This is a genomic window from Curtobacterium sp. MCJR17_020 (assembly GCF_003234365.2).
Classification (GTDB): Bacteria; Actinomycetota; Actinomycetes; order Actinomycetales; family Microbacteriaceae; genus Curtobacterium.
This window is the reverse complement of sequence record NZ_CP126260.1, coordinates 3,581,270-3,636,779: the sequence shown is the minus strand read 5'-3', so window position 1 is coordinate 3,636,779 and position 55,510 is coordinate 3,581,270. Positions and strand designations below refer to the sequence as shown.

Annotated in this window: 58 protein-coding genes (2 of these 58 cut by a window edge); 46 read left to right on the top strand and 12 right to left on the bottom strand. The window is 70.3% G+C overall.

The window, feature by feature from the left end:
- The 3 genes in view from secY to map are tightly spaced (at most 60 nt apart) and all read left to right on the top strand, a layout consistent with a single transcriptional unit that may run on beyond the window.
- Positions 1-1,305, top strand: the 3' portion of a protein-coding gene (gene secY, locus DEJ14_RS17320; RefSeq protein ID WP_111083457.1) for a preprotein translocase subunit SecY. The gene continues 18 nt to the left of window position 1, outside the view; the window shows 1,305 of its 1,323 coding nt (coding positions 19-1,323); its start codon lies off the left edge, out of view; the stop codon is at positions 1,303-1,305.
- Entirely contained in the window at positions 1,302-1,892 is a 591-nt protein-coding gene (locus DEJ14_RS17315) for an adenylate kinase (RefSeq protein ID WP_111083456.1), read from the top strand. Before secY ends, DEJ14_RS17315 begins: the two co-directional genes overlap by 4 nt.
- 60 nt (positions 1,893-1,952) lie before the next feature.
- Positions 1,953-2,732, top strand: coding sequence for a type I methionyl aminopeptidase (map, locus tag DEJ14_RS17310; RefSeq protein WP_502868837.1), 780 nt, complete (start codon positions 1,953-1,955; stop codon positions 2,730-2,732).
- Between the two features lie 129 nt (positions 2,733-2,861).
- Here the strand turns inward: map and DEJ14_RS17305 are convergent, their stop codons facing one another.
- Positions 2,862-4,148: an LCP family protein gene (locus DEJ14_RS17305; protein WP_181437355.1), complete on the bottom strand. Its 1,287-nt coding sequence runs from the start codon at positions 4,146-4,148 to the stop codon at positions 2,862-2,864.
- A 294-nt stretch (positions 4,149-4,442) separates the two neighbouring features.
- Between DEJ14_RS17305 and infA the strand changes: the two genes are divergently transcribed.
- The 8 genes from infA to DEJ14_RS17265 all read left to right on the top strand — a co-directional run bounded on the left by infA (position 4,443) and on the right by DEJ14_RS17265 (position 12,181).
- Positions 4,443-4,664, top strand: a complete 222-nt coding sequence (infA, locus tag DEJ14_RS17300; RefSeq protein WP_017885509.1) for a translation initiation factor IF-1 — start codon at positions 4,443-4,445, stop codon at positions 4,662-4,664.
- A 70-nt stretch (positions 4,665-4,734) separates the two neighbouring features.
- Positions 4,735-4,851, top strand: coding sequence for a 50S ribosomal protein L36 (gene rpmJ, locus DEJ14_RS17295; protein WP_071276701.1), 117 nt, complete (start codon positions 4,735-4,737; stop codon positions 4,849-4,851).
- A 186-nt stretch (positions 4,852-5,037) separates the two neighbouring features.
- A complete protein-coding gene (gene rpsM / locus DEJ14_RS17290; RefSeq protein WP_058728274.1) occupies positions 5,038-5,412 on the top strand; it encodes a 30S ribosomal protein S13 in 375 nt (124 codons plus the stop codon).
- 9 nt (positions 5,413-5,421) lie between these two features.
- Positions 5,422-5,820 carry a 30S ribosomal protein S11 gene (gene rpsK / locus DEJ14_RS17285; RefSeq protein WP_017885507.1) on the top strand — a complete coding sequence of 133 codons (399 nt, stop codon included), beginning with the start codon at positions 5,422-5,424 and terminating at the stop codon, positions 5,818-5,820.
- Positions 5,821-6,010: 190 nt separating this feature from the next.
- Positions 6,011-7,006 carry a DNA-directed RNA polymerase subunit alpha gene (locus DEJ14_RS17280; RefSeq protein WP_071259847.1) on the top strand — a complete coding sequence of 332 codons (996 nt, stop codon included), beginning with the start codon at positions 6,011-6,013 and terminating at the stop codon, positions 7,004-7,006.
- A 63-nt stretch (positions 7,007-7,069) separates the two neighbouring features.
- Positions 7,070-7,654: a 50S ribosomal protein L17 gene (gene rplQ, locus DEJ14_RS17275; RefSeq protein WP_111083453.1), complete on the top strand. Its 585-nt coding sequence runs from the start codon at positions 7,070-7,072 to the stop codon at positions 7,652-7,654.
- 160 nt (positions 7,655-7,814) lie between these two features.
- Entirely contained in the window at positions 7,815-8,933 is a 1,119-nt protein-coding gene (locus DEJ14_RS17270; protein WP_111083452.1) for an FUSC family protein, read from the top strand.
- A 41-nt stretch (positions 8,934-8,974) separates the two neighbouring features.
- On the top strand, positions 8,975-12,181 hold the full coding sequence (locus DEJ14_RS17265) for an AfsR/SARP family transcriptional regulator (protein WP_111083451.1): 3,207 nt from the start codon (positions 8,975-8,977) through the stop codon (positions 12,179-12,181).
- 10 nt (positions 12,182-12,191) lie between these two features.
- On the opposite strand, the gene DEJ14_RS17260 is transcribed toward DEJ14_RS17265, so the two are convergent.
- Both DEJ14_RS17260 and DEJ14_RS17255 read right to left on the bottom strand, forming a co-directional pair.
- The gene (locus DEJ14_RS17260; RefSeq protein WP_111083450.1) at positions 12,192-13,022 is read right to left on the bottom strand and encodes an ABC transporter permease; all 831 of its coding nucleotides are present in this window, start codon (positions 13,020-13,022) and stop codon (positions 12,192-12,194) included.
- Positions 13,019-14,017, bottom strand: coding sequence for an ATP-binding cassette domain-containing protein (locus tag DEJ14_RS17255; protein ID WP_111083449.1), 999 nt, complete (start codon positions 14,015-14,017; stop codon positions 13,019-13,021). Before DEJ14_RS17255 ends, DEJ14_RS17260 begins: the two co-directional genes overlap by 4 nt.
- Positions 14,018-14,107: 90 nt before the next feature.
- Between DEJ14_RS17255 and truA the strand changes: the two genes are divergently transcribed.
- The 9 genes from truA (at position 14,108) to glmM (ending at position 23,206) form a co-directional block, all read left to right on the top strand.
- Positions 14,108-14,962: a tRNA pseudouridine(38-40) synthase TruA gene (gene truA / locus DEJ14_RS17250; RefSeq protein ID WP_258373125.1), complete on the top strand. Its 855-nt coding sequence runs from the start codon at positions 14,108-14,110 to the stop codon at positions 14,960-14,962.
- 261 nt (positions 14,963-15,223) lie between these two features.
- Positions 15,224-15,502, top strand: a complete 279-nt coding sequence (locus DEJ14_RS17245; protein ID WP_146249642.1) for a hypothetical protein — start codon at positions 15,224-15,226, stop codon at positions 15,500-15,502.
- Positions 15,503-15,563: 61 nt separating this feature from the next.
- The gene (locus tag DEJ14_RS17240) at positions 15,564-16,421 is read left to right on the top strand and encodes an ABC transporter ATP-binding protein (RefSeq protein WP_111083446.1); all 858 of its coding nucleotides are present in this window, start codon (positions 15,564-15,566) and stop codon (positions 16,419-16,421) included.
- On the top strand, positions 16,418-17,128 hold the full coding sequence (locus DEJ14_RS17235) for a hypothetical protein (protein WP_111083445.1): 711 nt from the start codon (positions 16,418-16,420) through the stop codon (positions 17,126-17,128). The genes DEJ14_RS17240 and DEJ14_RS17235 overlap by 4 nt, the downstream gene beginning before the upstream one ends.
- A 1-nt stretch (position 17,129) precedes the next feature.
- On the top strand, positions 17,130-17,378 hold the full coding sequence (locus DEJ14_RS17230) for a hypothetical protein (protein ID WP_111083444.1): 249 nt from the start codon (positions 17,130-17,132) through the stop codon (positions 17,376-17,378).
- A gap of 91 nt (positions 17,379-17,469) precedes the next feature.
- Positions 17,470-20,583 carry an ExeM/NucH family extracellular endonuclease gene (locus DEJ14_RS17225; protein WP_111083443.1) on the top strand — a complete coding sequence of 1,038 codons (3,114 nt, stop codon included), beginning with the start codon at positions 17,470-17,472 and terminating at the stop codon, positions 20,581-20,583.
- A 257-nt stretch (positions 20,584-20,840) separates the two neighbouring features.
- Entirely contained in the window at positions 20,841-21,287 is a 447-nt protein-coding gene (gene rplM / locus DEJ14_RS17220; protein WP_071259898.1) for a 50S ribosomal protein L13, read from the top strand.
- Positions 21,288-21,324: 37 nt separating this feature from the next.
- Positions 21,325-21,810 (top strand): 30S ribosomal protein S9, encoded by a 486-nt coding sequence (rpsI, locus tag DEJ14_RS17215; RefSeq protein ID WP_111083442.1) that lies wholly within the window; start codon positions 21,325-21,327, stop codon positions 21,808-21,810.
- A gap of 22 nt (positions 21,811-21,832) precedes the next feature.
- Positions 21,833-23,206 carry a phosphoglucosamine mutase gene (gene glmM, locus DEJ14_RS17210; protein WP_111083441.1) on the top strand — a complete coding sequence of 458 codons (1,374 nt, stop codon included), beginning with the start codon at positions 21,833-21,835 and terminating at the stop codon, positions 23,204-23,206.
- Positions 23,207-23,343: 137 nt separating this feature from the next.
- Here glmM and coaA read toward each other — a convergent pair whose 3' ends face one another.
- The gene (gene coaA / locus DEJ14_RS17205; protein WP_111083440.1) at positions 23,344-24,288 is read right to left on the bottom strand and encodes a type I pantothenate kinase; all 945 of its coding nucleotides are present in this window, start codon (positions 24,286-24,288) and stop codon (positions 23,344-23,346) included.
- 105 nt (positions 24,289-24,393) lie between these two features.
- Positions 24,394-24,879, bottom strand: a complete 486-nt coding sequence (locus tag DEJ14_RS17200) for a glutathione peroxidase (protein WP_111083439.1) — start codon at positions 24,877-24,879, stop codon at positions 24,394-24,396.
- A 70-nt stretch (positions 24,880-24,949) separates the two neighbouring features.
- On the opposite strand from DEJ14_RS17200, the gene glmS reads away from it, so the two are divergent.
- The 8 genes from glmS to DEJ14_RS17160 all read left to right on the top strand — a co-directional run bounded on the left by glmS (position 24,950) and on the right by DEJ14_RS17160 (position 31,632).
- Complete coding sequence (gene glmS / locus DEJ14_RS17195; protein ID WP_111083438.1) at positions 24,950-26,797, top strand: glutamine--fructose-6-phosphate transaminase (isomerizing); 1,848 nt, start codon at positions 24,950-24,952, stop codon at positions 26,795-26,797.
- 7 nt (positions 26,798-26,804) lie between these two features.
- The gene (locus DEJ14_RS17190; RefSeq protein WP_111083437.1) at positions 26,805-27,179 is read left to right on the top strand and encodes a holo-ACP synthase; all 375 of its coding nucleotides are present in this window, start codon (positions 26,805-26,807) and stop codon (positions 27,177-27,179) included.
- Complete coding sequence (gene alr / locus DEJ14_RS17185; RefSeq protein WP_258373124.1) at positions 27,176-28,279, top strand: alanine racemase; 1,104 nt, start codon at positions 27,176-27,178, stop codon at positions 28,277-28,279. Before DEJ14_RS17190 ends, alr (DEJ14_RS17185) begins: the two co-directional genes overlap by 4 nt.
- On the top strand, positions 28,276-29,442 hold the full coding sequence (gene alr / locus DEJ14_RS17180; RefSeq protein WP_181437354.1) for an alanine racemase: 1,167 nt from the start codon (positions 28,276-28,278) through the stop codon (positions 29,440-29,442). Before alr (DEJ14_RS17185) ends, alr (DEJ14_RS17180) begins: the two co-directional genes overlap by 4 nt.
- Complete coding sequence (gene tsaE, locus DEJ14_RS17175) at positions 29,439-29,957, top strand: tRNA (adenosine(37)-N6)-threonylcarbamoyltransferase complex ATPase subunit type 1 TsaE (protein WP_258373123.1); 519 nt, start codon at positions 29,439-29,441, stop codon at positions 29,955-29,957. The genes alr (DEJ14_RS17180) and tsaE overlap by 4 nt, the downstream gene beginning before the upstream one ends.
- A gap of 11 nt (positions 29,958-29,968) precedes the next feature.
- Complete coding sequence (locus tag DEJ14_RS17170; protein WP_111083436.1) at positions 29,969-30,439, top strand: GNAT family N-acetyltransferase; 471 nt, start codon at positions 29,969-29,971, stop codon at positions 30,437-30,439.
- A 64-nt stretch (positions 30,440-30,503) separates the two neighbouring features.
- A complete protein-coding gene (locus DEJ14_RS17165; protein WP_111083435.1) occupies positions 30,504-31,112 on the top strand; it encodes an NAD(P)H-dependent oxidoreductase in 609 nt (202 codons plus the stop codon).
- Positions 31,113-31,149: 37 nt separating this feature from the next.
- The gene (locus DEJ14_RS17160; protein ID WP_146249641.1) at positions 31,150-31,632 is read left to right on the top strand and encodes a hypothetical protein; all 483 of its coding nucleotides are present in this window, start codon (positions 31,150-31,152) and stop codon (positions 31,630-31,632) included.
- A 41-nt stretch (positions 31,633-31,673) separates the two neighbouring features.
- Here the strand turns inward: DEJ14_RS17160 and DEJ14_RS17155 are convergent, their stop codons facing one another.
- Both DEJ14_RS17155 and DEJ14_RS17150 read right to left on the bottom strand, forming a co-directional pair.
- Positions 31,674-32,711: an AI-2E family transporter gene (locus DEJ14_RS17155; RefSeq protein ID WP_284179771.1), complete on the bottom strand. Its 1,038-nt coding sequence runs from the start codon at positions 32,709-32,711 to the stop codon at positions 31,674-31,676.
- 202 nt (positions 32,712-32,913) lie between these two features.
- Positions 32,914-33,435 carry a hypothetical protein gene (locus DEJ14_RS17150; RefSeq protein WP_181437353.1) on the bottom strand — a complete coding sequence of 174 codons (522 nt, stop codon included), beginning with the start codon at positions 33,433-33,435 and terminating at the stop codon, positions 32,914-32,916.
- 98 nt (positions 33,436-33,533) lie between these two features.
- On the opposite strand from DEJ14_RS17150, the gene tsaB reads away from it, so the two are divergent.
- From tsaB to DEJ14_RS19535, 4 genes are all read left to right on the top strand, one after another.
- Entirely contained in the window at positions 33,534-34,169 is a 636-nt protein-coding gene (tsaB, locus tag DEJ14_RS17145; RefSeq protein ID WP_111083432.1) for a tRNA (adenosine(37)-N6)-threonylcarbamoyltransferase complex dimerization subunit type 1 TsaB, read from the top strand.
- Positions 34,170-34,171: 2 nt separating this feature from the next.
- Positions 34,172-34,735 (top strand): ribosomal protein S18-alanine N-acetyltransferase, encoded by a 564-nt coding sequence (gene rimI / locus DEJ14_RS17140; protein ID WP_349775261.1) that lies wholly within the window; start codon positions 34,172-34,174, stop codon positions 34,733-34,735.
- On the top strand, positions 34,722-35,777 hold the full coding sequence (gene tsaD / locus DEJ14_RS17135) for a tRNA (adenosine(37)-N6)-threonylcarbamoyltransferase complex transferase subunit TsaD (protein ID WP_111083431.1): 1,056 nt from the start codon (positions 34,722-34,724) through the stop codon (positions 35,775-35,777). Before rimI ends, tsaD begins: the two co-directional genes overlap by 14 nt.
- Before the next feature lie 89 nt (positions 35,778-35,866).
- Entirely contained in the window at positions 35,867-36,661 is a 795-nt protein-coding gene (locus tag DEJ14_RS19535; RefSeq protein WP_111083430.1) for a DUF4190 domain-containing protein, read from the top strand.
- Here the strand turns inward: DEJ14_RS19535 and DEJ14_RS17120 are convergent.
- Complete coding sequence (locus DEJ14_RS17120; RefSeq protein ID WP_111083429.1) at positions 36,654-37,844, bottom strand: class I SAM-dependent methyltransferase; 1,191 nt, start codon at positions 37,842-37,844, stop codon at positions 36,654-36,656. The two genes, DEJ14_RS19535 and DEJ14_RS17120, sit on opposite strands and share 8 nt — an antisense overlap.
- A 160-nt stretch (positions 37,845-38,004) precedes the next feature.
- Here DEJ14_RS17120 and groES point away from each other — a divergent pair, with 160 nt between their 5' ends.
- Together groES and rarD are read left to right on the top strand one after the other, a co-directional pair.
- Positions 38,005-38,301, top strand: a complete 297-nt coding sequence (groES, locus tag DEJ14_RS17115; protein WP_110893972.1) for a co-chaperone GroES — start codon at positions 38,005-38,007, stop codon at positions 38,299-38,301.
- 154 nt (positions 38,302-38,455) lie between these two features.
- Positions 38,456-39,418 (top strand): EamA family transporter RarD, encoded by a 963-nt coding sequence (rarD, locus tag DEJ14_RS17110; RefSeq protein ID WP_181437351.1) that lies wholly within the window; start codon positions 38,456-38,458, stop codon positions 39,416-39,418.
- 164 nt (positions 39,419-39,582) lie between these two features.
- Here rarD and DEJ14_RS17105 read toward each other — a convergent pair whose 3' ends face one another.
- The 3 genes from DEJ14_RS17105 to guaB form a co-directional block, all read right to left on the bottom strand.
- The gene (locus DEJ14_RS17105; protein WP_111083428.1) at positions 39,583-40,914 is read right to left on the bottom strand and encodes an ABC transporter substrate-binding protein; all 1,332 of its coding nucleotides are present in this window, start codon (positions 40,912-40,914) and stop codon (positions 39,583-39,585) included.
- Positions 40,915-41,105: 191 nt separating this feature from the next.
- Positions 41,106-41,489 (bottom strand): VOC family protein, encoded by a 384-nt coding sequence (locus DEJ14_RS17100; protein WP_111083427.1) that lies wholly within the window; start codon positions 41,487-41,489, stop codon positions 41,106-41,108.
- Between the two features lie 74 nt (positions 41,490-41,563).
- Positions 41,564-43,066 carry an IMP dehydrogenase gene (gene guaB, locus DEJ14_RS17095; protein WP_111083426.1) on the bottom strand — a complete coding sequence of 501 codons (1,503 nt, stop codon included), beginning with the start codon at positions 43,064-43,066 and terminating at the stop codon, positions 41,564-41,566.
- Between the two features lie 336 nt (positions 43,067-43,402).
- Here guaB and DEJ14_RS17090 point away from each other — a divergent pair, with 336 nt between their 5' ends.
- The 7 genes from DEJ14_RS17090 to DEJ14_RS17060 all read left to right on the top strand — a co-directional run bounded on the left by DEJ14_RS17090 (position 43,403) and on the right by DEJ14_RS17060 (position 51,040).
- Positions 43,403-44,713 carry a branched-chain amino acid ABC transporter permease gene (locus tag DEJ14_RS17090; RefSeq protein WP_111083425.1) on the top strand — a complete coding sequence of 437 codons (1,311 nt, stop codon included), beginning with the start codon at positions 43,403-43,405 and terminating at the stop codon, positions 44,711-44,713.
- Between the two features lie 12 nt (positions 44,714-44,725).
- Entirely contained in the window at positions 44,726-45,712 is a 987-nt protein-coding gene (locus DEJ14_RS17085) for a branched-chain amino acid ABC transporter permease (protein WP_111083424.1), read from the top strand.
- Positions 45,705-46,607, top strand: coding sequence for an ABC transporter ATP-binding protein (locus DEJ14_RS17080; protein WP_111083423.1), 903 nt, complete (start codon positions 45,705-45,707; stop codon positions 46,605-46,607). The genes DEJ14_RS17085 and DEJ14_RS17080 overlap by 8 nt, the downstream gene beginning before the upstream one ends.
- A complete protein-coding gene (locus DEJ14_RS17075; RefSeq protein ID WP_258373121.1) occupies positions 46,604-47,410 on the top strand; it encodes an ABC transporter ATP-binding protein in 807 nt (268 codons plus the stop codon). The genes DEJ14_RS17080 and DEJ14_RS17075 overlap by 4 nt, the downstream gene beginning before the upstream one ends.
- Positions 47,411-47,599: 189 nt before the next feature.
- A complete protein-coding gene (locus DEJ14_RS17070; RefSeq protein ID WP_146249640.1) occupies positions 47,600-47,791 on the top strand; it encodes a hypothetical protein in 192 nt (63 codons plus the stop codon).
- Positions 47,792-47,969: 178 nt separating this feature from the next.
- Positions 47,970-49,088, top strand: coding sequence for a GuaB3 family IMP dehydrogenase-related protein (locus tag DEJ14_RS17065; RefSeq protein WP_111083422.1), 1,119 nt, complete (start codon positions 47,970-47,972; stop codon positions 49,086-49,088).
- A 65-nt stretch (positions 49,089-49,153) separates the two neighbouring features.
- Positions 49,154-51,040: a glycerol-3-phosphate dehydrogenase/oxidase gene (locus DEJ14_RS17060; RefSeq protein ID WP_111083421.1), complete on the top strand. Its 1,887-nt coding sequence runs from the start codon at positions 49,154-49,156 to the stop codon at positions 51,038-51,040.
- Between the two features lie 133 nt (positions 51,041-51,173).
- Here DEJ14_RS17060 and DEJ14_RS17055 read toward each other — a convergent pair whose 3' ends face one another.
- Positions 51,174-51,674 carry a hypothetical protein gene (locus DEJ14_RS17055; RefSeq protein ID WP_111083420.1) on the bottom strand — a complete coding sequence of 167 codons (501 nt, stop codon included), beginning with the start codon at positions 51,672-51,674 and terminating at the stop codon, positions 51,174-51,176.
- Between the two features lie 84 nt (positions 51,675-51,758).
- On the opposite strand from DEJ14_RS17055, the gene DEJ14_RS17050 reads away from it, so the two are divergent.
- The 5 genes in view from DEJ14_RS17050 to guaA are tightly spaced (at most 10 nt apart) and all read left to right on the top strand, a layout consistent with a single transcriptional unit that may run on beyond the window.
- Positions 51,759-52,289, top strand: a complete 531-nt coding sequence (locus DEJ14_RS17050) for a cation:proton antiporter regulatory subunit (protein WP_111083419.1) — start codon at positions 51,759-51,761, stop codon at positions 52,287-52,289.
- 3 nt (positions 52,290-52,292) lie between these two features.
- Positions 52,293-53,744 (top strand): cation:proton antiporter, encoded by a 1,452-nt coding sequence (locus tag DEJ14_RS17045; protein WP_111083418.1) that lies wholly within the window; start codon positions 52,293-52,295, stop codon positions 53,742-53,744.
- Positions 53,745-53,749: 5 nt separating this feature from the next.
- On the top strand, positions 53,750-54,529 hold the full coding sequence (locus DEJ14_RS17040) for an SURF1 family cytochrome oxidase biogenesis protein (RefSeq protein ID WP_111083417.1): 780 nt from the start codon (positions 53,750-53,752) through the stop codon (positions 54,527-54,529).
- A gap of 10 nt (positions 54,530-54,539) precedes the next feature.
- Entirely contained in the window at positions 54,540-54,986 is a 447-nt protein-coding gene (locus tag DEJ14_RS17035) for a DUF3817 domain-containing protein (RefSeq protein WP_111083416.1), read from the top strand.
- On the top strand, positions 54,983-55,510 hold the beginning of the coding sequence (gene guaA / locus DEJ14_RS17030) for a glutamine-hydrolyzing GMP synthase (RefSeq protein ID WP_111083415.1). The gene runs 1,053 nt beyond the window's last position; 528 of the gene's 1,581 nt are visible here — the first part of the coding sequence; it begins with the start codon at positions 54,983-54,985; its stop codon lies beyond the right edge, outside the window. The genes DEJ14_RS17035 and guaA overlap by 4 nt, the downstream gene beginning before the upstream one ends.

The following is a 55,510-nucleotide window of genomic DNA, read 5'->3' as shown; positions in this document are numbered from 1 at the left end:
CGCATCATGCGCACCCCTGATCTTCGCAAGAAGATCGGCTTCACCCTCGCGATCATCGCGCTGTTCCGGCTCGGGTCGTACATCCCGGCACCGTTCGTCGACTACGCGGCCGTGCAGAGCTGTCTCGCCAGCGCCTCGTCGTCCGGCGGTCTCTACGACCTGATCAACCTGTTCTCCGGCGGCGCGCTGCTGAAGCTCTCGGTCTTCGCGCTCGGCATCATGCCGTACATCACGTCGTCGATCATCGTGCAGCTCCTGCGCGTGGTCATCCCGCACTTCGACTCCCTCTACAAGGAGGGCCAGTCCGGTCAGGCGAAGCTGACGCAGTACACGCGCTACCTCACGATCGCGCTGGGCGTGCTGCAGTCCACCACCCTGATCACGGTCGCCCGCTCGGGTGCCCTCTTCGGCACGAACGCGTCGTCCTCCTGCTCGTCGATCATCTCGAACGACAGCTGGTACGCGATCATGCTCATGGTCGTCACGCTGACCGCCGGTACCGGCCTCATCATGTGGATGGGCGAGCTCGTCACCGAGCGCGGCATCGGCAACGGCATGTCCCTCCTCATCTTCACGTCGATCGCGGCGCAGTTCCCGTCGGCGCTCTGGGCCATCGAGCAGTCGCAGTCATTCGAGCTCTTCCTGTTCGTCATCCTGGTCGGACTGGTCATCATGATGGCCGTCGTGTTCGTCGAGCAGTCGCAGCGGCGGATCCCGGTCCAGTACGCCAAGCGCATGGTCGGCCGACGCACGTACGGCGGCAACAACACGTACATCCCGATCAAGGTGAACATGGCCGGCGTCGTGCCCGTCATCTTCGCGTCGTCGTTGCTGTACCTGCCGGCCCTGGTCGCGCAGTTCAACAAGCCCTCGGACGGCTCCGAGCCCGCGGCGTGGGTCACCTGGATCGAGAACAACCTCGTCTCCGGCGACAACCTGTTCTACATGGTGCTGTACTTCCTGCTCATCGTCGGGTTCACGTACTTCTACGTGGCGATCACCTTCAACCCCGAAGAGGTCGCCGACAACATGAAGAAGTACGGCGGGTTCATCCCCGGCATCCGTGCCGGTCGTCCGACCGCCGAGTACCTCGACTACGTCCTCACCCGGGTGACGCTGCCCGGCTCGCTCTACCTCGGTTTCATCGCGCTCATCCCGCTGGCAGCACTGGCGCTGTTCGGCGCGAACCAGAACTTCCCGTTCGGTGGCGCGAGCATCCTGATCATCGTGGGTGTCGGTCTCGAGACCGTGAAGCAGATCGACTCGCAGCTGCAGCAGCGTCACTACGAAGGGCTTCTCCGTTGAGCGCACGTCTCATCATCGTCGGACCCCCCGGAGCGGGGAAGGGCACGCAGGCCGGCCGGATCGCCGACTCCTTCGGGATCCCGGCCGTCTCGACGGGCGACATCTTCCGCAAGAACGTCGCGGAGGGCACGCCGCTCGGTGTGCAGGCCAAGGCGATCATGGACGCCGGCGACTACGTGCCGGACTCCCTGACGAACGAGCTCGTGAAGTCGCGCCTGAACGAGGCGGACGCAGCCGAGGGGTTCCTGCTCGACGGGTACCCCCGCACGGTCGGGCAGGTCGAGTACCTCGACGCGCTGCTCGCCGAGCAGGGCACCGGGATCGACGCGGTCGTGCAGCTCGTCGCCGACCAGGACGAGCTCGTCGGCCGGTTGCTGAAGCGTGCCGAGCAGCAGGGCCGCAGTGACGACAACGAGGAGACGATCCGTCGTCGCCAGCAGGTCTACACCGAGCAGACCGCGCCGATCGTCGGCGCCTACGGCGACCGTGGTCTCGTGCTCGACGTCGACGGCCTCGGCGCGATCGACGAGGTCGGCGACCGCATCCAGGCCGCGCTGTCGGCTCGCGGGCTCACCGCGGGCGTCTGACCCGGCGTGGTCCGTTTCCGCAAGCCCTCGATCTACAAGACGCCGGACGAGCTCCGCGCCATGGTGCGCCCCGGGCTGCTGACCGCCGAGGCGCTCGACACCGTGCGTGCGGCGATCCGTCCGGGCATCACGACGGGTGAGCTCGACGCGATCGCCGAGCGGACGATCCGCGACGGTGGCGGGATCCCGAACTTCCAGCTCGTGCCGGGCTACCGGCACACGCTGTGCGTGTCCGTGAACGACGAGATCGTGCACGGCATCCCCGGTGACCGCGTGCTCGCTCCCGGTGACATCGTGTCGGTGGACGCCGGTGCCGAGGTCGACGGCTGGAACGGCGACAGCGCGTTCACCACCGTCGTCCCCGGTGGCGACGCCGAGGTGTCCGCAGCGCGCCAGACGCTCTGCGACACCACGGAACGCTCGCTCTGGCACGGCATCGCGGCGCTCGCCCACGCGAAGAACCTGCACGAGGTCGGTTCCGCGGTCGAGGACGCCATCGACGAGACCGGTGCCTGGGGCATCGTCGAGGACTACACGGGGCACGGCATCGGTCGCTCCATGCACGAGGACCCGCCGGTCTTCAACTACCGCGTCCGCGGTGCCGGTCCGGCGGTGAAGCCCGGCCTGGTGGTCGCCATCGAGCCGATGGTCACCGCGGGCACGATCGACAGCTCGACGGACGACGACGACTGGACCGTCCGCACGATGGACGGTGGGGACGCCGCGCACTGGGAGCACAGCGTCGCGGTGCACGCCGACGGCGTGTGGGTGCTGACGGCCGCCGACGGCGGCGCTGCGGGCCTGGCCCCGCTGGGCGTGACGCCCGTCCCGATCCCGTAGGACGGGCCTCCAGTCCGCTTCGGTCGCCACGGCCAGGAGGCGCGGGTCGTCCCCGCCTCGTCGCCAGCCGCGCGCAGACGCGTCTGCCCAGTGCCCGGAGGGCGCCGCGCCGTCAGCCCTGTCCGGCGGTCAGTTGCCGACGGAGCAGGTCTGCTCGGAGGCGCTCTGCCCGGTGATCGACGAGGGCAGCGGGGTCGACGTCGCCGTGCTCGTGGCGGACGAGCTCGGTGCGGACGACGTCCCCGACGATGCGCCGCTCGACGCGGGCGACGACGACGTGTCGGACGGCGTGGTGCCGGTCGACGGTGCGGTCGTCGCAGTGCCCCCAGCGGTCGGCGACTCCTCGGACGCGCGCCCGGTGCTCGAGTCGCTCAGCGAGGACTTCACGTCGTTCTGCAGCGCCACGTTGAGCGTGTGGGCGGTCTCCTGGTCGACGATCACCCGCGCGCTGTCGTCGGGGTCGTCGGCGACGGGGTACTGCACGAAGAGCATGTTGGCGGTGCTCATGCCGCGCAGTGCCGAGGCGAGGCCGACGAGGGTGCGGGTCTGGGCGAGGCCGTCCGACAGCGTCATGTTCGACAGGGCCGCGCCGGCGAGCTTGTAGAGCGTGATGGGGTTCGACAGGGTGCCGTCGGAGGTGACCTTGCGGAGCAGCGCCGACAGGAACACCTGCTGCGAGCTGATCCGGGCCAGGTCGCTGCCGTCGCCGACGCCGTGGCGGGTGCGCAGGAACGCGAGGGCGTCGGAGCCCTCGAGGTTGTGCGAGCCAGCGGTGAGGTGCAGACCGGTGAAGGTGTCGTCGATGGGCTCCGCGACGCAGACGTCGACACCGCCCAGGGCGTTCGACATCTCGATCACGCCGTCGAAGGTGATGAGCCCGGCGTAGGGGATGCTCAGGCCGGTGAGGTTCTCGACGGTGTCGACGACGCACGAGACGCCGCCGTTGCCGAGCGCCGTGTTGAACATGGCGGAGGTCGAGGCCGGGTAGGTCGTCCCGCTCGCGGGGTTGGTGCAGGCCGGGATCGGCACCATCAGGTCACGGGGGAAGCTGACTGCGGTGAGCTGCTGGTGGTCCTCGGAGATGTGGATGAGCATCGTGACGTCGTTGCGGGCGCCCTCGACGGCCTCGTCGGAGTCGAACTGTCCGACGCGGGTGTCGCTGCCGATGAGCAGGATGTTCGCCCCGCCCTTGATCGCCGTAATGTCGGCGGTCTTCGCGGTGCTCTGGTCGTCGGTGCTGAGCTGCACGGTCTGCGGTGCGGTCGCCAGTTGGGCGCCGGCGATGGCGGCGACGCTCGTCCCGCTCACGAGCACGACGGCCAGCGCCGAGGCCACGACGGTGACGAGCGTGGTCCAGCCGCGACGGCGGGCCTGCTTGCCGTGTGCGGCGAAGGGGCGTCGTGTGGCGTCGGGCACGTGGTCTCCGTTCGGTGGTCCGCGCAGGGTACGTGGGCGGCGGACGTGGCTGCGGAGCAACGCTACGGTCCGGGCACAAGCTCCGGCCCGGAGCGCGCCGTCAAACCACTGTGGAACACTCAGGCACGCCACCGGAAGCCCCAGGTGAGGGGGCGTGCCGTGCCTGCACTTGGCAATTGCGGGTTTACCACATAAGATCGATCTTTGGTGTGTCATGCCCTCTCGGGTGTGGCGACCGACCCGCAGACCGGTTCGGGGATCACACCTGTTCCACAACCAAGCGACAGTGAGGCTATGGCCAAGAAAGACGGCGTCATCGAGATCGAAGGCTCGGTGCTCGAAGCTCTGCCCAACGCGATGTTCCGCGTTGAGCTGACGAACGGACACAAGGTCCTCGCGCACATCTCCGGGAAGATGCGCCAGCACTACATCCGTATCCTCCCCGAGGACCGCGTGATCGTGGAGCTGAGCCCGTACGACCTGACCCGCGGCCGGATCGTCTACCGCTACAAGTGATCCGCGAGCTGGAAAGGAACGGCTCGGCAATCCTGCCGCGCACGAAGCCAGCGAGCACGAGGAAAGAACAATGAAGGTCAACCCCAGCGTCAAGCCCATGTGCGAGCACTGCCGAGTGATCCGCCGCAAGGGCCGCGTCATGGTGATCTGCAAGAGCAACCCGCGTCACAAGCAGCGCCAGGGCTAGTCCCCGGCGCGTGGCCGGCGCCGACGCTGTCCCTCGGACAGCAGGCTGCTCGAGCACGACCCACAACTGAAGATCGACAACGCAGTACCAGAACCCGGTCGCACGACGACCGGGGGACACCTCGGGTCGGAGGCCCGGGCACCGGTACTGCTCCACACCTCCATCGACAACAGGAGCAGCCATCACATGGCACGTCTAGCAGGCGTCGACATCCCGCGCGAGAAGCGCGTGGAGATCGCACTCACGTACATCTACGGCGTCGGCCGTACCCGCGCGGTCCAGGCACTCGCCGAGACCGGTATCTCCGGTGACATCCGCGTCAAGGACCTGACCGACGACCAGCTCGTCGCCCTCCGTGACTTCATCGAGGGCAACTTCAAGGTGGAGGGTGACCTCCGCCGCGAGGTGGCAGCCGACATCCGTCGCAAGGTCGAGATCGGTAGCTACGAGGGTCTTCGCCACCGTCGTGGTCTCCCGGTGCGCGGTCAGCGCACCAAGACCAACGCGCGTACCCGCAAGGGACCGAAGCGCACCGTGGCAGGCAAGAAGAAGGCTCGATAGGAGACCCCGATGGCTACCCCCAAGACTGCCGCGCGCAAGCCGCGCCGCAAGGAGAAGAAGAACGTCGCAGTGGGCCAGGCCCACATCAAGAGCACGTTCAACAACACGATCGTCAGCATCACCGACCCGTCGGGTGCCGTCCTCAGCTGGGCGTCCTCGGGTGCCGTCGGCTTCAAGGGTTCGCGCAAGTCGACGCCGTTCGCGGCGCAGCTCGCTGCCGAGTCCGCTGCGCGTCAGGCGCAGGAGCACGGCGTCAAGAAGGTCGACGTCTTCGTGAAGGGTCCGGGTTCGGGCCGCGAGACCGCGATCCGTTCGCTCCAGGCCGCTGGCCTCGAGGTCGGCTCGATCAACGACGTCACTCCGCAGGCGCACAACGGTTGCCGCCCGCCGAAGCGTCGTCGCGTCTGACGCGAGGAGCAACCGGCCGCGCCCTGCTCGTCCCCTGACGGGGTCGGGCAGGGCCCGCGGCCATTCCTGGTCGTTCGATCGCGCACATCGGTGCGCGTGATCACAACTCAACAGACCCGTCGGGGCCCACGCGGCCCCGTCGTACCGCCAAGTGTCATATAGCGGACACTTCGCCGAAAGGAATCCCACAGTGCTCATTGCACAGCGCCCCACCCTGACCGAGGAGTCGATCTCCGAGCACCGCTCGCGCTTCGTCATCGAGCCGCTCGAGCCGGGCTTCGGTTACACCCTCGGCAACTCGCTGCGCCGCACGCTCCTCTCCTCGATCCCCGGCGCGGCTGTCACCAGCATCCGCATCGACGGTGTCCTCCACGAATTCAGCACCGTTCCCGGTGTGAAGGAAGACGTCACCGAGATCATCCTCAACATCAAGAGCCTCGTCGTCTCCAGCGAGCACGACGAGCCGATCACCGCGTACCTGCGCAAGCAGGGTGCCGGTCAGGTCACCGCAGCGGACATCTCCGCTCCGGCCGGCGTCGAGATCCACAACCCGGAACTCGTCATCGCGACCCTGAACGACACCGCGCGGTTCGAGCTCGAGCTCACGATCGAGCGTGGCCGCGGCTACGTCTCGGCCACGCAGAACCGTTCCGAGTTCTCCGAGGCCGGTCAGATCCCGATCGACTCGATCTACTCGCCGGTCCTCAAGGTCACCTACCGCGTCGAGGCGACGCGTGCCGGTGAGCGCACGGACTTCGACCGCCTGGTCGTCGACGTCGAGTCGAAGCCGGCGATCACGCCGCGCGACGCCATCGCGTCGGCCGGTCGCACGCTGGTCGAGCTGTTCGGGCTCGCTCGCGAGCTCAACACGGCCGCAGAGGGCATCGAGATCGGCCCCGCGCCGGTCGACGCTGTCCTGTCGAACGAGCTGCAGACGCCGATCGAGGACCTCGACCTGTCGGTCCGCAGCTACAACTGCCTGAAGCGCGAGGGCATCAACACGGTGTCCGAGCTCGTCGCCCTGTCGGAGACGCAGCTCATGAACATCCGCAACTTCGGTCAGAAGTCGGTGGACGAGGTCAAGGACAAGCTCACCGAGCTCGGCCTGTCCCTCAAGGACACCGTCCCCGGATTCGACGGCGCCCACTTCTACAGCGGGTACGACGAGGACGAGTCCAACAACTGATCTCGCGCTCACGCGCAAGCGCGCTGACACCGCGCGCACCACTTTCACCACTGGAGAACTGACATGCCGAAGCCCACCAAGGGCCCCCGCCTCGGTGGCGGTCCCGCTCACGAGCGCCTGCTCCTGAGCAACCTCGCCAACGCCCTCTTCACGCACGGTCGCATCACGACCACCGAGACGAAGGCCAAGCGCCTCCGCCCGGTTGCCGAGCGGCTCATCACGTTCGCGAAGCGCGGCGACCTGCACGCTCGTCGTCGGGTCATCGCGACCCTGCGCGACAAGTCCGTCGTGCACACGCTGTTCACGGAGATCGCCCCGCAGGTCGAGGACCGTCAGGGCGGCTACACCCGCATCACGAAGCTCGGCTTCCGCAAGGGCGACAACGCCCCGCTGGCGTCGATCGAGCTCGTCCTCGAGCCGGTGTCGGGCACGCCCGCACCGGTGAAGCGCACCGCGGCTCCGGCCGCCGCCGCTCCGGTCGAGGAGGCGGCTGCCGACGAGACCACCGAGGAAGCCCCGGTCGAGACGGTGCCTGTCGAGGACAGCGAGACGACTGAGGAGTCCGCTCCGGTCGAGTCGGAGACCGAGACCGAGGCTGCTGCCGAGGTCGAGGCCGACGCCGCCGAGAAGAGCGACGACAGCAAGTAGGACCCCGCATCACCACGACGAAGCCCCCGCGACCCAGGTCGCGGGGGCTTCGTCGCGTTCGGGAGCGGCGGCCGTCCACCCCGACGTCCGGAGAACGCAGGACCGTCGCCTTCCCAGTGCGTGCCCCGTAGCGTGTCCGCCCGACAGGGAGAGTCACCACATGGAGTTCCAACACATCGCGGGCGTCGGTCGCCGCGCGTGGCGGTGGAGCCGCACGTCCGGCACGCAGCCGCGACTGCTGCACGCAGCCAAGGCAGCCGGCGCCGCGGCACTGGCCTGGTTCATCGCCAGGCACGTGCCCGGGGTCGCGTCCGACTACCCGTACTACGCACCGCTCGGGGCGATCGTCGCGATGCAGACGACGGTCTACGCGGGGCTGCGCAACGGCATCCAGACGCTCGTCGGCATCCTGCTCGGCATCGCCGTCGCGGGCTTCACGATGATCGTGGGCGACCCGGGGATCCTCGCCGTGGCCCTGGCGGTCGGCATCGGCGTACTCGTCGGCGGGTTCCGGGTGCTCGGCGAGGGCAGCACCTGGGTGTCGACGGCGGCGTTGTTCGTGCTGCTCGTCGGCGGAGCGAACGCCGAGGGCTACTCGTTCGGGTACCTGGTGCAGATGGGTGTCGGCGTCGTCGTCGGCCTGCTCGTGAACTTCCTGGTGTTCCCACCGCTGCACTTCTGGGACGCCGAACGTCGGATCGACGAGGTGAACGCCGTGTTGGCCGATCACCTCGAGGGGCTCGCACACGTGCTGGAGAGCGGCAAGCGCGACGAGGACGCCTGGAACCGGCAGCAGGACAAGCTCGACCGTGCGATCGCCGACGTGCGCGCGCGGGTGTCCGTCGCCCACGAGAGCCGGAAGATCAACCCCCGCGGAGCGCTCCGCGGGTCACGGGCCCGGCTCCAGCAGGACGGGGCGCGCTTCCGGGCGCTCGAACGGGTCGCCTGGTACACGACGGACCTCACCGAACTCGTCGCTCGGTCGGGCCCGGTGTCCGCGAACCTCGGCCGTCCCGACCCCGCGTTCACCGAACCGCTCACCGAGGCGATCCGTCAGCTCGCCGGCGTGATCCGCGGGGAGTCCCCCGAGGACGAAGGCGACAAGGCGATCGAGCGACTCGAGCAGGCGCTCGACGCCTCGCGCGAGAACCCGTCGCACGTCGCGGTGACGGCGTCCGCGCTCGTGGCGCTCCGCGGCATCGTGGAGTCCGAGCGTCGTGCGACGGACAACCTCGACACCCGCACGGGGCCGTCGGCGTTCCACCGTCCGCGCGGCTGACGCGAGGACCCCGTGACACCGGCGCTCCGTAGACTCGCACCGTGACCGTCCCGCCCCGCATCGCCGTCCTCGGACCGGTCACGGTGACGGGTTCGGACGGCCGGCAGGCGCCCGTGCCCGGAGCGCTCGCTCGGGCGTTCCTGACGGCGCTGGTGCTCGCGCGCGGCCACGCCCTGACCACCGAGTCGCTGATCGACGACCTCTGGCCGGACGTGCAGCCGCGGGGTGCCCGTGCAGCGCTGCAGACGCTCGTGTCCCGACTGCGCCGGAGCGTGGCGGACGGCCTCGTGGTGTCGACGAGCACCGGGTACGCGTTGGGCGGCGGCCCCGAGGACGTCGACCTCGCCCGTGCCGAGCGTGCGGTGGGCGAAACGGAGCCGGCAGCGGTCCGTGCGGCCCTCGACCTCTGGCGTGGTGACCCGGGGGCCGACGTCGACGGCGACCTGGGCGCGGCACTCGCGGACCGAGCGGCAGCGCTCCGGCGGACGCTCCGGCGCGCGCTCGGCGGTGCCCTGCTCGACGAGGGCGACGCCGACGAGGCCGCCGCACTCTGGGCGGCAGAGGCCGTCGCCAACCCCTACGACGAGGTCGCGGTCGCCGGCTCGATGCGCGCCCTCGCCGCCGCCGGCCGCACGAGCGAGGCCATCGCCGCCTTCGCGGCGCACCGTGACCGCCTCGCCGACGAACTCGGCGCCGACCCCTCGGCCGACCTGGTGCGCCTCAACGCCGAGTTGCTGCGCCGGTCCGGCCCCGCCACGGGCACCGTCCGCCGCGTCGGCCTGCGTGCTGCGCCGAACACCTTGGTCGGGAGGGAGGCCGACCTCGCCACCGTCTCGGACCTGCTGTCCGCCGGACGGCTGGTCACGATCCTCGGTGCGGGTGGGCTGGGGAAGACCCGCCTCGCGCAGGCGGTCGCCGCCGGCCTGCCGCCGACGCAGGGCGTCGTCGTGTTCGAACTCGCACCGCTCGCCACGGCCGACGACATCGTGCCGGCACTCGGCGCGCTGCTCGGGATCGCCGAGTTCCGCTCCACTCGCTCGCTCCGGGACGCCGTCGCGGCCGACCTGCGCACCCGGGTCGTGCGCGCGCTCGCCGACGGGCCGACCGTGCTCGTCCTGGACAACTGCGAGCACCTGGTCGCGGAGGTCGCCGCCTTCGCCGCGGACCTGCTCGCGACCGTGCCCGCCCTGCGGATCCTGACGACGTCACGCGCGCCGCTCGCCATCGCCGGCGAGGTCGTGGCTCCCCTCGCGCCCCTGCCCGTCGAGGCGGACGGAGCGGCCGTCCGGCTGTTCACCGAGCGGGCGCGGGCCGCACGACCCGGAGCCGTGCTGCCGGTGGACGCGGTGCGCCGGATCTGCACGCGGCTCGACGGGTCACCGTTGGCCATCGAGCTCGCGGCCGCACGCATCCGCGGGATGAGCGCCGACGAGATCGAGCGCCGGCTGGACGACCGGTTCGCGCTGCTGCGCGGCGGTGACCGGAGCGCCCCGGAGCGGCACCGCACCCTGCTCGCCGTGATCGAGTGGAGCTGGCGCCTGCTCGACGACGGGGCCCAGGACCTGCTGACACGCCTGGCGCTCTTCCCGGACGGGCTCGCGGTCGACGCCGTCGAGGCCGTCGCGGCTCCGGACCGCCGGGTGGACGCACTCGACGACCTCGCCGAGCTCGTGGAGCAGTCGCTCGTGCAGCTCGTCGAGCACGAGGGCGAGCCCGTGCGGTACCGGCTGCTCGAGACGGTGCGGGAGTTCGGTGCGGCCCGGCTGGGGGACCGCGGCGCCACCGAGGCCGTCCGTGCGGCCATGATCGGCTGGGGCCGTGGGTTCGCGGCCGAGCGCAACCTGCTCACGATCACGGGTTCTGCACAGCTCGAGCGGTTCCGCGAGGTCGCCCGCGAATCCGACAACCTCGTCACGCTGCTCCGCTGGAGCCTCGCTGCCGACGACACCGCGGCGGTCGCGCACCTGTTCGCGGCTCTCGGCGGCTACTGGTCGCTGCGCGGGGCCCACGGTGAGGTCGTCGCTCTCGGCCCCGAGGTGGTCCCGGTCCTGCGCCGTACCGGACCGGCGGCCGAGGACCGTGCCGCGACGGTGCTCGGACTCGTCGTCACCGGCGGGTCGTCCGCGTTCAGCGACAAGCGCACCGCAGCCCTGGCCGTGTCGACCCTGCGCCGCGTGATGCGCGACGGCACCACCGGGTTCGCGGTGCTCGACGCCCAGGCAGCACTGCTCCTCACCCTGGGGCGACCGGCCGACGGGTACGCCCTGCTCGCCCGCTACCGCGACGACCCGGAGCCCGGTGTCGCCTGCCTGGCGAACATGCTCAGCGCGCCGCTCGCCGAGAACGACGGGGAGTCCGCCGTCGCCCTGCGGTACGCGACCCGCGCCGAGACGCTCTCGCGGTCGAGCGACGACGCCTGGACCACCGGGTCGATCGCCGTCACCATGACCCAGCTCCTGGCGCAGACCGGTCGGCACGCCGACGCACTGCGGTCCGCCGAGGTCGCCCGCGAGCAACTCGAACGGTTCGGGGCCGACGACGACCTGTACGAGATCGGCTGGACCGTCGGCCTCTGCGCCGCGAGCACCGGCGACGTCGTGCGTGCCCGGCAGGTCGCCGACGACCTGCAGCACCGTCCGGTCGAGGCCCGCGGCGGGTTCGACGAGGACCGGGTGCAGATCGGCGTGCTCGCGATGGCCATCGGTGCGGAGTGCTCGCGCTGGGAAGGAGCCCTCGACGACGCGGCGGCGGAGTACGCCCGCGCCTGGGACTCCGTGCTGCCCCTGCGGAAGCAGACGCCGCACTGGACGCTCATGGCGGGCTCGGCGCGGATCGCGGCGCGGGACGAGGCGGCGGTGCGCCGGTCCGACGGAGCCGCGCCGGGCCTCCCGGTCGACGACGTGGCGGTCGCGAGACGCCTGCGTGTCGGTGCGCTCGTGATGCTGCGCGTCCACCCGTGGTGGCTGGACCTGCCCGTGATCGGGACCGCCCTGCTCGGGCTGGCGCTCGCCGCCGCCCGTGACGGACAGCCGGAGCACGCCGCTCGCTGCTGGGGGCTGGCGACCCGACTCGGTTCGCGGCAGGACTTCGGCGTGCTCGCGCACACGCGGATGCGGTCGGTGCTGGCCGACGCCCTCGGCGACGCGGTGCTGGCGGACGCCGAGACGGCCTCGGCCGGATCGAACCGGGCCGAGGCCGTCTCGCAGGCGCGGCTCCTGCTCGAGGAGCTGCGGTTCCGCGTGCGCTGATGGGCGCCCGTCAGGCCTTCCGCATGTACGCGCGGACCGTCAGCGGCGCGAACACCGCGACCACGACCGCTGCGCCGAGCAGGCTGATCCAGAGGTCGACGCCCACCGTGCCGTGGTTCACGAGCTCGCGGACCGCCGTGATCAGGTGCGAGATCGGGTTCACCTCGGAGAACCAGCGCAGCCAGTCCGGCAGGGTGTCCGCCGGCACGAACGCGTTCGACAGGAACGTCAGCGGGAACAGCACCATGTTGGAGATGCCGGAGACGCTCGACGCCGTCCGCGCGACGACGCCGAAGTAGGCGAAGATCCAGCTGATCGCCCACGCGACGACGATGACCAGCAACCCGGCCAGGACGACCGCACCGAAACCGCCGGCCGGACGCAGACCCATGATGATGCCGACCGTGAAGGTGATCGTCGTGGCGATCGCGTACCGGACGGTGTCGGCGAGCAGCGCACCCGCGAGCGGGGCGATCCGGGCGATGGGCAGGGACTTGAAGCGGTCGAAGACACCCTTGTCCATGTCCTCGCGCAGCTGCACGCCCGTGACGATCGACGACGTGATGTTCGTCTGCACCAGGATGCCGGGGATGATGATCGGCAGGTAGCTCGCGACGTCACCCGCGATCGCACCACCGAAGATGTACGTGAACATCACGGTGAAGATGATCGGCATCAGGGTGACGTCGAACAGCTGCTCCGGGGTGCGCCGGACCTTGATCAGGCCGCGGTACGCCATCGTGAGCGACTGCCGGACGGTGGCGCCGAGGCCGGTCGCACCGACGCCGGGGCGCGGGGTGATCCGGGGCGCAGTGGTGCCCGTGGTGGTGATGGTGGTCATGCGATGCTCCCTGCGAGTTCGCGGTCGGTGTTGTCGTTGTCGTCGTCGGTGGTCGCCGGTGCGCCGGTGATCGTCAGGAAGACCTCGTCGAGGGTGGGCTTCTGCACGCTCATCTCGGCGAGGGTGATGCCGGCCTCGCGGAACGACACCAGCAGGTCCGTCACGCGGTCGGGGTCCGACATCGGTGCGGTGAGACGCGAGCCCTCGGGGCTGGCCACCGCGTCGACACCGAGGGTGTTCCGGACGATCGTGCGCGCGGCGTCGAGCCGGAGCGCATCGGTCAGGCGGAGCTGCAACGACGAACTGCCGATCGAGGCCTTCAGCTCGTCGCTCGTGCCCTCGGCGACGACCTTGCCGTGGTCGATGACCGCGATGCGGTCGGCGAGCTGGTCCGCCTCGTCCAGGTACTGCGTCGTCAGCAGCACCGTCGAACCCGTCGCCACGAGCTCGCGGATGGTGTCCCACATCTGCGCACGGGTCCGGGGGTCGAGCCCCGTGGTCGGCTCGTCGAGGAAGATCAGCGGCGGCTGCGCGATGAGGCTCGCAGCCAGGTCGAGCCGGCGACGCATGCCACCGGAGAAGGCCTTGAGCGGGCGCGACGCGGCCTCGGTCAGCCCGAAGCGTTCGAGCAGCTCCACGGCCTTCCGCTTCGCATCCGCGCGGGACAGCCCAAGCAGGCGCGCGAAGATCACCAGGTTCTCGGTCGCGCTGAGGGTCTCGTCGACGCTGGCGTACTGGCCCGTCACCCCGATCAGCGTGCGGACGGTCTGCGCCTCGCGCCGGACGTCGTGCCCGAAGATCCGGGCCTCGCCGCCGTCCGCCTTGAGCAGGGTCGCGAGCATGGAGATGGTGGTGGTCTTGCCGGCGCCGTTGGGACCGAGCACGCCGTAGACCGTGCCGGCCTCCACACGGAGGTCGACACCGTCCACTGCGCGGTTCGTCCCGAAGGTCTTCACGAGGCCGGTGGCCTCCACCGCGAGCGGTGTCGTGGTCATCGAAATGTCCTTTCGTCGATGTCGAGGACGATGGTGCCGCGGGGCGCTCACGCGGCACTGACGTGGCGCTGACATCGCTACCGTGGGCACGTGAGCGAAACGGTGCGACTGCGGCTGGACATCGCGTACGACGGGGCCGCGTTCTCCGGGTGGGCCCGGCAGCCCGGGCTGCGGACCGTGCAGGGCGCGCTCGAGGCCGCCCTCGCCACCGTCTTCACCCGGTGGGGCGAACCGCCACTGCTCACCGTCGCCGGACGCACCGACGCCGGCGTGCACGCCACCGGGCAGGTCGCCCACCTCGACCTGTCCGCCGAGCAGTGGGACGCGCTCAGCGCCAAGCGTGGCTCGGGGCGCTCGCCGCTGGACGGGCTCGTCAAGCGCGTGAACGGCATCGCGGCACCAGAGGGCGACGTCGTCGTCACCCGGGCATCGGTCGCGCCGGACGGGTTCGACGCCAGGTTCTCGCCGCTCTGGCGACGGTACGAGTACCGGATCGCGGACGCCGACGCCCCGCGCGATCCACGTCGTCGCGGGCACACGGTCTGGCACGGGGCGAGCCTCGACCCGGCAGCGATGGAGCGCGGTGCGCTGACGCTGTTGGGGCTGCACGACTTCGCGACGTTCTGCAAGCCGCGCGAGGGCGCGACGACCATCCGGACGTTGCAGGAGTTCCGCTGGGACCGCGAGCCGGACGGGGTACTGGTGGCGCGCCTCCAGGCCGATGCGTTCTGTCACTCCATGGTGCGCGCGATGGTGGGGGCGACCATCGCCGTCGGCGAGGGGCGGTTCGGGCCGGAACGGCTCGTGGAGCTCCGCGTCGCCGAGACGCGGACGAGCGCGTTCAAGACGGCGCCGGCGAAGGGGCTGACGCTGACCGAGGTGGGGTACCCGGCTGATGGGGAGCTCGCGGGGCGGGCGGAGCAGACGCGGGCGCGGCGGGAGTGAAAACCGTCTCGCCACGCGTTACCAGAGCGTTACACTTCAACCTGTAAAACGCTGAAATATGAACGGTCAGTCTGCCAGGATCGTTAGACGGCGAAGAGGCCGCAACGATAGGGGTAGAGCATGAATCGAATCCGTAGTGTCGGAGTGATCGGGGCTATCGTCACCGGCGCGATGCTGAGCACAGTGGGCGCAGCCGCTGCGACGGCGGCACCTGCACCGACGATCTCCGCGTCAACCAACGCTGTCGAGCGTGGCGTTCCGATGTCAGTCCCGATGAAGTCGAGTCCTGTGCCGAGCTCACCCGCTCCGCAGGGGGAGATCTCGACGGACCGGGTACCGATCGGGACGATCGTCAACTGGATCAAGAACAACGCGTCGTCGATCGTCACCGGCATGAAGAACGCGGTCCGGAGCGGCATCAAGGCGTTCAAGAACTGGTGGAACGGCTTGGCGGGATGGATCCGTACCGCGATCACAGCCATCGGGAACCTGAGCGTGACTGAGCTCTTCAGCGGGCTCTGGAACTACTTCTTCGGTTGATCGATGACGGCTGCGGGGAGCGGTGAGACGCTCCCCGCAGCCGTAGCTCGAGAGGAGCGCCATGCTTGAGATGGTTGACGTTCGCCTGCGCGGGCGTGGTCGTCCGCGCCTGGACGGAGTGAGCATCAGGTTCGATCCAGGCGTCGTGTACGGCCTGATCGGTCCGAACGGGGCGGGGAAGTCGTCGTTGATGGCAGTCCTTGCGCGACTGGTCCCGGCCTCGTCGGGAAGGTTGTCGTCGTCTCCGACCCTCGTCGGAGCCGTTCTGTCGGACAACGGACTCCACCCTGGTCGGACCGTCCGCGAGACGATCCGCCTCCGCGGTTCCTATGCGCGAGTGGGAGCGGAAGTCGCGGACGACGCGCTCCGACGAGCCGGTTTGGAGTCCGTTGCGCGCCGGAAGGTCGGTGCGCTGTCTCTCGGGATGCGCATGCGCTTGGCGATTGCTGCGGCGACCATCGGCGACCCCGGCCTCGTGATCCTCGACGAGCCGATGAACGGGCTCGACCCGAACGGGATCTCGTGGGTCAGGGCGGTCATCTCGGACATGCGGAGCCGGGGCGTGACCGTCGTCGTATCGAGTCACCTTCTGAGCGAACTGGCGCAGTTCATCGACGTCGCGGTGATCATCAGTGCCGGAACGATCACTCGCATCGAGTCGATGCACCACTCCGGACGGACGGGCTGTCTCGTTCGAGTCAGTGACCCGGCCGCATTGATCGACATCTTGGGTCGGCAGGGCCACAGGAGCACGGTGCGCAGTGGATGGGTGAGCGTCGATCTGCCTGCGCCGGACGCGGTTCGTGAAGCGGTCAAGAACTCACTCGACGTCTTCGGCGTCGAGGAACGTGCGGTCGACCTCGAGGACCTCTACGCGACGACTTCCAAAGGTGAGTACTTGGCAGGTGAAACGCGATGATCTCCTTCGTCCAGAGCTCACTCCTGGAGTTCCGAAAGCGCACCGATACGCAGGGTGCAATCGCGGCGTACGCGCTGTTGTGTGCGGTGGTCATCGCGTGCGGTGTACTCAGCGTCTCGGTGGTGAAGTCAGCTCCGTCCTTCGGCGCCGGCGAAGTGCTCGTGATCGTCGGTCTCCCAGCGGCCCTCGCATCGGCGATCGTCGGGGTCGTGTTCGGCGTGGGTGACGGTCGGGTCGGCGGGGAACGCGACGGAATTCTCACTGGCCTGTCGCGCGACGCCCTCTACCTCGCGCGCGGATGTGCATGTGTTGCGATGGTGGGTGTTCTGGTCGTCGCGAGCGCAGCTGTGGCCCTTGTCTCGGTCGTGGTGGCCTGCGCGCTCGGCGGTGAGTTGTCGTCTGCGTCCTTTGTTGCGCAACTCGGAGAAGTTGCGGCGCTCGCCCTCTCGGCGGCAGCCCTGGGCTTCGGCATCGGTGCGTCGCTCAGGGGCCTTGCACTCGCTCTCGTCAGTGTCCTCTTGATCATCCTCGTCGTCGATACGTCGCTGGCGCTCGCGGGCTCCTGGTCGGACTTCATCCGGTTCAGCACGATTCAAGCTGGGGTGACTGGCAGTGCCCCCTTCCTGCCTTCGTTGACGTCCGGGCTTCTGTGGATCGGTGTCCCGCTGGTCGGAGGCTGGCTCCGCACCCGTTCAGCGGAGGTGTGACGTGGCAGACCAGAGAACACTCCACCGAAGGCGATCAATCGGCACCGCGACGCTCGTCGTCATCGCAACCCTCGGCCTGTTGGTCGTCGGGGTCGACGGCCAGGCGCCCCTGATCCGACTCGTCGCGACCGGGGTCGCCGTGCTCGCTGGCGCGGCCTCGCTGAGGCTCACGCGCAAGCGGAGCGGCTTGTCGGGCTGGTACGCGATCACCGTTGCCGTGGTGCTCTTCCGGCTCGTGAGCGGAGCGTGACGTGAACGGGGCGCCCGCCCGTGATGTTGCCGAACGCAATCATTTACCTCGACGCAACCTGAGGGACTCCGCAGGTCGGTAGCGTGCGGGCATGCCCAACTCCCTCGGGCGCACTCTGCTGTGCGCCACGGCTGCTGCGACACTCCTCGCGGCCCCGCTCGTCACCGTCACCGCAGCGACCGCGAACCCCGAGGGGAGTGGCCTCGTCATCGAGGAGGCCTACCTGAAGGCCGGCAGCAACGGCGCCTTCTACAACCAGAAGTTCATCGAGATCGGCAACCCGACCGACGCCCCGGTGTCGCTCGACGGCTGGTCTCTGCAGTACCGCTCGGCGACGAGCACCGGCACCTTCTCGACGAGCGCGCTCGAGGGCACCGTGCCGGCCGAGGGCACGTTCCTGGTGTCGATGGCCGGCAACGGTGGGGCCACCGCGGTCGGTGCGGACCTGCCGACGGCGGACGACACCGCGTCGCTGAACCCCTCCGGCACCACGGGCACGATCGTGCTGTCGAACGCCGCCACACCGGTGGCCCTCGCCGCGGGTCCCGTGGCGACCGGCACCGCGGGCGTCGTCGACCTGCTCGGCTACGGCGCCTCGAACACGTACGAGGGCACCGTGCGCACCGTCGAGGGTGCGAACGCCGTGCCGAACGGCCTGGTCCGCCAGGGCACGGCGGACACCGACGACAACGGCGCGGACTTCTCGGTGACGACGACCCTGACCCCGCGGAACGCCGCGGGTGAGACGGCTGCGCCGACCGACCCGACGGAGCCCACCGACCCGACGGACCCGACGGAGCCGACGGACCCCGGCGCCCCTGCCGAGGCCGTGACCATCGCGCAGCTGCAGGGCACCACGGACACCTCGCCCTACGCCGGCAAGACCGTCACCACCGACGGCGTCGTGACCGCGGTCTACGCGTCCGGCGGCTTCAACGGCTACACGATCCAGACCCCGGGGACCGGTGGCGCGATCGACCCCGGCACCCACACCGCGTCCGACGCCGTGTTCGTCTTCTCGTCCGCGACCGCCGGGCTGGTGGCCGAGGGTGACCACGTGCGGGTCACCGGTGGGGTCTCCGAGTACTTCGGCCTGACCGAGCTGACGGTGTCGAACACGGCGTCGTTCGAGAAGCTCACCGACACCGTCGTCGCCCCGCAGCCCGCAGCGGTCGCGTTCCCGTCGTCGGACGCGCAGCGCGAGTCGCTCGAGAGCATGCTCATCGCCCCGCAGGGCTCCTTCACGGTCGCCGACAACTACACGACGAACCAGTACGGCGAGGTCGTGCTCGCCAGCGGCGCCGGCCGGCTCGTCCAGCCGACCGACGTCGGTCGCCCCGGCAGCGCCGCAGCGACGGCCGCCGCGGCGTCGAACGCCGCGCGCAAGGTCACGCTCGACGACGGTGTCAGCACCAACTTCCTGACGAACGCCAACCAGGGCATCCCGGTGTCGTGGCTCACCCAGGGGCCGGTCACCGTCGGCGCGACCGCCACGTTCGAGGAGCCGGTCGTCCTCGACTACCGCAACAGCGGGTGGAAGTTCCAGCCGACCGCGCCGATCACCGGTGCGACCCCGGCGGCCGACCTGCCCGCGTCGTTCTCGAAGGTGCGGCAGGCCGAGCCGCAGGACGTCGGTGGTGACCTCAAGCTCGCTGGGTTCAACGTGCTGAACTACTTCCCGACAACAGGTGACCAGCTCACCGGCTGCTCGTACTACACCGACCGTGCGGGCGACCCCGTCACGGTGAACTCCGGCTGCGACGCCCGCGGTGCTGCTGAGGAAGAGGACTTCCTGCGCCAGCAGGTCAAGATCGTCAAGGCGATCAACGGCCTCGGTGCCGACGTCGTCTCGCTCGAGGAGATCGAGAACTCGGCGCGCTTCGGCCAGGACCGCGACGCCGCGGTCGCAACGCTCGTCGACGCCCTGAACGCCGCCACCGGCGAGGACACCTGGGCCTACGCGAAGTCGCCCGCGACCGTCCCGGCGAGCGAGGACGTCATCCGCCTCGCACTCATCTACAAGCAGGACCGCGTCGCCCCCGTCGGTGAGTCGACGATCCTGCTCGATGACGCCTTCACGAACGCCCGGCAGCCCGTCGCGGACGCGTTCCGCCCCGTCGGCGGCACCGCGGACGACGACTTCCTGGTGATCGCGAACCACTTCAAGTCGAAGGGCTCCGGCACCGGCGAGAACGCCGACCAGGGTGACGGCCAGGGCGCCTCGAACGCCGACCGGGTGCGCCAGGCGAAGGCCCTCGTGACCTTCTCCACCGACATGCAGGCGCAGTACGGCACCGACAAGGTGTTCATGCTCGGCGACTTCAACGCCTACAGCAAGGAGGACCCGGTGGTCGTCCTCGACGACGCCGGCTACACCGACCTCGGCCCGGCGCTCGACGGCACCGAGTACTCGTACGTGTTCTCCGGCCTGAGTGGGTCGCTCGACCACGTGTTCGCGTCCCCGGCCGCCACCGAGACGGTCACGGGCGTGGACATCTGGAACATCAACTCGGTCGAGTCGGTGGGCCTGGAGTACAGCCGCTACAACTACAACGCGTCGGATCTGTACACCGACGACGTGTTCCGCGCGAGCGACCACGACCCGATCCTGGTCGGGTTCGACCTCGATGCTGCCGGCACGGACCCGGGCACGGACCCCGGGACCGACCCGACTCCGGTGCCGACCCCGACCCCGACGCCGGGTGACGGCGGCACGACCCCGACCCCGACGCCCACGTCGAAGCCGACCCCCGCTCCGACCCCGTCGGCTCCGGGGGCGGTGCCGCCGGTGGCCCCGTCGGAGACCGGTCTGACCGACGCGAACCGCGGGAGCGTCTCGGCGCCGTCGTCGGCTCGTGCGGGGGAGACCATCACCGTGACCGTCGGCACGCAGGACGCGGGTGACGTGGTGAACGTGTGGCTGTACTCGACCCCGACGCTGCTCAGCACCGTGACGGTGGCCGCCGACGGGACGGTCCGGGTGACGATCCCGTCGGACACCCCCGCTGGCGCACACCGCCTCGCGGTGACGGCTGCGGACGGGAGCCTGATCGGGTGGACCCCGATCACGATCACCGCTGACGGGCAGCTCGCGTTCACGGGTGCCGAGGGCGTCGGCGCCGGTGCGCTGGTCGCGTTCCTGCTGCTCGCGGCGGGTGCCGGCGTCCTGATCGTCCGCCGTCGCCGTCAGGCGGCTGGGGAGTAGTCCCCACGCGCCGTGGGCGCGAGTGCAGGACGGACGGGAGGCCCGTGGCCAGGCCGCCACGGGCCTCCCGTCCGGCAGTGGCTGCGTTTGACCGACGTGACCCGCGTCGGCTAGGCTCTCACCTTGGTCTGTGCGCCACGCGCGCCGGACAGTCAGATGAGCCCTCCATCCGGGCGTTCCGCCGGCTTCTGCCGCGGGGAACCCCGACCGGAGTGGGATTCACGGACTCCTCACCTCGACACGAAAGCAGCACTCCTGTGACTCGCACGTTCTCACCGAAGCCGGCAGACGTCCAGCACGACTGGATCGTCATCGACGCGACCGATGTCGTCCTCGGCCGTCTCGCCACCCACGCCGCGGCGCTCCTGCGCGGCAAGCACAAGGCCACCTTCGCCCAGCACATGGACATGGGTGACTACGTCATCATCGTGAACGCCGACAAGGTCGCCCTGACCGGTTCGAAGCTCGCGAAGAAGGTCTACTACCGCCACTCGGGGTACCCGGGCGGCCTGACGGCGACCTCCTACCCGGAGATGCTCGAGAAGCACCCCACCCGCGCCGTCGAGAAGGCGATCCGCGGCATGCTGCCGAAGAACACCCTCGGTCGCGAGCAGCTCAAGAAGCTGAAGGTCTACGCCGGCGCGGAGCACCCGCACTCCGCGCAGCAGCCCAAGGCGTACATCTTCGACCAGGTCGCACAGTAGTTCCGGCCACGACGACTTCAAGGACATAGAGAAACTCATGGCTCAGATCGCTGATTCCCTCGACCAGACCCCGGAGAGCTTCACCACGGAGAGCGCACCCGCCGCTGCCGAGGCTGCTCCCCGTCAGATCCTCAACGTCTCCGGCGGTGCCGTCGGGCGCCGCAAGGAGGCCATCGCGCGCGTTCGCCTCGTTCCGGGCTCCGGCACGTTCGTCGTGAACGGTCGCTCGCTCGAGGACTACTTCCCGAACAAGCTGCACCAGCAGCTCATCAACGACCCGTTCAAGGTCCTCGAGCTCCTCGGCTCGTACGACGTCGTCGCCCGCATCACCGGTGGTGGCCCCTCGGGTCAGGCCGGCGCACTCCGCCTCGCCATCGCCCGCACCCTGAACGAGATCGACCGCGAGAACAACCGCGCGACCCTCAAGAAGGCCGGCTTCCTCACCCGTGACGCCCGCGTCATCGAGCGCAAGAAGGCCGGTCTCAAGAAGGCCCGCAAGGCGTCGCAGTTCTCGAAGCGCTAGTCGTCACCGGCTGAAGATCGCAATGCCGCGTCTGTTCGGTACCGACGGGGTTCGTGGTCTCGCCAACGGCGAGCTGACGGCCGCGCTCGCACTGGGTCTTGCCCAGGCGAGCGCGGCCGTCCTCACACACGGACACCATGCCGACGCCCGCCGGGCGTCCGGTCGACCGCGCCCGCGCGCGGTCCTGGCGCGCGACCCGCGCGTCTCCGGCGAGTTCCTCGGGTCCGCTGTCGCGGCCGGGCTCGCCTCCGCCGGCGTCGACGTGCTCGACGCCGGGGTCATCCCCACCCCCGCTGCGGCGTTCCTCGTCGCGGACATCGACGCCGACTTCGGCGTGATGATCTCCGCGTCGCACAACCCCGCCCCGGACAACGGGATCAAGTTCTTCGCCACGGGTGGTCGGAAGCTGCCGGACGAGGTCGAGGACCGCATCGAAGCGGCCATGCACGACCACTCCGCGCCGACCCCCACCGGCATCGACGTCGGTCGGATCACCCGGTTCGCCGACGCCGAGGACCGTTACGTCGTCCACCTGCTCGGCACGCTGCCGCACCGGCTCTCTGGGCTCCACGTCGTGCTCGACTGCGCCAACGGTGCTGCCGCCGGCGTCTCGCCCGAGGTGTTCGTGAACGCCGGGGCCCGCGTGACGCTCATCGGCGCCGAGCCCGACGGTTGGAACATCAACGACGGCGTCGGCTCGACCCACATCGACAACCTGTCCCGCGCCGTCCTGGCTGCCGGTGCCGACGTCGGCATCGCGCACGACGGCGACGCCGACCGCTGCCTTGCGGTGGACGCCGCCGGCAACGCCATCGACGGTGACCAGATCATGGCGATCCTGGCGCTGTCGCTGCAGGAGCGCGGCCGCCTGAAGGACGACACCCTCGTCGCGACGGTCATGTCCAACCTCGGGCTCAAGCGCGCCATGGCCGACGCGGGCATCACCGTGATCGAGGCCGGCGTCGGCGACCGCTACGTGCTCGAGAAGATGAACGAGGGCGACTACTCCATCGGCGGCGAGCAGTCCGGCCACATCATCTTCAACGAGTACGCCACCACGGGCGACGGCATCCTGACCGGGCTGCACCTGGTCGCCGAGATGGCGCGCACCGGGAAGTCGCTGCAGGAGCTCGCCTCGTGCATGACGGTGTTCCCGCAGGTGCTGCTCAACGTGCGCGGGGTCGATCGGCACGGGCTGGCCGACCAGGGCGTGCAGGACGCCGTGGCCGCGGCGTCGGCGGCCCTCGGCGACACCGGTCGCGTGCTGCTCCGTCCGTCGGGCACCGAGCCGGTCGTGCGCGTGATGGTCGAGGCCGCCTCGCAGGACGACGCCCAGCGCATCGCCGAGGAGCTCGCCGCCGTCGTGCAGGAGCGCCTGGCGCTCGACGCCGCGTAGGGGGCTCGGAGGGCGGGGCCGTGCTTGCGCTGCGCGCCGCTTGCGCCGCGCAGCCTGCGCTCGCGCCCCGCTGCGGTCGTTGCGCCCCGACTCTTCGGGGCGCGTCGACCGTACCGGGGCGCAATCCCGCGCCCGCGCTAGATCTTGCGGAGCAGGACCGAGTTCACCTTGTGGTCGGCGGCCTTCTTCAGCACCAGGGTCGCGCGGGACCGGGTCGGCAGGACGTTCTCGAGCAGGTTCGGCTCGTTGATCGCCCGCCAGACCTGGGTCGCCGTCTGCACAGCGTCCGCTCGGGAGAGGCTCGCGAACCGGTGGAAGAACGAGTCCGGGCTCGAGAACGCCTCTTCCTGCAGGGCCAGGAACCGGTCGACGTACCAGGCCTCGATGTCCTTGGTCTTGGCGTCGACGTAGATCGTGAAGTCGAACAGGTCGGACAGCGCGAGCCGCCCGTGCACCGGCGGGGCGAGCACGTTCAGGCCCTCGACGATGAGGATGTCCGGCTGGCGGACGACGATCTCGGCATCCGGCACGATGTCGTAGACCAGGTGCGAGTAGTACGGCGCCCGGACCTCGGTCGCGCCGCTCTTCACCTGGCTGACGAACCGCAGCAGGGAGCGACGGTCGTAGGACTCCGGGAAGCCCTTGCGGTCCATGATCCCGCGACGTTCGAGCTCGGCGTTCGGGTACAGGAAGCCGTCGGTGGTCACCAGTTCGACCCGCGGGGTGTCCGGCCAACGCTTCGTCAGCTCGCGGAGCAGTCGGGCGACGGTCGACTTGCCGACGGCGACGGACCCGGCGACGCCGATCACGAACGGCGTGCGTCCGGCGCGGTCACCCAGGAACGCCGATGTCGACGCGTGCAGGTTCCGTGCGCCGGCGGCGTAGAGCGTCAGCAGTCGCGACAGCGGGAGGTAGACCTCCTGCACCTCCTGCATGTCCAACCGGTCGCCGAGACCGCGCAGCTGCACGATCTCGGTCTCGGTGAGCGACAGGTGCTCCTTGGGTGCGAGCTGCGACCACTCGTGCCGCGGGATCTCCACGAACGGGGTCGGGTGCGCGACGGCGGTCTCCGGGATCGGCATGGGGACGAGCGTACAGACGGGAGGCCCGGGGTACGTGAGCCGGTCGGCTCACGTACCCCGGGCCTCCCGTCCAGTGCTCGGTGCGTGTCCGCAGGACGCGACGCGTCAGGCGGGCAGGGCGGCCTCGATGGCCGCGATCACCTCGGGGGCGTCCGGCTTCGTGGTCGGACGGAAGCGCGAGACGGTGCCGTCGGGTGCGACGAGGAACTTCTCGAAGTTCCAGCTCACGCGGCCGGCCTTGCCGTCCGCGTCCGGGGTCTCCTTGAGCGCCTGGTAGAGCGGGTGGGCGCTCTTGCCGTTGACCTTGACCTTCTCGGACATCGGGAAGGTGACGCCCCACGTGGTGGAGCAGTACTCGTCGATGGCCTCGGACGAGCCGAGCTCCTGCAGGAACTGGTTGCTCGGGAACCCGAGGACCGTGAAGCCCCGAGGGCCGTACTGCTTCTGGAGGGCCTCGAGCTGCTCGTACTGCGGGGCGAGGCCGCACCGCGACGCCACGTTCACGACCAGCACCGCCTTGTCCGCGAACGAGCCGAACGTGGTGTCCTCGCCGTGCAGCGTGGTGATGGCGATGTCGTCGAAGCGTCCCATGGCCGAAACGTTATCCCCAGCCCTGCTGCTTCGCAGGGTGCGCGCTCAGGCAGACCGTAGGATCGCTTCCATGTGTGGAATCGTCGGCTACGTCGGCAGCAACAGCAGCCAGGACGTCCTCCTCGGTGGCCTCCGTCGCCTCGAGTACCGCGGCTACGACTCGGCGGGCATCGCCGTGGTCGACCCCGCGGGGGACCTCGTCTCCGCCAAGAAGGCGGGCAAGCTCCAGGCCCTCGTCGACGAGCTCGAGTCGTCGCCGATCCCGGACGGCACCACGGGCATCGGGCACACCCGCTGGGCAACCCACGGTGGCCCGACCGATGGCAACGCGCACCCGCACCTGGCCGACGGCGACAAGCTCGCCCTCATCCACAACGGCATCATCGAGAACTTCTCCGAGCTGCGCGCCGAACTGCAGGCCGAGGGCATCGAGTTCCGCAGCGAGACCGACTCCGAGGTCGCCGCGCACCTGGTCGGTCGGGCGTTCCGCGAGACCGGTGACCTGACCGCCGCCATGCAGCAGGCCGTGCAGCGACTGGACGGGGCGTTCACGCTCCTCGTCGTGCACGCCGACCAGCCCGGCGTCGTCGTCGGCGCCCGTCGCAACTCCCCGCTCGTGGTCGGCCTCGGCGACGGCGAGAACTTCATGGGCTCGGACGTCGCCGCGTTCGTCGCGTACACGCAGCGTGCGCTGTCGATCGGGCAGGACGAGATCGCCACGATCCGCCCCGACGGCGTCGACGTCATCCGCTTCGACGGCACCCCGGCCACGCCGAGCGAGTTCGAGGTGAACTGGGACGCCTCCGCCGCCGACAAGGGCGGGTGGTCCTCGTTCATGGCGAAGGAGATCAGCGAGGAGCCCGAGGCCGTCGCCAAGACGATCCTCGGCCGCGTCCACGACGGCGCCGTCACCCTGACCGACCTCGACCCGATCGCCGAGCGCCTGGCCACGGTCGACCGCGTCATCGTGATCGCCTGCGGCACCGCTGCGTACGCCGGCATCCTCGGCAAGTACGCCATCGAGCAGTGGGCCCGCATCCCGGTCGAGGTCGAGCTCGCGCACGAGTTCCGCTACCGCGACCCGGTGCTGAACGACCGCACGCTCGTCGTCTCGATCAGCCAGTCCGGCGAGACCATGGACACGCTGATGGCCGTCAAGTACGCCCGCGAGCAGGGCGCGCAGGTCCTGTCGATCTGCAACACCCAGGGCGCGACCATCCCGCGCGAGTCCGACGCCGTGATCTACACGCACGCCGGACCCGAGGTCGCCGTGGCCTCGACGAAGGCCTTCATCGCCCAGGGCGTCGCGCTGTACCTGCTCGGACTGCACCTGGCCACCCTGCGCGGCACGCTCACGACCGAGCAGATCGCGGAGCAGGTCGCGGAGCTCGAGGGCCTCGCCCCGAAGTTGCAGCAGACCATCGACGACGCCGCCGGCATCAAGGACCTCGCGCGTTGGATGGCGGACACCCGCAGCGTCCTGTTCCTCGGCCGCCACGTCGGCTACCCGATCGCGCTCGAGGGTGCGCTCAAGCTCAAGGAACTCGCGTACATCCACGCCGAGGGCTTCGCCGCCGGTGAGCTCAAGCACGGCCCGATCGCGCTCATCGAGCCTGGCCAGATCGTCTTCGTCATCGTGCCGTCCCCGCGTGACCCGCGCTCGCTGCACCCGAAGGTCGTCTCGAACATCCAGGAGATCCGCGCCCGCGGTGCACGGGTGATCGCCATCGCGGAAGAGGGCGACGCAGCCGTGCTGCCCTTCGCGGACGAGGTCCTGCGGATCCCGCTCGCGACCCCGCTGTTCGAGCCGCTGCTCGCCGTGGCGCCGCTGCACATGTTCGGCATGGAGCTCGCCGCGGCCAAGGGCCTCGACGTGGACCAGCCGCGCAACCTCGCGAAGTCGGTCACCGTCGAGTAGTCGCACGATGATCATCGGCATCGGGGTCGACGTGGTGGACCTGGAGCGGTTCGAGCGGGTGCTGTCGCGCACGCCGGCGATGCGTACGCGGCTGTTCACCCCGGCCGAGCAGGTCCGTGACGGCGAACCACGGCCGATCGCGTCACTCGCGGCACGGTTCGCGGCGAAGGAGGCCCTGATCAAGGCCTTCGGGTCCAGCGCGGGGCTCAGCTGGCAGGACCTCGAGGTCGTGTCGGACGACCAGCGCAACCCGTCGCTGACGCTGCACCAACAGGCGCGACAGGTGGCGGATGCGCGTGGCGTGATGAGCGTGCACCTGTCGCTCTCGCATGATGGAGGGATCGCGACCGCGTTCGTGGTCCTGGAGGGGACGGTTCAGTGAGTGCGTTCACCGGGATGACGGTCGACCGTGAGGCCCTGATCGAGAACTACGCGACGATCGCCGAGCAGGTCGCACCGTCCGGTGTCATCGCGGTGGTCAAGGCCAACGCCTACGGCCACGGCGCGCTCGACGCCGCTCGGGCCTTCGTGGACGCCGGTGCCGAGTGGCTCGGCGTCGCGGACATCGACGAAGCCGTCGCCCTCCGTCAGGGTGGCATCGACGAGGACGTCCGGATCCTCGCGTGGCTGCACGCCCCCGACGAGGACTTCCGCCGCGCGGCGCAGTACGACATCACCCCGGCGGTGTCGAGCGTCGAGCAGCTGTCGGCCGCTGCCGATTCCGAGGTCGGCGCCGTGCACATCTGCGTCGACACCGGCCTGAGTCGCAACGGTGCAGTCGAGTCCGAATGGGCCGAGCTGTTCACCACCGCCGGGGCCCTGGCGAGGGGCGGCAACCGCACCCGTGTCGAGGGGCTGATGTCGCACCTGTCCAACGCGTCGCGCACGGACGACCTCGACCAGGACGCCGCACTGCAGCGCGCGCTCGACGGCCTCGCCGCGAACGGGATCGTGCCCGACCTGGTGCACCTCGCCGCGAGTGCCGCGAGCATCGCCGTGCCGGAGACGCGCCGCGACCTGTCCCGCGTCGGACTCGCCCTGTACGGCCTGAGCCCGTTCGCCGATCGCACCTCCGCCGACCTCGGCCTCCGGCCGGCCATGCGTGTGACCGCTGCCGTGCTCCGCACCGTCGACGTCCGCGCCGGCGAGGGCGTGTCCTACGGCTACACCTGGCGGGCGTCGACCGACACCCGCCTCGCGGTCATCGGTCTCGGGTACGCCGACGGCTTCGACCGCGACTTCGGCAACCGGGTCTCGGTCCGGATCGGCGACCGCACGTTCCCGGTGGTCGGACGGGTCGCGATGAACGCCATGCACGTCGACGTCGGCGACGCCGACGTCAGCATCGGCGACGAAGCCGTGCTCTGGGGCGACCCGGCGAACGGCGACCCCGCGGTCGAGGACTGGGCCGCCGCGATCGGCACCATCAACTACGAGGTGGTCGCCCGGGTCGGCCACAGCGTGCACCGGAGGACGACGTGAGCTCCGCACCCCTGCGCCAGGCACGGATCGACCTGGACGCCTACCGCGCGAACCTCGACCTGGTCCGCGAGTGGATGGACCCCGTCGCGGTCATGGCGATCATGAAGGCCGACGCCTACGGGCACGGCCTCGAACCGATCGCGCTCGCCGCGGTGGACGCCGGCATCCGGTGGATCGGTGTGCTCACGGTCCCCGCGGCCCTGCGCCTGCGGTCGATCGGCGTCGGCGAGGACGTTCACCTGTTCACCTGGCAGCACGACCCGGACCTCGACTTCCGCGACGCCATCGACTCGGCTGTCGACCTCGGCGTCTCGAACGTCGCCGAGCTGCAGCGCATCGTCGACGCCGTCGACCAGCGCCCGGCCCGGGTGCACCTCGGCGTCGACTCCGGGCTGCACCGCGACGGCGCGACCCCGGCGGACTGGCCCGCACTCGTCGAGCTCGCCCGCGACGCCCAGCGGAACGGCCGCATCGAGGTCGTCGCCGCGTACACGCACCTGGCCGAGTCGTCCGACCACGAGGACAGTGCCGCAGTCGCCGTGTTCGACGCCGCGATCGAGATCGCGGAGGACCTGGGGCTCGACGTCCCGATGGAGCACGTCGCCGCATCGCTCGCCGGCTTGGAGCGCAAGGAGTTCCGCAAGGACATGGTCCGGATGGGTGCGAACCTGTTCGGCATCCCCGGCGCCGACGGTGTCTCGGCCGCCGACCTCGGGCTCGAACCCGTGATGACCCTGACGGCCTCGGTCGCCAAGACGAAGCGGGTCCCCGTCGACACCGGCGTCTCGTACGACTACACGTACCGCACCACCTCGGAGACCACCCTCGCGCTCGTGCCCGTCGGGTACGCGGACGGCGTCCCGCGTCTGGCGCAGGGCCGCGTCGAGGTCGCGATCGGCGGCAAGCGCTACCCGATCGCCGGCCGTGTCGCGATGGACCAGTTCCTCGTCGACGTCGGCGACGACGACGTGCAGACCGGTGACACCGTGACGCTGTTCGGCACCGGCGAGCACGACGAGATGACGGTCCTCGACTGGGGCCGTTCGCTCGGCACCATCGGCGAGGAGATCGTCTGCCGCATCGGGACCCGCGTGCCTCGGTTCTACGAGGGCCACGACATCGAGGGACGCGTCGGGGAGTACCTGCGGGGCGACCAGTCGTGACCGAGGCCGCACACGTCCTGCTCGACACGGCCATCGACGGCACCGACGCGATGGGCGAGCTCGGAGCGCGGTTGGCCGCTGTCCTGCGTGCCGGTGACCTGGTCGTGCTCACCGGGCCGCTCGGTGCCGGCAAGACGACACTGACCCGAGGGCTCGGCGCTGCACTCGGCGCGCGCGGCCAGGTGTCCAGCCCGACCTTCGTCCTCGCCCGGACGCACCCGACCACGGCCGGCCCGGACCTGGTGCACGTCGACGCCTACCGGCTGTCGGACCCGGTCGAGCTCGACGACCTCGACCTCGACTGGGACGCCGCGATCGTCGTCGTCGAGTGGGGCCGCGGCATGGTCGACGGCATCAGCGACAACGTGCTCGACGTCGAGATCACGCGGGCGACCGGCGCGGACGCGGCCGACCGCGGGGCCGACGAGGACCTCGATCCCGACGACGTGCCCGACGAGCCGCGCCGGGTCGTCGTCACCGCGACGGGGCCGCGCTGGACGGGCGTCGACCTCTGACCCTGCAGCGCGTGGACACCGGTGCGGTCGACGACCTCCGCACCTTCCTCGTCGGTGCCGACCTGACCGTTGCCGGGCTCGACCGTGCTGGCCTCGGCCCTGCCGGTCTCGAGCCGACCGTCCGGCTGTGGGTCGACCGTGCCGACGACGGCCATGTGGTCGGCAGCACCGGGTACGAGACGAGCGCCGACGGTGTCCACGTGCTCGTCCGCAGCGTGGCGGTGGCGCCGCACCTGCGGGGGCTCGGCCACGGCACCCGGCTCGCACGCTTCGCCGTCGACCACGCCGCGGCCACGGGCGCGGGACGGGCGTGGCTGTTCTCGCGGCGCTCCGGTCCGTTCTGGCAGTCGCTCGGGTTCGCCCCCGCCGACCGCGACGACCTGGCGGCCGCCCTGACCGACACGCACCAGGTCCGGTCATTCCGGCGGACTGGGCAGCTCGCGCACGAGGTCGCCTGGTCCCTCGACCTGACCGCGGTGTGAGCCGGCACGGCCGGGCGACAGCGGGCGTCCCGGTGCCGCCCAGCCGGCTCCGGGAGGATGCGGTGTGCCGACGCTCATCGTGACCGCCCACCCGGACCCCGACTCGCTCACGCACCACCTCGCGGCTCGCCTGCGGGACGCCCTGCCGGCCGGGACGGTCGAGACCGCCGACCTGGCGGCCGAGGGGTTCGACCCGCGCTTCACGCTGGCCGACCGGCACACCTACCGGACCGGGACGGACGCCCCGTCCGACGTCGTCGCCGAGCGGCAGCGCATCGACCGCGCCACCGACCTCGTCCTCGTGTTCCCGGTCTGGTGGTGGTCCGTGCCCGCGGTGCTCAAGGGGTGGATCGACCGCGTGTTCGTGAACGGCTGGGCGTTCGACGTCGACCCGGACGGCGGCGTCCGTCGAGCGCTCGGACGGCTCACCGTCCACCTGGTGCCGATCGCGGGCGACGACGCCGGCGTGTACGAACGGCACGGCTACGCCGAGGCGCTCCGGACGCAGGTCGAGCACGGGATCGTCGACTTCTGCGGTGCCCGCCGGGGCGCCACCGTGTTCGTGCACGACTCCGAGACCGAGGACGCCGAGGCCCGTGAGCGCGCGGTCGCGGCGGCGGTGGAGGGTGTCCGCCGAGCGGTCGTCGACCGTGCACCGGCCGGCGACCGGTAGCCTCGTCGCAGATCTGGTCAGCGCGAACGGGGGAACCATGCGCATCGTCCTCGACACCGGCGGCTTCAGCGACGTGGAGGTCGGCACGGTGGACCGTGACGACACCGAGTTGGTGTTCCGGTCGCCCGCAGGAGCGGTCGTGGCACGCCATCCGATGACCGCCGTCGCCTGTCTGGACGTCCGGGCGACCGGCCCGCTGTCGACGCCGGCGCCGGCCGTCGCCACGACGTCCGGAGTGGACGACCCGTCGTCCCCACTGGTGGTCCGGGCTGCACCGACCGGCAACCCGCAGGTCGACGCTGCTCGGCTCGACCGGCCCGCCGCCTACGCGCCGTGGACGCCGCAGGAGGACACCGGGCTCGAGGCGATGACGGCGGCGGGGATGTCCGTGGCGGACGTCGCGATCGTCCTGCGTCGCCAGGACGGCGGTGTGCGGTCACGGCTGCGGCACCTCCGCGAGGCAGCGGACGAGGCCGCGACGGGCGCGACGTCGCCCACCAGCACGGTCCGTTTCGACTAGCCGCCACGTCCCGCACCTCCGCCACGCGGCCCCGCGTCGGCTCAGCCGACCGGGACCGTCTCGCGACGCTTCTGCTGCCAGGGGGTGGCCGGTGCGTCCTCGCCGTTCCAGACCTGCACGACGCCCCAGCCGGCTGCGATGAGCGGGACCGCGAGCAGCGCACCCGTCACCCCGCCGAGCACGGTGCCCGCCGTCAGCCCGACCAGGATGACGAGGCCGTGCAGTCGCAGGGTCTTGCCCATGAGCACCGGCTGCAGGAAGTTGCCCTCGACCTGGTTGACGAGCACGACGATCGCCACGACGACGACGGCCTTCACCGGGCCGAGTGCGACGAGGGTCACGAGGGCGGCCAGGGTGCCGGCGATCGGGGCGCCGATCATCGGGATGAACGAGGTCACGAAGGCCACCACGGCGAGCGGGATCGTCAGCGGGACGCCGAGCACGGCGAGTCCGCTGCCGATCGCGAGCGCGTCGAAGGCGGCGACGGCGGCGGTCCCGCGCACGTACCCGCCGAGCGTCGTCACCACGCGGTCGCCGATCCGACGGGCTCGGTCGTACTGGTCGCCGGTGAACGGGCGGAGCAGGAATTCCCACAGCGCCGGGCCGTCCTTGAGGAAGAAGAACAGGATGACCGCGGTGAGCACCGCCCCGGTCACGAAGTTCGTCACCGCGGAGATGCCGGCGATCGCCCCGGCTCCGAACCGGGCGCTCGTGACGAAGTCGACGACGCCGGACACCGCGTCCTCGATCTGCCCGTCGGTCACCCGGACGGGCAGCTCGTGCAGGAGGTCCTGCAGTTGTTGTAACCCGTCGACCGCCGAGGCCTGCAGCATCGGCCACTGACCGGCGAACGTCGAGACGAGCAGCCACAGGACACCGGCGCCCGCGGCGAGGACGGCCACGAACGCGATCGAGGTCGCCAGCATCGAGGGCACCCCGTGCCGGCGCAGCCAGGCGACCAGGGGGTGCAGCGCCGACGCGATGATGAGCGCGAGGAGCAGGGGGATCGTGACGAGGCTGAGCGTCGTCGCGGCGGTCACGATCGCGCCGAGCACCACGACGATCACGACCGTCTGCATGCAGCGGACCGCGAGCCGCCCGTAGGGGTCGGTCCAGGTGCTCGGTTGGACGGACGTGGGCGCGGGGGAGCGGCGCAGGTGCATGGCGGGGTCTTCCGGTTGGTGCCGACGGGACCCGCACGACCGTACCCGGCGGGCCGCACCTGCCGCGCGGATCCGGTCCCCCGGGGTCAGCAGTCGGTGTCGAGGTGCGTGCCGCTCGTCACTGTTCGACGCGCCGTGTTGCCTCGCGCCGGTCGAGCTCGGCGAGCAGCGTCGCCGTGTTGCGGAGCACCCGCGGGGTGGTCACGACGGTGGCGACGAGCGCCGCGACGAAGAGCGCCGCACCGAACCAGAACACCGGTTGGCCGGTGACGGCGAGCCAGACGGCGAGGGCGGTCGCGGGAACGTACGAGACCGGCGCGGTCCACCGGAGCGGCTGGTGGAGCCGCTGGCGCGCGAGCAACGCCTGCCGCCATCCCGCGGTGTCCGCATCCGGCGGCAGCGTGCCGGTCCGCACCGCCCTGCCGAACGCAGGCCGCTGCGCGACGTCGCCGTGTGTGCGCCGGACCCGCCCGACCCACGACCCCATGAAGACCCCGAAGAAGGCGCCGGCCGCCAGGGAGATCAGCGCTCGCGGTCCGGCCCCGAGTTGCGGCATGGTCAGGAAGGTCGACCCGAACCACGCGGCGGCGAACGCGACGCCCACGACGACGCCCGCTGCCCAGACCGGCTTCTGCTGCATCCACCCCACGGCACCGAGCCTGCCACCGGCACCCGCACGACCGGTGGGAGCGGGATCGCGACGGAGCTCCCTGCCCCCGCGCCGCCTACGATGGACGGGTGCTCCTCGCCATCGACACCTCCGCCGGAACGTCCGTGGCCGTCGTCGACCCGGCCACCGGCACGCCCCTCGCGACCCGTGACACCGAGGACAGCCGCCGGCACGCCGAGGTGATCGGCCCGTTCCTGGCCGAGGCGCTCGCCGAGGCCGGCATCACCGGCGCGGACGTCACGGGCGTCGTCGCCGGCATGGGCCCCGGCCCGTTCACCGGTCTGCGCGTCGGCATCGCCGCCGCCCGCACCTTCGCCGCCGCGGTCGGCGTGCCCGTCCTGCCGCTCGTCAGCCACGACGCGGTCGCGGCCGACGAGCGCGACGGTCGACGGGACGGACCGTTCGTCGTCCTGACGGACGCTCGCCGGCGCGAGGTCTACTGGAGCGCGTACGACCAGACCGGCACGCGCGTTGCGGGTCCGGGTCTCGCCAGGCCCGCCGATCTCGACGAGGCGATCCGTGCCTCCCGGCCCGAAGCGGTGGGCTGGGACCGCGTGACGGCCCTGTCCATCCCTGCTTGGAGGCTCGGATCACTCGCCGCGGACCGCCTGCGGTCCGGCGCGGGGTTCGACCAGGACACCCCCCTCTACCTGCGGGAACCCGACGTCACGGTGCCGGGCGCGCCGAAACGGGTGAAGCAGTGACGGTGCCGGACGGGCTCCGCCTGCGGCGGGCGCATCCGCAGGACCTCGACGACATCATGTGGCTCGAGCACGTCTCGTTCCCGACGGACGCCTGGTCGGCGTCGCAGATGTCGGGCGAGCTGTACTCGCCGCACGGGTACTACATCGTGATCGAGACCGTCGACGACTCGGCTGCGCCGTCGGTCGTCGGGTACGCCGGACTGTCCTCGTTGGCGGGCAACCCGGTCGCCGACGTGCAGACCATCGCGGTCGCAGCCGAGCAGCGCGGCAAGGGACTCGGGCGGGTGCTCTTCACGGAGCTCCTCGACGAGGCCCGTCGCCGCGGTGTGCGCGAGGTGTTCCTCGAGGTCCGCGCCGACAACCCCGTCGCGCAGTCGATGTACACGGCCTTCGGGTTCGAGCACATCGCGACCCGGCCGCGGTACTACCAGCCGGACGGCGTCGACGCGTGGGTGATGCGAGCGGAGCTGCCGGTCGCAGCAGACGCGGCGCCGACGCCGACGCCGACGCCGACGACGTCGACCGTCGGCCCGATCGGACAGGAGGCGCTCGATGAGCGTGGCTGAACCACTGGTGCTCGGCATCGAGACGAGCTGTGACGAGACCGGCGTGGGCATCGTGCGGGGGAGCACCCTGCTCGCGAACGTCATCGCGTCGAGCATGGACGAGCACGCCCGGTACGGCGGCGTCGTGCCCGAGGTCGCCGCGCGGGCGCACCTCGAGGCGATGACCCCGACGTTGCACGAGGCCCTCGAGCGGGCCGGGGTCACCCTCGACGAACTCGACGCCGTCGCGGTCACCGCCGGGCCGGGTCTGGCGGGTGCGCTCATGGTCGGGGTCGGTGCCGCGAAGGCGCTCGCCGTCGCCACCGGCAAGCCCCTGTACGGCGTGAACCACCTGGTCGGGCACGTCGGCGCCGACGTCCTGCGCACGGACGGCAGTGACATCGAGCTGCCGACGATCGCACTGCTGGTGTCCGGCGGACACACCTCGCTGCTGCTCGTGAAGGACCTGGTCGGCGACGTCGAACTGCTCGGCGAGACCATCGACGACGCCGCGGGTGAAGCGTTCGACAAGGTCGCGCGGCTGCTCGGCCTGCCGTACCCCGGTGGGCCGCAGATCGACCGGGCCGCGGCGGACGGCGACCCGAAGGCAATCCGGTTCCCCCGCGGCCTGACGCTGCCGAAGGACCTGGCCGCGCACCGGTACGACTTCTCGTTCTCGGGGCTGAAGACCGCCGTCGCCCGCTGGGTCGAGCGCTGCCGCGACGAAGGGCGCGAGGTCCCCGTGGCCGACGTCGCGGCGAGCTTCCGCGAAGCCGTCGTCGACGTCCTGCTGACCAAGGCCCTGAACGCCTGCCGCGACACCGGCGTCGACCGACTGCTGCTCGGTGGCGGTGTGGTCGCGAACGCCCGGCTGCGGCAGGTCGCCGAGGAGCGGTGCGCCGCCGCGGGGGTGCAGCTGCGGATCCCGCCGTTCGACCTGTGCACGGACAACGGTGCCATGATCGCGGCCGTCGGCGCACGCCTGGTCGCCGAGGGGCACGCGCCGAGCGACCTCGGGATCGCGGCCGACTCGACGTTGCCGGTGACGACCGTCCAGGTCTGAACCGTCCGGGCCCCGACCGGTCGGCCCTCGGGCGCCTGTGGGAGGATTCACGTGGCGTCGGAGAGACCGGGCGCCGAGAGGGGTGGACGGTGTCCGATCAGAACGAGTGGCCGAAGCCGGGCGAGACGACGCCGGGCGGCACGAACGGCGGGCAGCCCGACGGGACGCCCGCACCGGACGCACCGCAGGCTCCTGATGCACCGCAGGCCCCGTCGGCTCCGGAGCAGCCGCAGCAGTCGAACCCGTACGGCCAGCAGCACCCGTCGAACCCGTACGCGGCGCCGCAGCAGCAGAACCCCTACGGGCAGCCGCAGCAGTCCAACCCGTACGGCCAGCAGCAGCCGTCGAACCCGTACGGCCAGCCGCAGCCGTCGAACCCGTACGCGGCTCCGCAGCAGCAGAACCCGTACTCGGCACCACAGGCGCCGCAGGACCCGTACGGCGCCGCCCAGAACCCGTACGGCCAGCAGAACCCGTACGCGCAGCAGCAGGGCGGCCAGAACCCCTACGCGCAGCCGCAGCAGCAGCCGTACGCGCCCGCGGGTGCCTACGGTACGACGGCGTACCAGCCCTACGCGCAGCGCCCGAAGACGAACACGCTGGCGATCCTCTCGATCGTGTTCGGTCTCGCCGCCGTCCCGATGTGGTTCATCGCGATCCTGCTCGGCCCGGCCGGCGCGATCCTCGGCCACGTCGCGCTCCGCAAGATCAAGCAGAACGGTGAGGCCGGCCGAGCGCTCGCCCTGACCGGCATCATCGCCGGCTGGGTGATGACCGGCATCTGGCTGATCTGGATCGCCTTCATCATCTTCCTCGGCGTGATCGGCCAGAGCTCGTACCCCACGTACGACTACGACTCGGGCACCGGCGCGTTCCTCAGCTGAGCCGCTCGCACAGGATCGCGCTGTGCCGGCCCTCGAGCCGGGTGAGCACGAGCGTGACGCGACCGGTCCCGCGCAGCCGCAGCCGCTTGCGGAACTGTGCAGGATCGACGTCCACGCCTCGCTTCTTGATCTCGACGGTGCCGATGCCGTCGGCGGCGAGTCGCGCTGACAGGCGCTTCACGTCGAGCGGCATGGTGTCGAGCACCCGGAAGCCCTGGGCGAAGGGCGTGGTCGCGGCGCGGTCCGAGGTGACGTACGCGATCCCGTCGGAGAGCATGTGGCCGTCCAGGGTGCGGGCGAGGTCGCCGATGAGCCGTGCGCGGATGACGGCGCCGTCCGGCTCGTACAGGTAGGCCCCGAACGGCCCCACCTCGGCGTCCTCGGCGTCTGCCGGGCCGGTCATCTCGGCGATGCCGTGCGCACCGATCACCGTGGCGGCACGGCGGATCCCCGGCCGGGCGAGGGGCCCGAACCACAGCGCGAGCTCGACGACCTCGCGGTCGACGGACGTCCACTGCGCCTCGGCGGTGTCCGGGATCAGGTCGCGATCGATGCCCGGCCCGAGCTTCACGCCGGTCGGGGTGTGCGTGGCGGCCGCGAACACGGTGTCGAGCGAGGGGGACCAGTCGTCCGGGTCGGCCAGTCGGCGGGTGTCGGAGTGGCCGCTCGTCCGACGTGCCGGGTCCATCCAGACGCCGTCCACCGAACCGAGGTCGAAGGTCGCTGCGTCGCCCAGTTCGACCCGGGCGTTCGGCCACACTGCGAGGTTGTGCGTGGCGACCGCCGCGGTGACCTCGTCACGGTCGACCGCCGTGACGTCGAGGTCGAGGGCCGCCATCGCCATCGCGTCGCCGCCGATCCCGCACCCGAGGTCGGCGACCCGGGTCAGCCCGGCCGCGGCGAAGCGCCCGGCGTGCTGGGCGGCGACCTGCAGGCGCGTGGCCTGCTCGAGTCCGGCCTCGGTGAAGAGCATGCGCGCGGCGAAGTCGCCGAACTTGCCACGGGCCTTGAGCCGGAGCTTGGCCTGGGTCAGGACCGCCGCGACGAGCTGCGGGTCGTGCCCCTCGGCTCGGAGCCGCGACACCACCCGGACGATCTCGCCGCCGTCCGAGACGCCGGGGGTACGGTCGAGCAGGGCCATCCCGTCAGGGGTCAGCAGTGCGGCGAGTTCGGCGGCTTCCATGTCCCGATCCTCCCAGGTGCTGGATGTTCCCCTGATGTGCTGGCACTCGGATTGACCGAGTGCCAATGGCCCCCTAGAGTTGGCGTTGGCACTCTCCTCTGCGTAGTGCCAACCCGGTTTTCATCTGTACCGAGTCCGTACCGAGAAAGAAGAGGTCACCGTGGCCGTCAGCATCAAGCCGCTCGAGGATCGCATCGTCATCCGCCAGGTCGAGGCAGAGCAGACCACCGCATCCGGTCTGGTCATCCCCGACACCGCGAAGGAGAAGCCCCAGGAGGGCGAGGTCGTCGCCGTGGGCCCCGGTCGCATCGACGACAACGGCAACCGCGTCCCGCTCGACGTCGCCGTGGGTGACAAGGTCATCTACTCCAAGTACGGCGGAACCGAGGTCAAGTACTCGGGCGAGGACCTGCTGGTCCTGTCGGCCCGTGACGTCCTCGCGGTCGTCGTCAACTGAGTCCAGTACTCCACACGAACGCCCCGTTCGGCCTGTCGGCCGGCGGGGCGTTCGTGCGTCTGCGGGCTCCCGGCGGGTCCGTCGCGTGCCCGCGCTCCGACCGGGAGGCCCGTGGCACGCCCGGCCCGTCGGTGGCCGTTCCTAGGATGGTTCCGTGAGTGAACCGAGTCCCGCGCGACCCGTCCGCAGCGAGGCATCCGTCGGCGTGGTGCAGGCGATCATCGCGTACGGGCTCTGGGGACTCATGCCCCTGCTCTTCGCGGCGATGGCCCCGGCCGGCGCGTTCGAGATCGTCGCCTGGCGCATCGTCTTCGGGCTGGTGTTCTGCGCGGTGGCGATCGCCGTCACCCGCTCGTGGCTCCGCACCCGAACCCTGATGGCGCAGCGGCGGGTGATGGCCGTGATGGGCCTGGCCGCGGTCCTCATCCTGGTGAACTGGACCGTGTACGTCCTGGCGACCACGACCGGCCACACCGTCGAGGCCGCGCTCGGGTACTTCATCAACCCCCTGGTCACGATCGCGCTCGGCGTCGTCGTGCTCCGCGAACGCCTGCGGCCGGCGCAGTGGGCCGCGGTCGGCATCAGCGTCGTGGCGGTCGTCGTGATCGCCGTGGGCTACGGCCAGGTGCCGTGGATCTCGCTCGTGCTCGCCTGCTCGTTCGGCCTGTACGGCCTGGTGAAGAAGCGGGTCGGCGGCACCGTCGACGCGCTGAGCGGTCTGACGATCGAGACCGTGTGGCTGCTGCCGATCGCGGTCGTGGCGCTGGTCGTGCTCGGCGCGACGGGGCTCGGCGGCGGCGTGACGTTCACGAGCGAAGGCTGGGTGCACGTCCTGGTGACGGTGCTCACCGGCCCGGCGACAGCCGTCCCGCTCCTGCTCTTCGCGTCCTCGGCGCGTCGGGTGAGCCTGTCGACCCTCGGGTTGACGCAGTACCTGGCGCCCGTGATGCAGCTGCTCGTCGGTGTGGTGGTGCAGCACGAGGCCATGCCGCCCGCGCGCTGGTTCGGCTTCGGGATCGTGTGGTTGGCGCTCGTGGTGCTGACGGCGGACTCGTTCGCCGCCGCGCGGGCGTCCCGTCGCCGAGCGCTCGCACCTGCTCCGGCCGAGCCGGCCTGACGGACGCACCCCGGGCCTCCAGTCCGTCTGTCCGCGCCGCGCCTGGCCCGAGTCTCGGCGTGTGCGACAGTTCTCGCGTGCGCGACACCGAGAAACGTCGCTGGGCCCGAGTCTCGGCTCCGTGAAGCCGAGACTCGGGCCCAGAGTGGGACCGGTAGTGGTGGTTACTTCTTGACCGCGCCCTGGATGGCGCTCTGGTAGACGGGCTTGTTGGCACCGTCGAACTTGTAGATGCCGATGTAGGCGCTCGACGGGTCGTTGTTGTCGTCGAACGGACCGATGCCGGACGGGCCGGTGTAGTGGATGTCCTTGCCGTCGTCGAGGAGTGCAACGCACTCCTTGAACGTGGCGCACTCGGTGCCGCCGTCCGCGCCGGAGACCGCGGCCATGTTGGCCTGGATGGTGCCCGAGTCGGTGCCCTTGCCCTTCACCGCAGCGAGGGCTGCGAGGACGGTGGCGTCGTAGGACTCCGCCGCGTACGAGTAGTCGGCGAGCGTCTTGTTCGACGACTCCTTGTAGAAGGCGGACAGTTGCTTCTTGAAGTCGTCCTTCGGCGAGGCACCGGGGATGGTGCCCTGGGCGCCGGTCAGGGTGCCCTTGTCGAAGTCCTTCGAGTAGTCGGCCGTGTTGCCGTCGGACATGTAGATCTTCGCCGTGTTCCCCTGCGAGACGAGCTCCGGGATGATCGACTTCGTCTCGTCGAAGGCCAGGACGACGATCGCGTCCGGCTTGGCTGCGAGTGCGGCCGTCACCTCGGACGAGAACGTGGTCTGACCGGGCGGGAACTCCTGGCCCTCGCCCTTGCCGCCGTAGACGACCTGGCCACCGGAGGCCTCGACCGCGGACTGCACCGAGTTGCGGAGGCCCGTGCCGTAGGTGTCGTTGAAGACGAGGAACGCGACCTTGGCGTTGCCGTCACCGGTCACGAGCTGACCGAGCGCCGAACCCTGCACCGAGTCCGGCGGAGCGGTCCGGTAGTAGTACGACGAGTAGCCGGAGAGGTCGCTCGCGGTGTTCGCGGGCGAGATCTCGACGATGCAGTTGCTGGTGAGCTGGTCGATGACGTTGAGCGTGACCGACGAGGACTCGGCGCCGATCGCGACCGGGACCTTCGCGTTCACGAGCTTCGTCGCGGCCGAGCTCGACACGGTCATGTCGTTGCTGTCGCCCGAGTCCGTCGCCGGGTCGATGGTGACGTCCTTGTCGAGGACGCCGCCCGCGGCGTTGATGTCCTTGACCGCGAGGCCGACGCCGGACTCGGCCGGCGGGTTCAGGTACGCCAGCGAACCGGTGAGCGGCAGGATCGTGCCGATCTTCAGCGCGTCGGTGCTGGGGGTGTCGGGGGCCTTGCAGCTGGCGGCGGGGTCCTTCTTCGCACCGCTCGACGCCGAGCTGGACGGGGAGTCGCCGCTGCTGGTGGTGGAACACGCGGCGAGCAGGACGGCTACTGCGCCTGCCAACGCCAGTGCCGTGGTGGCACGGGTGGTTCTGATCATCCGTGGAGCCCTTTCTCTGCGCGGAGGCCGTGCCGCTTCGGGTCGAACGCGGCGCCTCCACTGGATGTCGAGAAACGTAAGGTCCATGTGTTTCGCCCGTGTGACGGGGCGGTACGCAAAAGTGTTTCGTTACCGAGCCGTGATGTTCCTGTGCGGAGGATCAGGGATCGGCACCCCGGACCGGCTCCGCGTCAGCCGTCGAGTTCAGCCACGGAACGCAGCACGCAGAACTCGTTGCCCTCCGGATCCGCGAACACGACCCAGCCGCCGTCGTCGTTCCGGAGGTCGGCGAGCTCGGTCGCACCGATGCCCCGCAGCCGCTCGACCTCGGCATCGCGCGTGCGGTCGGTGGGGCGCAGGTCGAAGTGGATCCGGTTCTTCACGGACTTCGCCTCGGGGACCTGGATGAACAGCACCTGGTGCGAGCCGTCGGGTGCGGTGATCATGCACTCCTCGTGCCCGGGGCCGTTCGGGTCGTCGTCGATGTCGACGTAGCCGAGGACCTGCTTCCACCACTCCGACAGGGCGAAGGCGTCACGGCAGTCGATCGTGGTGTGGGAGACGGCGCTGACCATGCCGTGACACTACTGCCGGCGGACGACGAACGCCCCGCTCCGGTGGGGAGCGGGGCGTTCGGGGTGCAGTCGGCTCAGCTGCGGTAGTTCGGCGCCTCGACGACCATCTGGACGTCGTGCGGGTGCGACTCCTTGAGCCCGGCAGCCGTGATGCGGACGAACTTGCCGCGGGCCTTGAGCTCCGGGATCGTGCGGCCGCCGACGTAGAACATCGACTGCCGGAGTCCACCGGTGAGCTGGTAGACGACGTTGCCGACCGAGCCGCGGTAGGGCACCTGGCCCTCGATGCCCTCGGGGATCAGCTTGTCGTCGTTCGGGACGTCCGCCTGGAAGTAGCGGTCCTTCGAGTACGAGGTCTTCTTGCCGCGGGTCTGCAGTGCACCCAGGGAGCCCATCCCGCGGTACGCCTTGAACTGCTTGCCGCCCACGAAGACCAGGTCGCCGGGGGACTCGTCGGTGCCGGCCAGCAGCGAACCGAGCATGACGGTGTCGGCACCGGCCACCAGGGCCTTGGCGATGTCACCCGAGTACTGCAGGCCACCGTCGGCGATGATCGGCACGCCGGCCTCGCGCGCAGCGAGGGACGCCTCGTACACGGCGGTGACCTGCGGGACGCCGACGCCGGCGACGACGCGGGTGGTGCAGATCGAGCCGGGCCCGACGCCCACCTTGACGGCGTCGACACCGGCGTCGATGAGCGCCTGCGCACCGGCACGCGTCGCGACGTTGCCGCCGATGACGTCGATGTCCGCGAAGGACGGGTCGGCCTTGAGACGACGCACCATGTCGAGCACGCCTTCGCTCTCGCCGTTGGCGGTGTCGACCACGAGCACGTCGACGCCCGCGTCGCGCAGGGCCTCGGCACGCTGCCAGGCGTCGCCGAAGAAGCCGATCGCGGCACCGACGCGCAGTCGGCCCTCGTCGTCCTTGGTGGCGTCCGGGTACTGCTCGCTCTTGTCGAAGTCCTTGACGGTGATGAGACCGCGGAGCTTGCCGTCGGCGTCCACCAACGGCAGCTTCTCGATCTTGTGCTGCGCGAAGATCGCGATGGCTTCTTCGGGGTCGATGCCCTCCATCGCGGTGATCAGCGGCGCCTTGGTCATGACGTCACGCACGAAGGTGGTCGACTGCTCGAACGTCGCCACGAACCGCATGTCGCGGTTGGTGATGATGCCGACGAGGGTGCCGTCCGCCTCGACCACGGGCAGGCCGGAGACGCGGAACTGACCGCAGATCGCGTCGACCTCGGCCACGGTGGCGTCCGGGGTGGTGGTCACCGGGTTGGTGATCATGCCCGACTCGGAGCGCTTGACCTTGTCGACGTAGGCCGCCTGGTCCTCGATGGAGAGGTTGCGGTGCAGGATCCCGATGCCGCCCTGCCGCGCCATGGCGATGGCCATGCGGGCTTCGGTGACGGTGTCCATCGCCGCGGAGAGCAGCGGGACGTTGACGGAGATCCGCCTGGTGAGCCGGGACGCGGTGGACGCCTCGCTCGGGATGACGTCGGTGTGCCCCGGCAGGAGCATGACGTCGTCGTACGTGAGTCCGATGAATCCGAACGGATCCGGCTGGTCCATGGGTCCCCTTCGTGGGCGAGTGAAGTGGTCGAGACACCGAGAACGCAACGGCGGGTTCCGGATAGGACATGGTAACGCGCGTGGGCCGTCCCGCTATTCCGCGTTCCGCCTGGGGGAACGGATCGCGCCCCCGTCGGACGCGTTCCTCCACAACGTCACAGTTCGGGTACGAATCACACAGGGAACGTGTTGGAAACACGGGTGTCACAAAATCCCCATAGGTTCCTCGTCATCCGAACGAGAGGCTCTTCCGTGGGATCCATCACTCCTCCGGGACGGGCGCAGCCGCGTCTGTTCCGCCTCCGCCAGGCGCGACGTCGACCGGTCCTCGCGGCCGTGCTCGTCGCCGCGTTCCTGGCGACCTTCCTGATCGACTGGGCGGTCACCCTGCCGGCCTTCAGCGCCACGTCGGCACCGGCGACCAGTCAGGCCTGCACCGTCAGCCCGACGAACGGGTGCATCCAGGGCACGATCACCGACTCCGAGCGGGAACCGGCCGAGGACGTCGACGTCGACGTCGCCGGGCCCGGTGGCTTCGCCGAGACCGCCACCACGAACGCCGACGGCCGCTGGTCGGTCAGCGTCGACGAGGCCGGCGAGTACACCGTGAGCGTCGACCAGGACACCCTGCCGAAGGGCCAGTACCTGACGAACGCGGCGGACGCGGAACGCAAGGTCCAGGCGACCCTGAACGCCAACGTCGGGCAGATCTTCCAGCTGTCCGACCAGAAGGGCGCCACCACCACGACGGACTCGTCGAGCGTCAGCCCGCAACGGGCCTGGCAGCAGTTCGCCTCGGGGATCCGCCTCGGCCTGCTCATCGCGCTGGCGTCGATCGGTCTCTCGCTCATCTACGGCACGACGGGGCTGTCGAGCTTCTCGCACGGCGAGCAGGTCACCCTCGGCGGGCTGCTGGCCTACGTGTTCGCGAACCAGCTCGGCTGGAACATCTGGGTGACCGGCATCGTCGTCACGCTGCTGTGCGCGGCCACCGGGTACCTGCAGGACGCCGGGATCTGGCGGCCGCTCCGGCGCAAGCGGATCAGCCTCACGCAGCTCATGATCGTGACGATCGGTCTGTCGATCGCCGCCCAGTACGCGTTCCAGTACTTCTTCGGAGCAGCGACCGTCCGGATCCAGCAGGGCAACCCCGAGACCGTCCGGTTCGCCGGGGTCACGCTCACGGTGCAGTCCTACGTGGCGATGGGCATCGCGCTGGTCGTCCTGATCGCCACCGGCCTGTTCCTGGCGAAGACCCGTTTCGGCCGGGCCACCCGAGCAGTGTCGGACAACCCGGCGCTCGCCGCGGCGTCCGGCATCGACGTCGACCGGGTCATCCGGTTCGTGTGGACGCTCGCCGCGGGTCTCGCCGGCCTGTCCGGCGTGATGCTCGGCCTGGTGCTCAACGGCGTGAACTGGCAGACCGGCCTGCAGCTGCTCCTGCTCATGTTCGCCTCGGTGACGCTCGGCGGTCTCGGGACGGCCTACGGCGCGCTGGTCGGGTCGATGATCATCGGCGTCGTCGTCGAGCTCACGAACCTCGTGCTCCCCGGTGACTTCAAGTACGCCACCGCCCTCGTCATCCTCATCCTCATCCTGCTGTTCCGGCCGCAGGGCATCTTCGGCCGCGCCGAGCGGGTCGGCTAAGGGAGCACGCGCATGGACTACATCCTCAACCTGCTGTCCTCGCTCACCCAGGAGGCCCTCGCCCCCACCACGGCGGCGTTCGCCCTGGCGGCCATCGGACTGAACGTGCACTTCGGCCTGACCGGGCTCGTGAACATGGGCCAGGCGGCGTTCCTGCTGCTCGGCGCCTACGGCTTCGCGATCTCCATCACGAACGGGCTGCCGTTCGTGATGGCCGTGCTCATCGCCCTGCTCGTCGCCATCGTGTTCGCGATCATCCTCGGCGTCCCGACGTTGCGGCTCCGCGGCGACTACCTGGCGATCGTGACGATCTCCGGCGCCGAGATCATCCGCATGGTCGGCCGCTCCAGCCTGCTGACCACGACGACGGGTGGCTCCAACGGCATCACCGGGTCGAGCTACCGCGACCCGTTCACCGCCCTGAGCCCGCTGCCGGACGGCACCACGACCATCCTCTGGTTCACCTACGCCAACAACGGCGTCAACGGCTGGTGGATCCGCATCGCCGCCTGGGCCCTCGTCGCGCTGTTCACCTTCGTGCTCTTCCTGCTCATGCGCAGCCCCTGGGGCCGTGTCCTCAAGGCGATCCGCGAGGACGAGGACGCCGTCCGCTCCCTCGGCAAGAACGTCTACTCGTACAAGATGCAGGCGCTCGTGTTCGGTGGTGCGCTCGGTGCGATCGCCGGGATCATCTACGTGCTGCCGAGTTCGGTGCAACCGGACGCCATGGGCCGCTCGATGACGTTCTTCATCTGGACGGCGCTCATCCTCGGCGGTGCCGCGACGGTGTTCGGTCCGGTGCTCGGCGCAGTGCTGTTCTTCGTCGTCCGGCTCTTCATCCGCACCCTGGCCGGCGACTTCATCCCCGACTCGATCATGAACGCCCAGCAGGCCGAGCAGTTCTCGTACGTGCTCGTCGGCGTCGCGCTCATGCTCCTGATCGTGTTCCGACCACAGGGCCTGCTCGGCAACAAGAAGGAGCTGACGTTCAGTGTCTGAGACCTACGGCTACACGAAGGCCGACCCGATCCTCACGGTCGACGGCGTCACCCGGCACTTCGGCGGCATGACCGCCGTGGACGTCGACCACCTCGAGGTCCAGCGCGGCTCCATCACGGCCCTGATCGGCCCGAACGGCGCCGGCAAGACGACCTTCTTCAACCTGTTGACCGGCTTCGACAAGCCGAGCCCCGGCGCCAGGACGCAGTTCAACGGCACCACGCTGCAGAAGACGAGCGCGACCCACATCGCCAACCGCGGCATGGTCCGCACCTTCCAGCTGACGAAGGCGTTGTCGCGGCTCACCGTGATGCAGAACATGCTGCTCGGCGCCCGTGACCAGCCCGGCGAGAACTTCTTCGCCGCGCTGGTCAAGCCGGTGTGGGCGAAGCGCGAGCGGGAGATCACCGCGAAGGCCGAGGACCTGCTCGCCCGCTTCAAGCTCGACGACAAGGCGGACGACTACGCCGGTTCGCTGTCGGGTGGCCAGCGGAAGCTCCTCGAGATGGCCAGGGCGCTGATGTCCGACCCGACGATGATCATGCTCGACGAGCCGATGGCGGGCGTGAACCCCGCGCTGACGCAGTCGCTGCTCGGGCACATCCAGTCCCTGCGCGACGACGGCATGACCGTGCTGTTCGTCGAGCACGACATGCACATGGTCCGGCACATCTCGGACTGGGTGGTCGTGATGGCCGAGGGCAAGGTCGTCGCCGAGGGCCCTGCCGACACCGTGATGGACGACCAGGCGGTCATCGACGCGTACCTGGGTGCGCACCACGACACCGACCTGGGCGACGATTCGCTCCTCACCGAGGAGACCTTCGAGGAACTGGCGGAGGAAGTCGCGGAAGAAGACGCGGCGGACGCAGCAGCAGAGGAGAAGACCCGATGACGGACGCAGTCGACCCCACGAACGCGAGCAGCGCCTCCAGTCCGTCCCAGGCGGCCACGTTGGAACGCGAGCCGGTGCTGCGCGCGAAGAACCTCGTCGCCGGCTACCTGCCGGGCGTGAACATCCTGAACGGCTGCGACCTGGACTGCTACCCCGGCGAGCTGATCGGGATCATCGGGCCGAACGGTGCGGGCAAGTCCACGCTGCTCAAGGCCCTGTTCGGTCTCGTGTCGATCCGTGAGGGCTCGGTCACCCTGCAGGGCGAGGACATCACGAACCTCAAGGCGAACAAGCTCGTCCAGGCCGGCGTCGGCTTCGTCCCGCAGACGAACAACGTGTTCCCGTCGCTGTCCATCGAGGAGAACCTGCAGATGGGGCTGTACCTGCGGCCCCGGAAGTTCGCCGAGCGGCTCGAGGTCATCTACGACCTGTTCCCGGTGCTCGCGCAGCGGCGCGGTCAGCGGGCGGGGTCCCTGTCCGGCGGTGAGCGGCAGTCGGTCGCCATGGCACGCGCGCTGATGATGGACCCGAAGGTGCTGCTGCTCGACGAGCCGAGTGCCGGGCTTTCCCCGGTGCGCCAGGACGAGACGTTCCTGCGGACCCGCCGGATCAACAAGGCCGGTGTGTCGATCGTGATGGTGGAGCAGAACGCGCGACGCTGTCTGCAGATCTGCGATCGTGGGTACGTGCTCGACCAGGGGCGGAACGCGTACTCGGGCACGGGGAAGGAACTCGCGGACGACCCGAAGGTCATCGAGCTGTACCTCGGGACGCTCGCAAAGGACGTCGACGCAGGGCGCTAGCGCGCTGTGTCGACTGCGGGTGCCGCTGTGGGGGTGGTATCCGCGACGGGTGGGGCCGTGCGTGGTCGCTTCGCGCCGCACGGCCCCGCTCCTGCACGTTGGGCCCCGTCGGCTCGCGACGGTGCGTGGCCGGCTCCGGACCGGACGGGAGGCCCGCCCCGCGTCCGCCGGGTCGGTATCGTTCCGCAGGTGCAGAGACTGTCGGCGGGTGCGATGGACGCCCTGGTGTGGGTGGTCTTCATCGCGCTGTTCGTCGGTGCGGCGCTGCTCGTGAAGGTGGCGGCTGCCCTCCTGGTCGTGCTCGTGGTGCTCGCGCTCCTGCTCGGCTTCGTGCTGCGGGTGCTCCGCAAGCGACGGCGGCCGCCGCGCCGCCCCCGCTGACCGCGCGCTGACGCCCGAGTGGTGCGAGGTTCCGGACGTCGTGCGACCCTCGCGACCTCGCACGGAAGACGGAACCTCGCACCAAGCGTGGCGCCCCTCGCACGGTGCGAGGTCGCCAGCCGCTGACCGCACCGTCCGGTCCGTGCACGCCCCCGGACCTGCCCGGTAGGCTTGCCGGGTGAGCGAAGTCGAGATCGGTGCAGGCAAGCGCGGACGTCGGGCGTACGCGTTCGACGACATCGCGGTGGTCCCCTCCAGGCGGACGCGTGACCCGCGCGACGTCAGCGTGCAGTGGTCGATCGACGCGTTCACCTTCGCGTCGCCGATCCTCTCCGCGCCGATGGACTCCGTGTCCTCGCCGGCCACGGTCATCCAGATGGGCAAGCTCGGCATCCTGGGCGTCCTCGACCTCGAGGGGCTGTGGACCCGCTACGAGGACCCGACGCCCTACTACGACGAGATCAAGTCGCTCACCGACGGCAACGTCACGAAGCGCATGCAGGAGATCTACTCCGAGCCGATCAAGGCCGAGCTGATCACCGCGCGCCTGGCCGAGATCCGTGCCGCCGGGGTGCCGGTCGCCGGCTCGCTCAGCCCGCAGCGCACGCAGGAGTTCTCGAAGACGGTCGTCGACGCCGGTGTCGACCTGTTCGTCATCCGTGGCACGACGGTCTCGGCCGAGCACGTGTCGCAGAACGAAGAGCCCCTCAACCTCAAGAAGTTCATCTACGAGCTCGACGTCCCGGTGATCGTGGGCGGTGCCTCGACGTACACGTCGGCGCTGCACCTCATGCGCACGGGTGCTGCCGGCGTCCTCGTCGGCTTCGGTGGCGGTGCTGCGTCCACCACGCGTGCCGCGCTGGGCATCCACGCGCCGATGGCCACCGCGGTCGCCGACGTCGCGGGTGCGCGTCGTGACTACCTCGACGAGTCGGGTGGCCGCTACGTGCACGTCATCGCCGACGGCGGTCTCGACACCGCCGGCGACATCGTCAAGGCGATCGCGGTCGGTGCGGACGCCGTCATGCTCGGTACCGCGCTCGCCCGTGCCACCGAGGCACCGGGCGGCGGCTTCCACTGGGGTGCCGAGGCGCACCACCCGGAGCTGCCCCGTGGCCGCCGGGTCGAGGTGGGCACGATCGCCCCACTCGAGAACGTGCTGAACGGCCCGACCCCGACGTTCGACGGCCGCGCCAACCTCGTCGGTGCGCTGCGCCGCTCGATGGCGACGACCGGATACTCCGACGTCAAGGAGTTCCAGCGAGTAGAAGTGGTCGTGGCGCCGTACCACCAGTGATCCTGGTGGCACCCGCGCACCGACGCGGGTGACGCTTCGGCGCCGACCGTGACCCGGAGGCGACGATGGCGAAGTCCAGCACCACGAAGCAGACCAGTTCGGCCGGACGTCCTGGCGACGTCGTGCCGGGGGCGGGGTTCGACCCCGCGGCCAAGCTCGGCCCCGACGAACGCGCGGCGGCGATCGAGACCCTCAAGACGAAGGAGCTCGACGTCCTGGTCGTGGGCGGCGGCATCGTCGGTGCGGGCAGTGCGCTCGACGCCGTCACCCGGGGCCTGACCGTCGGCATCGTCGAGGCCCGTGACTGGGGATCGGGCACGTCGAGCCGTTCGTCGAAGCTCGTGCACGGCGGCATCCGCTACCTGGAGCAGTTGAACTTCGGCCTCGTGCGCGAGGCCCTCATCGAACGTGGCCTGCTGCTGCAGCGGATCGCCCCGCACCTGGTGAAGCCGGTGCGCTTCCTGTACCCGCTCAACCACCGCGTGTGGGAGCGGTTCTACATCGGCATCGGCATGGCGATGTACGACGCGTTCAGCTGGTCCGGCGGTCGTCCGCCCGGGGTCCCGCACCACCGGCACCTCAGCCGCACGCAGGTGCTGCGCTCGATGCCGTCGCTCAAGAAGGACGCCTTCGTCGGCGGCATGACCTACTACGACGCCCAGGTCGACGACGCCCGCTACGTGGCCTCGCTCGTCCGCACGGCGGCGTCCTACGGTGCGCACGCCGCGAGCCGGATCCGGATCGAGGGCTTCATCAAGGTGGGGGAGCGCGTGGTCGGCGCGCAGGCCCACGACATCCAGACCGGTAAGCGGTTCGAGATCCGCGCGAAGCAGGTCGTGAACGCCACGGGCGTCTGGACGGACGACACCCAGGCGATGATCGGCACCCGCGGGCAGTTCAAGGTGCGGGCGTCGAAGGGCGTGCACCTGGTCATCCCGCGCGACCGGTTCCAGTCGAACATGGGCATGATCCTGCGCACCGAGAAGAGCGTGCTGTTCGTGATCCCGTGGGGCCGGCACTGGTTGGTGGGCACGACCGACACCGACTGGTACCTCGACAAGGCGCACCCGGCGGCGACCGCGGCCGACATCGACTACATCCTCGAGCACGTCAACAAGGTGCTCCGCGTCCCGCTCACCCGAGAGGACGTCGAGGGTGTCTACGCCGGACTCCGTCCCCTGCTGGCGGGGGAGTCCGACCAGACCTCGAAGCTCAGCCGCGAGCACGTCGTGGCGCACACGGTGCCCGGGCTCGTGGTCGTCGCCGGCGGCAAGTGGACCACCTACCGGGTGATGGGCAAGGACGCCATCGACGAGGCCGTCGCCGCGATGGACGGCAAGATCCCGGCGTCGACGACCGAGGACATCCCGCTGCTCGGGGCCGAGGGCTACCCAGCCGCGTGGAACCGACGCGCACGGACCGCCCGCAGCTTCAACGTGCACAAGGTCCGCATCGAGCACCTGCTGAACCGCTACGGCACCCTGGCCACCGAGGTGCTGCAGCTCGTCGAGCAGGACCCCGCCCTGGCCGAGCCGCTGCCGGGAGCCGACGACTACATCGGCGCCGAGGTCGTGTACGCAGCCTCGCACGAGGGAGCCCTGCACCTGGAGGACGTCCTCGCCCGCCGCACCCGCATCTCGATCGAGGCCTGGGACCGCGGTGAGTCGGCGGCCCCGGTCGCCGCGAAGCTCATGGCCGACGTGCTCGGCTGGGACCAGGAGACCACCGAACACGAGGTGTCGAACTACCTGAAGCGCGTGGCCGCGGAACGCGAGTCGCAGCTGCAGCCCGACGACGAGAGCGCGGACCGCGTGCGGCTCGAGGCACCGGACATCGCGTTCGGCTTCGACGAGGACGACGTCGTCGTGGGTGGCGGCCGCAGCAGCGGTGCCGAGGGCGCGAAGGCGTCCGACGAGCAGGTCGTGGGGGAGAAGACGAGCGAGCCGGAGTAGCGACTGCGCATTGCGGACGCGGCCACGGGCCTCTCCCCACCGGCACGGCCGTGACGCCGCTGGCGCGTCGCCCCGGAACCGGCGGCGTGGGCCCCGACCGCGAACACCGGACGGGAGGCTCGTGGTGCGTCCGTCAGGCGGCCAGCGTCCCCGCCACGGTGCGACCACGGCCTCGCTCGCCGACGACGAGCACGACCGGGATCGCGAGCAGCGCCACGAGACTCGTGACGTACAGCACACCGGCCCAGATGGTGTGGTCCCCGCCGCCGATCCCGTAGCCGTCGGCCACGTCCATCCCGAGCTGGAACCCGGAACCGAACACCTGGACGGCGCCGGCGGCCACGATCGCCAGCAGCCAGGCGGCGGCGACGTGCGCCGTCGTCCGCCGGACCAGCGTCACGATCAGGACGGTGACCGCCAACGCGATGCCGACTGCCGCGATGACGAGCACCGCCACGACGTCGGCCCGCACCTGGTACCCCTGCGCGTCGAGGTGGCCGTAGATCGCACCGAGCGACAGCCCCGGCACCGCGCCGAGCGGATCGAGTACGAGCGCGTTGAGCGCCAGCAACCCCGCGTACAACGTGACGACCAGCGTCCCGACGACCCCGACGACGATCCGAGTTCTCCCCATGCGGTGACGATAGTGGCCCGGCAGGTGTGGAATGGCCGGGCACCCCCGGTGGTTATCATCGGGGTACTCGAAAAGGGAGCCATCATGGTCGACGTCCATCGCGTCAAACTCCCCGGAGTCGGCGTGCTGCACAGCTTCTACACCGACGACGGTGGCAAGTGCGGTGTCATCACGCACCGGTCGGGTCACTCCGACCTCATCTCGTTCGCCGACGTCTCCGACGGCGCGGACAAGTCCGAGAAGGTCTCGCTGCGCCTCAGCGAGGGCGAGGCGCACACCCTCGCCGAACTCCTGGGTGGCACCCGGATCACCGAGGGCCTCGACAAGCTCGACGAGATCCCCGGGCTGTCCATCGACTGGTTCTCGGTCGACTACGACGACGCGATCGCCGGCAAGCCGCTCGGCGACCTGCACGACTCCGGCTTCATCGGCCTGACCGTCGTGGCCGTCGTCCGTGGCGACAGCGCCAACCCGGCACCCTCGCCGGACTTCGTCGTCTTCCCCGGTGACACGATCGTCGTCGCCGGTTCCCCCGAGAAGGTCGCCAAGGCCTTCTCCTTCTACCGCAGCGGAGAGCTTGCGGCCGCATCGGCCGAGGCCCCGCGGAAGAGCTAACGCATGCACCTGGGCGGTGAACTGCTCACCATCGGTGTGCTGTTCGTCATCGCCTACGTGCTCGGGCGGCTCGGCAAGACCATCGGTCTGCCGGCGATCCCGATCTACATGATCGTCGGGCTCATCGCGAGTCCGCACACGCCGTGGATCGGCCTGAACGTCGAGTCGCACACGATCGAGCTCATCGCGACGTTCGGGCTCATCCTGCTGCTGTTCAACCTCGGGTTGGAGTTCGACCAAGAGGAGTTCTACGGCAACGCCGGCAAACTCCTCGTGTCGGGCGGCACCTACGTCGTCATCAACATGGGAGTCGGGTTCGCGTTCGGGTTCTCGCTCGGCTGGGGCACCCGGGAAGCCCTGATCATCGCCGGCATGACGGCCACCTCGTCGAGCGCGATCGTCACGAAGCTCCTCATCGAGCTGCGACGACTCGCGAACGACGAGACCCCGATGATCCTGGGCGTCACGGTCATCGAGGACGTCTTCATCGCCATCTACCTGGCGATCGTGTCCGTCGTGCTGTCCGGCGACACCAACGCCTGGGCGGTCGTCGGCAAGCTCGCGCTCGCGTTCGGCTTCCTCATCGTGATGTTCACGCTCGCCCGGTTCGCCGGCAAGTGGGTCTCGAAGATCTTCGCGACGCGTGACGACGAACTGTTCACGGTGCTGTTCTTCGGGCTCGCCGTCATGTTCGGTGGCATCGGCGACCTGCTCGGCGTCACCGACGCCATCGGCGCGTTCGTCATCGGTCTGCTCTGCGGCGCCACCCGGTACCGCGACCGCATCGAGCAGCTCGCACTGCCGATGCGCGACGTCTTCGCCGCGTTCTTCTTCGTGAACTTCGGCCTCGGCCTCGACCTGTCGACCTTCGGCGAGGTGCTCTGGCCGGTCCTCGGTGCGATCGGCATGACGGTCGTGCTCAACGCGGTCGCCGGGCAGATCGTCGCGCGCATGAACGGGTTCAACGTCCAGCAGGGGATCAACACCGCCGTCATCCTGGTGAACCGTGGCGAATTCGCGCTGATCCTCGCGACGCTCTCGGCTGCCGCCGGACTGGAGGCCCGGATCACCGCCTTCGCGGGCCTCTACGTCCTCGTCATGGCGATCCTCGGGCCGCTGCTCGCGGTGAACTCGGAGCGGATCGGCCGCCTCGTGGTGCGCCCCGCCCGCCTCGCCCGCCTGCGCGGGCGACTCGGCGGCCGCCGAGCGGTCGCCGCGGCTGCCGCCGCCGAGGCGGCTGAGGCCGAGGAAGCCGAAGCAGCGTCCGCCGCAGCCGTCCGACGTGCCGAGCGGGACCGCCAGTTCGCGGAGGAGTTCGCGCTCGTGGAGGCCGCTGGCAGGGACGAGCAGGAGAATGGGTCACCGGAGGCGACCGACGAACCCGTCACGTCGCCCGTCGAGATCCCCACCGAGCGCCCCGAGCGTCCGGTCCGACAGCGCGATCCGGAGTACTGATACAGATGTGGGCCGTTGCCCGACGACCGAGGTGGATCGCGCTGCTGTTGCTGGCGCTCGTGCTCGCGGCGGTGTTCGCCGGGCTGGGCAAGTGGCAGCTGGAGCGGAGCATCGCCAACGGCAAGCCGCTGCCGGCGACCACCGAGACCCGCAAGACGCTCGAGGCGGTCACCGCCCCGGAAGAACCCGCGAGCGAGACCATCGCCGGCCAGCGGGTCACCGTCACCGGCACGTTCGTCGCCGGTGACACCACGATCCTGACCGGCCGCACCGGGGGTGGGACGTACCAGACCGTGGGTCACCTGGTGGACTCGGATGGTGGGGCGAGCCTCCCGGTCGTCATCGGGTGGTCCGACCAGCGGTCGGCCGCCGTCGCCGGTGGTGACCGCCTGGCGGACGGGCAGACGCTCACGGTGCAGGGCCGGTACTACCCCGCCGAGTCGCCCGACCAGGACACCTACAAGCAGGCGGAGTACTCCGCCGTGGCGCCCGCGCGCTTCGTGAACACGTGGAAGGCGTTCGACGACCGGATGTACCTCGGGTACGTCGTCGCCGACGGTGCCACCGCGCAGGCCGCCGACCTCGGCACCATCGCCGACCGGGCACCGTCGCGCGAGGTCCAGTTCGACTGGCTGAACCTGTTCTACGCGATCGAGTGGGTCGTCTTCGCCGGCTTCGCGGTGTTCCTCTGGTACCGGTTCGTGAAGGACGCCTGGGAGCGCGAGGAAGAGGAGCGGCGTGAGGCTGCCCTCAGCGTCGACGGGGCCCTTGCGGACCGACGGTAGGCTGGTCGTCATGGCCTTGACCGTCCGAACCCGCGACATCCCGAAGATCCCGGGTGCGGTGAAGTGGTACCGCGTCTCCGCGTACATCACCGGTGTGCTGCTGCTGGCCCTCGTGATCGAGGTCATCATCAAGTACACACCGCTCCAGCTCGAGATGCAGCTCGGCAACGGCCCGTTCTTCGTGCCGAACGGCACGGCCGGCGAAGCACCCGGCACGTTCAACCTGTCGATCGCGATCCTCATCGCGCACGGCTGGCTGTACGTCCTCTACCTCTTCACGGACTTCCGTCTGTGGAGCATCATGCGCTGGAAGCCCTCCCGCTTCCTGCTCATCGCCCTCGGTGGCATCATCCCGTTCATGTCCTTCGTGGTCGAACACCGCATGCAGCAGAAGGCCATGGACACCTACCACGAGCTGATCGCTGCCCAGCAGCGTGAGAAGGAGGCCGCTCGGTGAGCGAGACCGAACAGCGTCCCGTCCTCGTCGTCGACTTCGGGGCCCAGTACGCGCAGCTCATCGCGCGTCGGGTCCGTGAAGCGAACGTCTACAGCGAGATCGTCCCGCACTCCATCACGGCGGAGGAGATCCGCGCGAAGGACCCCGCAGCCATCGTGCTGTCCGGTGGGCCGTCGTCCGTGTACGAAGAAGGTGCACCGTCCCTCGACGGCGACATCCTCGACCTCGGCGTCCCCGTGCTCGGCATCTGCTACGGCTTCCAGGCCATGGCGACCGCCCTCGGTGGCGAGGTCGCGAACACCGGCCTGCGTGAGTACGGCGCGACGTCCGTCGACGTCAGCGGGACCGACAGCGTCCTGCTCGGTGGCCAGCCCGGGTCCCAGGTCACGTGGATGTCGCACGGCGACTCCGTGGCGAAGGCCCCCGAGGGCTTCGAGGTCCTCGCGTCGAGCGCGTCGACCCCCGTCGCGGCCTTCGCGTCCGACGAGCGCAAGCTCTACGGCGTGCAGTGGCACCCCGAGGTG

What these genes read in the sequence shown, in the direction of transcription:
- DEJ14_RS17240 (WP_111083446.1), top strand. Translation starts at nt 15,564, where the DNA reads ATGCTTGAGATGGTTGACGTTCGCCTGCGCGGGCGTGGTCGTCCGCGC.
- DEJ14_RS17270 (WP_111083452.1), top strand. Translation starts at nt 7,815, where the DNA reads ATGGAGTTCCAACACATCGCGGGCGTCGGTCGCCGCGCGTGGCGGTGG.
- DEJ14_RS17150 (WP_181437353.1), bottom strand. Translation starts at nt 33,435, where the DNA reads ATGCAGCAGAAGCCGGTCTGGGCAGCGGGCGTCGTCGTGGGCGTCGCG.
- coaA (WP_111083440.1), bottom strand. Translation starts at nt 24,288, where the DNA reads ATGCCGATCCCGGAGACCGCCGTCGCGCACCCGACCCCGTTCGTGGAG.
- DEJ14_RS17055 (WP_111083420.1), bottom strand. Translation starts at nt 51,674, where the DNA reads ATGGGGAGAACTCGGATCGTCGTCGGGGTCGTCGGGACGCTGGTCGTC.
- DEJ14_RS17075 (WP_258373121.1), top strand. Translation starts at nt 46,604, where the DNA reads ATGACGGACGCAGTCGACCCCACGAACGCGAGCAGCGCCTCCAGTCCG.
- DEJ14_RS17085 (WP_111083424.1), top strand. Translation starts at nt 44,726, where the DNA reads ATGGACTACATCCTCAACCTGCTGTCCTCGCTCACCCAGGAGGCCCTC.
- DEJ14_RS17260 (WP_111083450.1), bottom strand. Translation starts at nt 13,022, where the DNA reads ATGACCACCATCACCACCACGGGCACCACTGCGCCCCGGATCACCCCG.
- DEJ14_RS17225 (WP_111083443.1), top strand. Translation starts at nt 17,470, where the DNA reads ATGCCCAACTCCCTCGGGCGCACTCTGCTGTGCGCCACGGCTGCTGCG.
- DEJ14_RS17060 (WP_111083421.1), top strand. Translation starts at nt 49,154, where the DNA reads ATGGCGAAGTCCAGCACCACGAAGCAGACCAGTTCGGCCGGACGTCCT.
- tsaD (WP_111083431.1), top strand. Translation starts at nt 34,722, where the DNA reads ATGAGCGTGGCTGAACCACTGGTGCTCGGCATCGAGACGAGCTGTGAC.
- glmS (WP_111083438.1), top strand. Translation starts at nt 24,950, where the DNA reads ATGTGTGGAATCGTCGGCTACGTCGGCAGCAACAGCAGCCAGGACGTC.
- DEJ14_RS17035 (WP_111083416.1), top strand. Translation starts at nt 54,540, where the DNA reads ATGGCCTTGACCGTCCGAACCCGCGACATCCCGAAGATCCCGGGTGCG.
- DEJ14_RS17160 (WP_146249641.1), top strand. Translation starts at nt 31,150, where the DNA reads ATGCGCATCGTCCTCGACACCGGCGGCTTCAGCGACGTGGAGGTCGGC.
- DEJ14_RS17045 (WP_111083418.1), top strand. Translation starts at nt 52,293, where the DNA reads ATGCACCTGGGCGGTGAACTGCTCACCATCGGTGTGCTGTTCGTCATC.
- DEJ14_RS17105 (WP_111083428.1), bottom strand. Translation starts at nt 40,914, where the DNA reads ATGATCAGAACCACCCGTGCCACCACGGCACTGGCGTTGGCAGGCGCA.
- guaB (WP_111083426.1), bottom strand. Translation starts at nt 43,066, where the DNA reads ATGGACCAGCCGGATCCGTTCGGATTCATCGGACTCACGTACGACGAC.
- DEJ14_RS17235 (WP_111083445.1), top strand. Translation starts at nt 16,418, where the DNA reads ATGATCTCCTTCGTCCAGAGCTCACTCCTGGAGTTCCGAAAGCGCACC.
- DEJ14_RS17200 (WP_111083439.1), bottom strand. Translation starts at nt 24,879, where the DNA reads ATGGGACGCTTCGACGACATCGCCATCACCACGCTGCACGGCGAGGAC.
- DEJ14_RS17245 (WP_146249642.1), top strand. Translation starts at nt 15,224, where the DNA reads ATGTCAGTCCCGATGAAGTCGAGTCCTGTGCCGAGCTCACCCGCTCCG.
- rpsM (WP_058728274.1), top strand. Translation starts at nt 5,038, where the DNA reads ATGGCACGTCTAGCAGGCGTCGACATCCCGCGCGAGAAGCGCGTGGAG.
- rpsK (WP_017885507.1), top strand. Translation starts at nt 5,422, where the DNA reads ATGGCTACCCCCAAGACTGCCGCGCGCAAGCCGCGCCGCAAGGAGAAG.
- DEJ14_RS17040 (WP_111083417.1), top strand. Translation starts at nt 53,750, where the DNA reads ATGTGGGCCGTTGCCCGACGACCGAGGTGGATCGCGCTGCTGTTGCTG.
- map (WP_502868837.1), top strand. Translation starts at nt 1,953, where the DNA reads ATGGTGCGCCCCGGGCTGCTGACCGCCGAGGCGCTCGACACCGTGCGT.
- glmM (WP_111083441.1), top strand. Translation starts at nt 21,833, where the DNA reads ATGCCGCGTCTGTTCGGTACCGACGGGGTTCGTGGTCTCGCCAACGGC.
- DEJ14_RS17050 (WP_111083419.1), top strand. Translation starts at nt 51,759, where the DNA reads ATGGTCGACGTCCATCGCGTCAAACTCCCCGGAGTCGGCGTGCTGCAC.
- DEJ14_RS17190 (WP_111083437.1), top strand. Translation starts at nt 26,805, where the DNA reads ATGATCATCGGCATCGGGGTCGACGTGGTGGACCTGGAGCGGTTCGAG.
- DEJ14_RS17255 (WP_111083449.1), bottom strand. Translation starts at nt 14,017, where the DNA reads ATGACCACGACACCGCTCGCGGTGGAGGCCACCGGCCTCGTGAAGACC.
- rpsI (WP_111083442.1), top strand. Translation starts at nt 21,325, where the DNA reads ATGGCTCAGATCGCTGATTCCCTCGACCAGACCCCGGAGAGCTTCACC.
- rpmJ (WP_071276701.1), top strand. Translation starts at nt 4,735, where the DNA reads ATGAAGGTCAACCCCAGCGTCAAGCCCATGTGCGAGCACTGCCGAGTG.
- DEJ14_RS17120 (WP_111083429.1), bottom strand. Translation starts at nt 37,844, where the DNA reads ATGGAAGCCGCCGAACTCGCCGCACTGCTGACCCCTGACGGGATGGCC.
- DEJ14_RS17155 (WP_284179771.1), bottom strand. Translation starts at nt 32,711, where the DNA reads ATGCAGACGGTCGTGATCGTCGTGGTGCTCGGCGCGATCGTGACCGCC.
- infA (WP_017885509.1), top strand. Translation starts at nt 4,443, where the DNA reads ATGGCCAAGAAAGACGGCGTCATCGAGATCGAAGGCTCGGTGCTCGAA.
- rplQ (WP_111083453.1), top strand. Translation starts at nt 7,070, where the DNA reads ATGCCGAAGCCCACCAAGGGCCCCCGCCTCGGTGGCGGTCCCGCTCAC.
- DEJ14_RS17100 (WP_111083427.1), bottom strand. Translation starts at nt 41,489, where the DNA reads ATGGTCAGCGCCGTCTCCCACACCACGATCGACTGCCGTGACGCCTTC.